At 71.2% G+C, this 57671-nt stretch carries 50 protein-coding genes and 1 pseudogene (1 of these 51 cut by a window edge); 21 read left to right on the top strand and 30 right to left on the bottom strand.

What is annotated here, in order from left to right:
* Nucleotides 1-158: the 3' end of a cadmium resistance transporter gene (locus tag ACIBO1_RS09050; RefSeq protein ID WP_396742988.1), read on the top strand. The gene continues 442 nt to the left of window position 1, outside the view; the window shows 158 of its 600 coding nt (coding positions 443-600); its start codon lies off the left edge, out of view; its stop codon occupies nucleotides 156-158.
* Between the two features lie 73 nt (nucleotides 159-231).
* Here ACIBO1_RS09050 and ACIBO1_RS09045 read toward each other — a convergent pair whose 3' ends face one another.
* Nucleotides 232-1836, bottom strand: coding sequence for an ABC-F family ATP-binding cassette domain-containing protein (locus ACIBO1_RS09045; protein ID WP_396743306.1), 1605 nt, complete (start codon nucleotides 1834-1836; stop codon nucleotides 232-234).
* Nucleotides 1837-2067: 231 nt separating this feature from the next.
* On the opposite strand from ACIBO1_RS09045, the gene ACIBO1_RS09040 reads away from it, so the two are divergent.
* Complete coding sequence (locus tag ACIBO1_RS09040) at nucleotides 2068-2976, top strand: neutral zinc metallopeptidase (RefSeq protein ID WP_396742985.1); 909 nt, start codon at nucleotides 2068-2070, stop codon at nucleotides 2974-2976.
* A 79-nt stretch (nucleotides 2977-3055) separates the two neighbouring features.
* Here ACIBO1_RS09040 and ACIBO1_RS09035 read toward each other — a convergent pair whose 3' ends face one another.
* From ACIBO1_RS09035 to ACIBO1_RS09025, 3 genes are all read right to left on the bottom strand, one after another.
* Nucleotides 3056-3718, bottom strand: a complete 663-nt coding sequence (locus tag ACIBO1_RS09035) for an acVLRF1 family peptidyl-tRNA hydrolase (RefSeq protein WP_396742982.1) — start codon at nucleotides 3716-3718, stop codon at nucleotides 3056-3058.
* A 68-nt stretch (nucleotides 3719-3786) separates the two neighbouring features.
* Complete coding sequence (locus ACIBO1_RS09030) at nucleotides 3787-4434, bottom strand: nucleoside/nucleotide kinase family protein (RefSeq protein WP_396742979.1); 648 nt, start codon at nucleotides 4432-4434, stop codon at nucleotides 3787-3789.
* A complete protein-coding gene (locus ACIBO1_RS09025; protein WP_396742976.1) occupies nucleotides 4415-5461 on the bottom strand; it encodes a LacI family DNA-binding transcriptional regulator in 1047 nt (348 codons plus the stop codon). The genes ACIBO1_RS09030 and ACIBO1_RS09025 overlap by 20 nt, the downstream gene beginning before the upstream one ends.
* 308 nt (nucleotides 5462-5769) lie before the next feature.
* Between ACIBO1_RS09025 and ACIBO1_RS09020 the strand changes: the two genes are divergently transcribed.
* From ACIBO1_RS09020 to ACIBO1_RS08990, 7 genes are read left to right on the top strand one after another with little or no spacing between them, the layout of a single operon-like run.
* Nucleotides 5770-6720: an ABC transporter substrate-binding protein gene (locus ACIBO1_RS09020; RefSeq protein ID WP_396742973.1), complete on the top strand. Its 951-nt coding sequence runs from the start codon at nucleotides 5770-5772 to the stop codon at nucleotides 6718-6720.
* Nucleotides 6721-6764: 44 nt separating this feature from the next.
* Nucleotides 6765-7790, top strand: a complete 1026-nt coding sequence (locus ACIBO1_RS09015) for an ABC transporter permease (protein ID WP_396742970.1) — start codon at nucleotides 6765-6767, stop codon at nucleotides 7788-7790.
* Complete coding sequence (locus ACIBO1_RS09010; protein WP_396742967.1) at nucleotides 7783-8553, top strand: ATP-binding cassette domain-containing protein; 771 nt, start codon at nucleotides 7783-7785, stop codon at nucleotides 8551-8553. The genes ACIBO1_RS09015 and ACIBO1_RS09010 overlap by 8 nt, the downstream gene beginning before the upstream one ends.
* Nucleotides 8554-8556: 3 nt before the next feature.
* Nucleotides 8557-9204, top strand: a complete 648-nt coding sequence (locus ACIBO1_RS09005) for an orotidine 5'-phosphate decarboxylase / HUMPS family protein (protein WP_396742963.1) — start codon at nucleotides 8557-8559, stop codon at nucleotides 9202-9204.
* The gene (locus ACIBO1_RS09000; RefSeq protein WP_396742960.1) at nucleotides 9162-9713 is read left to right on the top strand and encodes an SIS domain-containing protein; all 552 of its coding nucleotides are present in this window, start codon (nucleotides 9162-9164) and stop codon (nucleotides 9711-9713) included. Before ACIBO1_RS09005 ends, ACIBO1_RS09000 begins: the two co-directional genes overlap by 43 nt.
* Nucleotides 9710-10645: a PfkB family carbohydrate kinase gene (locus tag ACIBO1_RS08995; RefSeq protein ID WP_396742957.1), complete on the top strand. Its 936-nt coding sequence runs from the start codon at nucleotides 9710-9712 to the stop codon at nucleotides 10643-10645. Before ACIBO1_RS09000 ends, ACIBO1_RS08995 begins: the two co-directional genes overlap by 4 nt.
* Nucleotides 10642-12126, top strand: coding sequence for a mannitol dehydrogenase family protein (locus ACIBO1_RS08990; protein ID WP_396742954.1), 1485 nt, complete (start codon nucleotides 10642-10644; stop codon nucleotides 12124-12126). The genes ACIBO1_RS08995 and ACIBO1_RS08990 overlap by 4 nt, the downstream gene beginning before the upstream one ends.
* A gap of 98 nt (nucleotides 12127-12224) precedes the next feature.
* Here ACIBO1_RS08990 and ACIBO1_RS08985 read toward each other — a convergent pair whose 3' ends face one another.
* From ACIBO1_RS08985 to ACIBO1_RS08975, 3 genes and pseudogenes are all read right to left on the bottom strand, one after another.
* Nucleotides 12225-13100 (bottom strand): sulfurtransferase, encoded by an 876-nt coding sequence (locus ACIBO1_RS08985; protein WP_396742951.1) that lies wholly within the window; start codon nucleotides 13098-13100, stop codon nucleotides 12225-12227.
* 172 nt (nucleotides 13101-13272) lie between these two features.
* Nucleotides 13273-16980: a M12 family metallo-peptidase gene (locus ACIBO1_RS08980; RefSeq protein WP_396742948.1), complete on the bottom strand. Its 3708-nt coding sequence runs from the start codon at nucleotides 16978-16980 to the stop codon at nucleotides 13273-13275.
* A 330-nt stretch (nucleotides 16981-17310) separates the two neighbouring features.
* Nucleotides 17311-17497, bottom strand: a pseudogene (locus ACIBO1_RS08975) (lysine transporter LysE); the annotation flags it as partial.
* Between the two features lie 569 nt (nucleotides 17498-18066).
* Here ACIBO1_RS08975 and ACIBO1_RS08970 point away from each other — a divergent pair.
* Nucleotides 18067-19935, top strand: a complete 1869-nt coding sequence (locus tag ACIBO1_RS08970; protein WP_396742945.1) for a S8 family peptidase — start codon at nucleotides 18067-18069, stop codon at nucleotides 19933-19935.
* A gap of 138 nt (nucleotides 19936-20073) precedes the next feature.
* On the opposite strand, the gene ACIBO1_RS08965 is transcribed toward ACIBO1_RS08970, so the two are convergent.
* From ACIBO1_RS08965 to ACIBO1_RS08930, 8 genes are all read right to left on the bottom strand, one after another.
* On the bottom strand, nucleotides 20074-20475 hold the full coding sequence (locus ACIBO1_RS08965) for a metal-sulfur cluster assembly factor (RefSeq protein ID WP_396742942.1): 402 nt from the start codon (nucleotides 20473-20475) through the stop codon (nucleotides 20074-20076).
* Nucleotides 20472-20948 carry a Fe-S cluster assembly sulfur transfer protein SufU gene (sufU, locus tag ACIBO1_RS08960; protein ID WP_396692822.1) on the bottom strand — a complete coding sequence of 159 codons (477 nt, stop codon included), beginning with the start codon at nucleotides 20946-20948 and terminating at the stop codon, nucleotides 20472-20474. The genes ACIBO1_RS08965 and sufU overlap by 4 nt, the downstream gene beginning before the upstream one ends.
* Before the next feature lie 39 nt (nucleotides 20949-20987).
* Entirely contained in the window at nucleotides 20988-22292 is a 1305-nt protein-coding gene (locus tag ACIBO1_RS08955; protein WP_396742939.1) for a cysteine desulfurase, read from the bottom strand.
* 25 nt (nucleotides 22293-22317) lie between these two features.
* On the bottom strand, nucleotides 22318-23091 hold the full coding sequence (gene sufC, locus ACIBO1_RS08950; RefSeq protein WP_131054272.1) for a Fe-S cluster assembly ATPase SufC: 774 nt from the start codon (nucleotides 23089-23091) through the stop codon (nucleotides 22318-22320).
* The gene (locus ACIBO1_RS08945) at nucleotides 23091-23417 is read right to left on the bottom strand and encodes a non-heme iron oxygenase ferredoxin subunit (RefSeq protein WP_131054271.1); all 327 of its coding nucleotides are present in this window, start codon (nucleotides 23415-23417) and stop codon (nucleotides 23091-23093) included. Before ACIBO1_RS08945 ends, sufC begins: the two co-directional genes overlap by 1 nt.
* A complete protein-coding gene (gene sufD / locus ACIBO1_RS08940) occupies nucleotides 23417-24562 on the bottom strand; it encodes a Fe-S cluster assembly protein SufD (RefSeq protein ID WP_396742936.1) in 1146 nt (381 codons plus the stop codon). Before sufD ends, ACIBO1_RS08945 begins: the two co-directional genes overlap by 1 nt.
* An 82-nt stretch (nucleotides 24563-24644) precedes the next feature.
* Nucleotides 24645-26075: a Fe-S cluster assembly protein SufB gene (gene sufB / locus ACIBO1_RS08935; protein ID WP_117227176.1), complete on the bottom strand. Its 1431-nt coding sequence runs from the start codon at nucleotides 26073-26075 to the stop codon at nucleotides 24645-24647.
* Nucleotides 26072-26848 (bottom strand): helix-turn-helix transcriptional regulator, encoded by a 777-nt coding sequence (locus ACIBO1_RS08930; RefSeq protein WP_396742933.1) that lies wholly within the window; start codon nucleotides 26846-26848, stop codon nucleotides 26072-26074. Before ACIBO1_RS08930 ends, sufB begins: the two co-directional genes overlap by 4 nt.
* Nucleotides 26849-26964: 116 nt before the next feature.
* On the opposite strand from ACIBO1_RS08930, the gene ACIBO1_RS08925 reads away from it, so the two are divergent.
* Entirely contained in the window at nucleotides 26965-27918 is a 954-nt protein-coding gene (locus ACIBO1_RS08925; RefSeq protein ID WP_396742930.1) for a heme A synthase, read from the top strand.
* A gap of 52 nt (nucleotides 27919-27970) precedes the next feature.
* On the opposite strand, the gene ACIBO1_RS08920 is transcribed toward ACIBO1_RS08925, so the two are convergent.
* From ACIBO1_RS08920 to ACIBO1_RS08910, 3 genes are all read right to left on the bottom strand, one after another.
* On the bottom strand, nucleotides 27971-28882 hold the full coding sequence (locus tag ACIBO1_RS08920; protein WP_396742927.1) for a RimK family alpha-L-glutamate ligase: 912 nt from the start codon (nucleotides 28880-28882) through the stop codon (nucleotides 27971-27973).
* A 32-nt stretch (nucleotides 28883-28914) separates the two neighbouring features.
* A complete protein-coding gene (locus ACIBO1_RS08915) occupies nucleotides 28915-29250 on the bottom strand; it encodes a hypothetical protein (RefSeq protein WP_396742924.1) in 336 nt (111 codons plus the stop codon).
* Nucleotides 29251-29550: 300 nt separating this feature from the next.
* On the bottom strand, nucleotides 29551-30507 hold the full coding sequence (locus ACIBO1_RS08910) for a heme o synthase (protein WP_396742921.1): 957 nt from the start codon (nucleotides 30505-30507) through the stop codon (nucleotides 29551-29553).
* 269 nt (nucleotides 30508-30776) lie between these two features.
* Between ACIBO1_RS08910 and tkt the strand changes: the two genes are divergently transcribed.
* From tkt to pgl, 6 genes are read left to right on the top strand one after another with little or no spacing between them, the layout of a single operon-like run.
* Entirely contained in the window at nucleotides 30777-32915 is a 2139-nt protein-coding gene (tkt, locus tag ACIBO1_RS08905) for a transketolase (protein WP_396742918.1), read from the top strand.
* 13 nt (nucleotides 32916-32928) lie between these two features.
* Nucleotides 32929-34110: a transaldolase gene (tal, locus tag ACIBO1_RS08900; RefSeq protein WP_396742915.1), complete on the top strand. Its 1182-nt coding sequence runs from the start codon at nucleotides 32929-32931 to the stop codon at nucleotides 34108-34110.
* A 48-nt stretch (nucleotides 34111-34158) separates the two neighbouring features.
* Nucleotides 34159-35781, top strand: a complete 1623-nt coding sequence (locus tag ACIBO1_RS08895) for a glucose-6-phosphate isomerase (protein WP_396742912.1) — start codon at nucleotides 34159-34161, stop codon at nucleotides 35779-35781.
* 37 nt (nucleotides 35782-35818) lie between these two features.
* Complete coding sequence (gene zwf, locus ACIBO1_RS08890) at nucleotides 35819-37333, top strand: glucose-6-phosphate dehydrogenase (protein ID WP_396742909.1); 1515 nt, start codon at nucleotides 35819-35821, stop codon at nucleotides 37331-37333.
* A 31-nt stretch (nucleotides 37334-37364) separates the two neighbouring features.
* A complete protein-coding gene (locus tag ACIBO1_RS08885) occupies nucleotides 37365-38381 on the top strand; it encodes a glucose-6-phosphate dehydrogenase assembly protein OpcA (protein ID WP_396742906.1) in 1017 nt (338 codons plus the stop codon).
* A gap of 56 nt (nucleotides 38382-38437) precedes the next feature.
* On the top strand, nucleotides 38438-39202 hold the full coding sequence (gene pgl / locus ACIBO1_RS08880) for a 6-phosphogluconolactonase (protein ID WP_350696538.1): 765 nt from the start codon (nucleotides 38438-38440) through the stop codon (nucleotides 39200-39202).
* Nucleotides 39203-39342: 140 nt separating this feature from the next.
* Here pgl and ACIBO1_RS08875 read toward each other — a convergent pair whose 3' ends face one another.
* The 8 genes from ACIBO1_RS08875 to rapZ all read right to left on the bottom strand — a co-directional run bounded on the left by ACIBO1_RS08875 (nucleotide 39343) and on the right by rapZ (nucleotide 46396).
* Nucleotides 39343-39687 carry an RNA polymerase-binding protein RbpA gene (locus ACIBO1_RS08875; protein ID WP_350696536.1) on the bottom strand — a complete coding sequence of 115 codons (345 nt, stop codon included), beginning with the start codon at nucleotides 39685-39687 and terminating at the stop codon, nucleotides 39343-39345.
* A gap of 136 nt (nucleotides 39688-39823) precedes the next feature.
* Nucleotides 39824-40084, bottom strand: a complete 261-nt coding sequence (secG, locus tag ACIBO1_RS08870) for a preprotein translocase subunit SecG (RefSeq protein WP_131052175.1) — start codon at nucleotides 40082-40084, stop codon at nucleotides 39824-39826.
* A gap of 95 nt (nucleotides 40085-40179) precedes the next feature.
* Complete coding sequence (tpiA, locus tag ACIBO1_RS08865; RefSeq protein ID WP_350696535.1) at nucleotides 40180-40971, bottom strand: triose-phosphate isomerase; 792 nt, start codon at nucleotides 40969-40971, stop codon at nucleotides 40180-40182.
* A 3-nt stretch (nucleotides 40972-40974) separates the two neighbouring features.
* Entirely contained in the window at nucleotides 40975-42177 is a 1203-nt protein-coding gene (locus ACIBO1_RS08860) for a phosphoglycerate kinase (protein WP_396742901.1), read from the bottom strand.
* Nucleotides 42174-43178: a type I glyceraldehyde-3-phosphate dehydrogenase gene (gene gap / locus ACIBO1_RS08855; RefSeq protein WP_350696533.1), complete on the bottom strand. Its 1005-nt coding sequence runs from the start codon at nucleotides 43176-43178 to the stop codon at nucleotides 42174-42176. Before gap ends, ACIBO1_RS08860 begins: the two co-directional genes overlap by 4 nt.
* A 333-nt stretch (nucleotides 43179-43511) precedes the next feature.
* Entirely contained in the window at nucleotides 43512-44492 is a 981-nt protein-coding gene (gene whiA, locus ACIBO1_RS08850) for a DNA-binding protein WhiA (protein ID WP_350696532.1), read from the bottom strand.
* Between the two features lie 54 nt (nucleotides 44493-44546).
* Nucleotides 44547-45524 carry a uridine diphosphate-N-acetylglucosamine-binding protein YvcK gene (gene yvcK / locus ACIBO1_RS08845; protein ID WP_396742896.1) on the bottom strand — a complete coding sequence of 326 codons (978 nt, stop codon included), beginning with the start codon at nucleotides 45522-45524 and terminating at the stop codon, nucleotides 44547-44549.
* Nucleotides 45521-46396 carry an RNase adapter RapZ gene (gene rapZ, locus ACIBO1_RS08840; protein WP_396743303.1) on the bottom strand — a complete coding sequence of 292 codons (876 nt, stop codon included), beginning with the start codon at nucleotides 46394-46396 and terminating at the stop codon, nucleotides 45521-45523. The genes yvcK and rapZ overlap by 4 nt, the downstream gene beginning before the upstream one ends.
* A gap of 290 nt (nucleotides 46397-46686) precedes the next feature.
* Between rapZ and ACIBO1_RS08835 the strand changes: the two genes are divergently transcribed.
* Complete coding sequence (locus tag ACIBO1_RS08835; RefSeq protein WP_396742893.1) at nucleotides 46687-47340, top strand: hypothetical protein; 654 nt, start codon at nucleotides 46687-46689, stop codon at nucleotides 47338-47340.
* 365 nt (nucleotides 47341-47705) lie between these two features.
* On the opposite strand, the gene ACIBO1_RS08830 is transcribed toward ACIBO1_RS08835, so the two are convergent.
* Together ACIBO1_RS08830 and ACIBO1_RS08825 are read right to left on the bottom strand one after the other, a co-directional pair.
* A complete protein-coding gene (locus tag ACIBO1_RS08830) occupies nucleotides 47706-47897 on the bottom strand; it encodes a DUF397 domain-containing protein (protein WP_396742890.1) in 192 nt (63 codons plus the stop codon).
* A gap of 21 nt (nucleotides 47898-47918) precedes the next feature.
* Nucleotides 47919-48773 (bottom strand): helix-turn-helix domain-containing protein, encoded by an 855-nt coding sequence (locus ACIBO1_RS08825; protein WP_396742887.1) that lies wholly within the window; start codon nucleotides 48771-48773, stop codon nucleotides 47919-47921.
* A 289-nt stretch (nucleotides 48774-49062) separates the two neighbouring features.
* Between ACIBO1_RS08825 and ACIBO1_RS08820 the strand changes: the two genes are divergently transcribed.
* Both ACIBO1_RS08820 and recQ read left to right on the top strand, forming a co-directional pair.
* Complete coding sequence (locus ACIBO1_RS08820) at nucleotides 49063-49458, top strand: hypothetical protein (RefSeq protein WP_396742884.1); 396 nt, start codon at nucleotides 49063-49065, stop codon at nucleotides 49456-49458.
* Nucleotides 49459-49558: 100 nt separating this feature from the next.
* Nucleotides 49559-51439, top strand: coding sequence for a DNA helicase RecQ (gene recQ / locus ACIBO1_RS08815; RefSeq protein WP_396742881.1), 1881 nt, complete (start codon nucleotides 49559-49561; stop codon nucleotides 51437-51439).
* Between the two features lie 277 nt (nucleotides 51440-51716).
* Here recQ and ACIBO1_RS08810 read toward each other — a convergent pair whose 3' ends face one another.
* The gene (locus ACIBO1_RS08810) at nucleotides 51717-51911 is read right to left on the bottom strand and encodes a hypothetical protein (protein ID WP_396742878.1); all 195 of its coding nucleotides are present in this window, start codon (nucleotides 51909-51911) and stop codon (nucleotides 51717-51719) included.
* A 142-nt stretch (nucleotides 51912-52053) separates the two neighbouring features.
* Entirely contained in the window at nucleotides 52054-54102 is a 2049-nt protein-coding gene (uvrC, locus tag ACIBO1_RS08805; protein WP_396742875.1) for an excinuclease ABC subunit UvrC, read from the bottom strand.
* 195 nt (nucleotides 54103-54297) lie between these two features.
* On the opposite strand from uvrC, the gene ACIBO1_RS08800 reads away from it, so the two are divergent.
* Nucleotides 54298-57552, top strand: coding sequence for a penicillin acylase family protein (locus ACIBO1_RS08800; protein ID WP_396742872.1), 3255 nt, complete (start codon nucleotides 54298-54300; stop codon nucleotides 57550-57552).
* Nucleotides 57553-57671: the final 119 nt, after the last annotated feature.

The following is a 57671-nucleotide window of genomic DNA, read 5'->3' as shown; positions in this document are numbered from 1 at the left end:
GGTGCGTGGCCGGCGCCTGGCTCGGCGGCCACCCGAGGGTGACCCGGCTCGTCGAACGCGCCGGCCACTGGCTGGTGCCGACGATCTTCATCGCCGTCGGCGTGGTCATCCTGGCCACCTCCGGCGTCGTCGGGCACCTGCTCGACCTCGCCCGCTGACCCCGGCGCGTGTGTGAGGAGGGGGCCCTTCCTATACACCAGGCGTTAGTAGGGGGCCCTTCCTTACACCGGGTCAGGCCAGCTCGACCAGTTCGAGAAGGTCGTCGCTCCAGGCGTCCTCGTCGCCGTCGGGCAGCAGGATGGCCCGGTCCGGCTTGAGCGCCAGCACCGCGCCCGGGTCGTGAGTGACCAGGACGATCGCGCCCGGGTAGTTGGCGATCGCGTCGAGCACCTGCTCCCGGCTGATCGGGTCGAGGTTGTTGGTCGGCTCGTCCAGCAGCAGCACGTTCGCCCCGGAGCAGACCAGGGTCGACAGCGCCAGCCGGGTCTTCTCGCCACCGGAGAGCACTCCGGCGGGCTTGTCCACGTCCTCGCCGGAGAAGAGGAACGCACCGAGGATCTTGCGCAGCTCGGTGTCGGTCTGCTCGGTCGAAGCGGCCCGCATGTTCTCCAGCACGGTCCGCTCGACGTCCAGCGTCTCGTGCTCCTGCGCGTAGTAGCCCAGCCGCAGCCCGTGCCCGGGCCGCACCTCGCCGGTGTCCGGCTCCAGCAGCCCGCCGAGCATCCGCAGCAGCGTGGTCTTGCCGGCACCGTTGAGCCCGAGGATGGCCACCCGGGAACCCCGGTCCACCGCCACGTCCACGTCGGTGAAGATCTCCAACGACCCGTACGACTTGGACAGGCCGGACGCGGTCAGCGGGGTCTTGCCGCACGGTGCCGGAGCGGGGAAACGCACCTTGGCCACCTTGTCGCCGACGCGGACCTCCTCCAGCCCGGACATCAGGCGCTCGGCGCGGCGGGCCATGTTCTGCGCGGCCACCGTCTTGGTGGCCTTCGCCCGCATCTTGTCCGCCTGGGCCATCAGGGCGCCGGCCTTCTTCTCGGCGTTGGCCCGCTCCCGGCGCCGCCGCCGCTCGTCGGTCTCCCGCGCCTCCAGGTACGCCTTCCAGCCCAGGTTGTAGACGTCGACCACGGAACGGGTGGCGTCGAGGAACCAGACCTTGTTGACCACCGACTCCAGCAGCGAGCCGTCGTGCGAGATCACCACCAGCCCGCCCTTGTGGTTGGCGAGGAAGCCGCGCAGCCAGGTGATCGAGTCGGCGTCGAGGTGGTTGGTGGGCTCGTCGAGCAGCAGGATCCCGCCGCCGTTGTCGGCCGCGTCGCGGAACAGGATCCGGGCCAGCTCGATGCGCCGACGTTGACCTCCGGAGAGGGTGCCGATGGTCTGGGCGAGCGCCCGGTCGGGCAGCCCCAGGTTCGCGCAGATCCGGGCCGCCTCGGCCTCGGCCGCGTACCCGCCGAGCGCGGCGAACTGGTCCTCCAGCGCGCCGTACCGGCGGACCAGCTTCTCGTCACCGCCGTCGGCGAGCTTCTCCTCCAGGTCCTTCATCCCGGCCATCAGCTTGTCCAGGCCCCGGGCGGAGAGCACCCGGTCGCGGCCGGTGACCTCCAGGTCGCCGGTACGCGGGTCCTGTGGCAGGTAGCCGACGGCGCTGCGCCGGTCGATCTGTCCGGCGTACGGCTGTCCCTCACCGGCGAGCACCTTCAGGGTGGTGGTCTTGCCGGCACCGTTGCGGCCGACCAGGCCGATCCGGTCCCCCGGCTGCACCCGCAGCGTGGTGTCGGACAGCAGGATCCGGGCGCCGGCGCGCAGTTCCAGGCCGCTGGCATTGATCATGTCGGGGTACTCGCTCTCGGGGATCCGCAGGGCTGACTCAGGGCACACGAAAGCGCCGGCGGATCATGGTGACCCGTCGGCGCGGGGCGTTCAGCCTTCGCAGAGCAGCACGGGTCGATTGTACCGGGCCCCGGTGAACGGCGAACGCGGATTACCGACCAAGATCGTCGGGTACCGATTCGCCGTCCGGACCGGTTCCGGCCCGCGAGCCACTGACTGATCGGGGTCATCATGGAGCTGAACGAGAACGCGCGCATCGACACCAGCCAGGTGGAGGACCGGCGAGGTGGTGGTGGAGGGGGCGGTGGGCTGGGCATCCCCATCCCGATCGGCGGTGGTCGCGGCGGCATCGTCGGGATCGTCATCGCCGTGCTGGTGGCGCTGGTGGGTGGCGGCTTCGGGCTGAACGCCATGACCGGTGGCGAGCAGGGCGACAACACCGCGTTGGAGCAGCGCTGCGAGGCCCCGGACGCCCTGGAGCAGCTCGACTGCCGCAACAGCCTCTACGTCAACTCGATCCAGGCGTACTGGCGGACCGCGCTGCCGGAGGCGTTCGGCGAGCAGTACCGGCCGACCCGTACCGTCTTCTTCGACCAGGCCGTCAGCACCGCCTGCGGTCAGGCCGACTCGGGTGTCGGCCCGTTCTACTGCCCGGCCGACTCGCTGGTCTACATCGACCTCTCCTTCTACGAGGTGCTCGCCACGCAGCTCGGGGCCACCGGTGAGTTCGCCCAGCCGTACGTGCTGGCCCACGAGTACGGCCACCACGTCCAGAACCTGCTCGGCACCAACGAGCAGGTCCGCCGCCAGCAGCAGCGGGACCCGGGCAACGCCAACGACCTGTCGGTCCGCCTGGAGTTGCAGGCCGACTGCTTCGCCGGCGCCTGGGCCAAGAACGCCACCGGCACCGCCGACGATCGCGGCCAGAAGATCTTCACCAGCATCACCGAGCAGGACATCGCCGAGGCCATCGACACCGCCGAAGCCATCGGAGACGACGCCATCTCCCGGCGCGCCGACCGGCCGGTGAACCCGGAGGAGTTCACGCACGGCTCCTCGGCCGACCGCAAGCGCTGGTTCAGCCGCGGCTACGAGACCGGCACCCCGGCCTCCTGCGACACCTTCAGCGGCGCGATCTGACGCGGTGCGGACAGGCCCCGGTCGACGCCTTCGGGGAAGGGCATCGACCGGGGCTCGTCCGTGTCCGACCTGGCGAAGCTCAGGTGGCCGGGTCGCGGTCCGCCTCGCGGATCAGGATGTGCACCGCGCGGGCGGCTCCGATCGCGGCCAGCAGCACCGCGTGCCGAGGCTCGGGTACGTCGAGCAGCCGGTCGGCGCGCAGCGCGGCCAGTGGGGCGAGCCGGCGGTCGGCCAGCACGGTGTCCACGGCCCGGCGGTCACCGCCGGCGACCACCGCGTCCAGTCGTTCGGCCTGGGGCAGCAGCAGCCGGACCGCCAGGTCGACGGCGTCGGCGAGCGCGGCCTTGGCCTGGTTGTCGCGCCGTCGGGCGAATCGCTGCTGCGACCAGCCACCGGCGGCGGTACGCCCCTGGACGTACCGCGTGTCGACCTTGTGCACCGGCAGCCGCTCCCCCTCGGCGACCCCGACCGCCACCGCGCCCTTGCGCGCCAGCAACAACCCGATCCGGCGCGGTGCGACGGCCTCCGCCACGAAGGCATCCAGGTCCGTGGCGACCGGCGAGCCCGGCGGGGTGTGCAGTTCGGCGGTGGCGCCGTCCGGGGCGCAGAGCAGCAGCCCGTACTCCTGCGCGGTGGTGGCGGGTTGGCCGTGCCGGTCGGCGAAGCCGGCCACCCAGCGTTCGGTCCGGCCCGGGTCGATCTCGACCCATCGGCCTCCCCCGGCGGCGGGTCGGCTGCTCATCACCCAACCTTACGGCAGGCGGACGAGACGGCACCGCCGGGCGGGAGCAGGTCGGCGGGCGAGGATCCTCAGTCGCTCGGCGCGAGGTGGACCAGCAGGTCGGCGGAGCGGCTGGATTCGGCGATCACGGCCGCGTTCGCCTGGTCGCTGCCCTGCGCCCAGGCGCGGGCCGCGTCGGGCGTCTTGCCGAAGGCGACGTGACGGGCGACGAGTCGTTCGAGACGGACCTCTTCGGCCACCTCCAGATACCAGGTGGTGTCGAGCAGGTCGCGGACGAACTTCCACGGATGCGAGTCGAGCAGGAGGTAGTTGCCCTCGGTGACGACGATCGGGGTGGTGCGGGGCACCGCGATGCTGGAGCCGATCGGCTCCTCGATGTCGCGGCGGAACGCCGGGGCGTAGACGACCTCGTCGGTCTGGTCGCGTAGCCGGCGGAGCAGGGCGAGGTAGCCGTCCGCGTCGAAGGTGTCCGCAGCGCCCTTGCGGTCGGCGCGGCCGAGTGCGCCGAGGACCTCGTTGCTCAGGTGGAAGCCGTCCATCGGCACCAGGACGGCGTCCGGACCGAGCTGCCGGACGAGGGCCTCCGCGACGGTGCTCTTGCCCGCGCCGGGCGGCCCGACGATCCCGATGAGCGTACGGGCGGCGCCCGCCGACATCGTCCGGGCGCGGTCGGCGAGTCCGCCGAGCGTCAGCGTGTCAGCCGGCGGCCAGGACACTGTCCACGCTCCCCGGTGCCTGGTGGGTGCCGCGTCCGCAGCCGCACGAGTCCCGGTGCCGGAAGGTGGCCGGCACCACCACGGACTGCGGGGCGCGGTCCGGTCGCCGGATCCGGGCGAGCAGGAGTTCGACGGCGGTCGAGGCGAGTCGGGCGGCGTCCTGCGCCATCGCCGAGATCTGCGGGTCGAACAGGTCGGCCCATTCGAAGTCGTCGTAGCAGACCAGGGCGATGTCGTGCGGCACCTTCAGCCCGGCACGCCGGATGGCGCGGAGCGCGCCGAGGGTCATCTGGTTGTTCGAGACGACCAGGGCGGTGGCCGGTTCGTCCGAGGCGAGGTGCTCGACGAGACGCTGCTCCGTGGTGCGTTCGTCGGACTCACCGGCGATGACCAGGGCCGGGTCGTCGGCCAGCCCCAGTTCCGCGACGGCCCGCTGGTAGCCGGCGAGCCGGTCCTGGGCCGACATCTCCCGCACGGCGCCCCGGACGTAGCCGATCCGGTGGTGCCCCTGCGCCGCCAGGTGGGCCGTGAGGTGGTGGATCGAATCGAGGCACTCGGAGTAGACCTGGTCGCCCGGCAGCGTCGACCGCCGGTCGAGGAAGATCGTCGGCAACTGCTCGTCGAGCAGCTTCTGCAGGCACTGGGTGAGTTCGCCGTTGCCTTCGAGCGGGTTCACGATGAGGCCGCTCACCCGCCGCGCCAGCAGGTGGTTGATCACGTCCAACTCGACCTCGGGGTCGTCGTTGGTGTCGGCCAGGATGAGGGTGTACCCGGCCCGGCGCAGGTGCCGCTCGATGTCCCGGATGAGCGCGGCGAAGTACGGGTTGGTGACCACGGACATCGCCAGCCCGATGGTGTCCGTGGACTGGGTGGCGAGGGCCCGGGCGGCGAGATTGTGCCGGTAACCGGTTGACTCCAGCGCCTTGCGCACGAGTTCCTCGGTCTCCGGGGCGACCTTGCGCGTCTTGTTGAGCACATGGGACACGGTCGTCGTCGACACTCCGGCGATCCGCGCTACCTCGGCCATCGTCGCCACTCGTTTTGCACCCTTTCCCCCGGCTCGCACCCAGTCCTGCGGCTGCCGGGACCACGGCGAGAAGGAGCTCAATCTAACCAAAAGCAAGCCCTTGCGCAAGCGGTTGCGCGGGGGTAAAGTTCCGCCATCTTCACGGTACGCAAGCGGTTGCGCATCTGATGAAGTGCTGGTGGGGATGCCCGACGACGCAACACGGCCCGGCACGACGACGGTAGGCGGAACTCCCCTGATGTGGTCTGACTAGTCGACAAGGATCTGGTGGCATGAAGAGGACATTCCGGACAGTTATCGGTGTAGCCATGGCCGGCACGCTCGCCTTCTCGGTGGCCGCCTGTGGCAACGACTCCGCCGCGGACGGCGGCGGCGAGGAGCAGCTGACCATCGGGTTCGTCCCGGGCATCGCCTCCGACCCGTTCTTCAAGGCCATGCAGGTCGGTGCCGAGGCGAAGGCGCAGGAGCTGGGCATCAGGCTGCTGTGGCAGGGCGCGCCGGACGAGTACTCGCCGCAGTCGCAGATCCCGTTCGTCGACTCGATGCTCACGCAGCAGGTGGACGGGCTCGTCCTCGTCCCCACCGACCCGGACGCGTTGCAGCCCAGCGTCACCAAGGCGCAGTCGGCGAACATCCCGGTCGTCACCGTCGACACCACCGTCACCGACCAGAGCTACCTGACCTCGGCGATCACCGGTGACAACCGCGAGGGCGGCCGGCAGGCGGCCCAGACCCTGGCCGAGCAGATCGGGGAGTCCGGTGAGGTCTTCCTGATGTCCGGCTCGCCGACGGCGACCACCAACCAGCTCCGCGAAGAGGGCTTCACCGAGGAGCTGAAGAAGTACCCGGGCATCACCCTCGTCGGCAAGGAGTACGCCAACAGCCAGCCGGCCAGGGCGACCTCCGCGGTCAACACGATCCTGCTGAAGCACCCCGATCTCAAGGGCATCTTCGCCGTGGACGGCACCTCCGGCTCCGGCACCGTGGCCGCGCTGCGCAACGCGGGCAAGGCCGAGCAGGTCAAGCTCATCGGCTACGACGCCTACGAGAACCAGGTGGCCGACCTCAAGGCGGGCATCTACAGCGCCCTCGTCGCCCAGAAGCCCGGCGACCAGGCCGCGCTCGCCCTGCAGAACCTGGTGGACACGATCCGCGACCAGAACGTCGACGGCATCGAGAAGGACGTCGTGATGACCAACGTGGTGATGACCAACGAGAACCTGGCCGAGACCGAGCAGTACCAGTACCCGACCCAGTAGTCGGCGGCGATCAGGGGAATGCGGATCTCAGGAGGAGGAGCACCATGACGGCCGACACCACACAGGCGGCGAGCGAGACGCGCGCCAGCCGCCTGCTGGCGACACTGATGCGGCAGGACGTGATCCTGCTCGGCGTCCTGGTCGTCATGGTGCTCTTCTTCACGGCGATGAACCCGCTGTTCTTCAGCCGGTTCGCCTTCGCCAACATCCTTCAGGACTGGGCTCCGGTCATCCTGCTGGCGATCGGGCAGACGTACGTCATCATCACCGGCGGCATCGACCTGTCGGTCGGGTCCACGCTCGGGCTCAGCGGGGTGGCCTGCGCGATGACGATGAGGTCCCTGAACGAGGGTGGTACGGCCACCGCCACGACGATCGCCGTCGGCGTGGTGGTGGCCCTCGCCACCGGTCTCGCGGTCGGCCTGGTCAACGGGCTGCTCATCACCCGGGCCAAGCTCGCACCGTTCATCGCCACGCTGGCCACCATGGGTGCCGCCGCCGGTCTGACCCTGGTGCTGACCGGCGGCGTCCAGATCGCCGGCGGCCCCGCCGAGGTGATCCGGCTCGGCAACACGCAGTACCTGAACCTGCTGACCATCCCGCTGATCATCGTGCTCGCCGTGCTGGCGGTCGCCTGGCTGACACTCAGCTTCACCCGGTTCGGCCGCTGGACGTACGCGGTGGGGTCGAACGGCTTCGCCGCCCGGGGCGCCGGGATCAACGTCGAACGGCACCTGCTGAAGGTGTACATGCTGGCCGGATTCATGGCCGGGCTGGCCGGGCTGTTCGTCTACTTCCGGCTCGGTTCGGGCTCGCCCACCTCCGGCCAGGGCCAGGAGCTGGCCGCGATCGCCGCAGCGGTCATCGGCGGCACCAGCCTCGCCGGCGGCATCGGGCGGATGTCCGGCACCGTGCTCGGCGCGCTCATCACGACGGCGGTGCTGAGCGGCCTGATCCTGATCGGCGTCGCACCGAACTGGCAGCAGGTTGTCATCGGCGTCCTGATCGCCGTGGCGGTCGGCGTCCAACAGATCAACGTCCGTACCAGGAGGGGAGCCGGCCGTGGCTGACGCACCCATCTACGAGGCCCGCGAGGTCACCAAGTCCTACGGCAGCGTCCGGGCGCTGACCGACGTCAACCTGTCCCTGCGGGCCGGTGAGATCATCGGGTTGGTCGGCGACAACGGGGCCGGCAAGTCGACCCTGGTGAAGGTGCTCTCCGGCGCGCACCGGCCGGACACCGGCAGCGTCTACCTCGACGGCGTGGCGCAGGAGTGGAAGTCGCCGCACGACGCGCTCCAGGCGGGAATCGAGACGCTCTACCAGGACTCCGGCCTCTGCCCCGACCTCACCATCAGCGGCAACGTCTTCCTCGGCCGGGAACGCCGACGGCCGGGGCTGCTCGGCAAGCTCGGATTCCTCGACAACAAGGCCATGGCCCGCGTCGCGCACGAGGAGTTGGAGCGGGCCGGGATCGGCCTGACCACCGGCGTACGGCGCAACGTCAACCAGCTCTCCGGTGGGCAGCGGCAGGCCGTGGCCATCGGCCGCGCCGTCGCCTGGGCCCGCAAGGTGATCATTCTGGACGAGCCCACCAACCACCTCGGCGCCCGGCAGTCGGGCGAGGTGCTGAAGGTGATCGAGGGAGCGCGGGAACGCGGTCTGGGCGTCATCTTCATCTCGCACACGCTGCCGCACGTGCTCCAGGTGACCGACCGCATCGTCGTGCTGCGCCTCGGCCGGGTGGTGGCCGACGAGCCGACGTCGTCGTTCACCCCGGACTCGCTGCTGAAGGTGATCACCGGCCTGCACGCTCCCGAGCCGAAGGGCTAGGCCGTGGCGATCCGACTGCAACTCGCCATCGACGCGCCGGAGCACTTCGCGCTCATCCCGCGAGTCGGCCGGTACTTCGACATCATCGAGGTCGGCACGCCCGTACTCAAACGCTTCGGGCTCGCCGCCATCAGCACCGCCCGGGAACTCGGCGCGGACACGCCGGTGCTCGCCGACACCAAGACGGTCGACGGCGGGAGCCTGGAGGCCGAGATGGTCTTCGCCGCCGGGGCCGCGATGATGACCGTGCTCGCGCACGCCTCCCCCGCCACCCGACGCGACACCGACGAGGTCGCCCGGCGGTACGGGCGGGAGGTGGTGCTCGACACCATCCTCGACGGTGAGCTGGACGTGGAACCGCTGCTGGACGGCCGTGCACCGCAGGACGTCTGGCTGGCCCTGCACGCCCCGTCCGACGCCCGGCGGGCCGGCCTCGGCACCGAGGACCACATCGACCGGGTGGCCCAGCGCCGGGCGCGCGGATTCCGCGTCTCCCTGGCCGGCGGCATCGGGCGCGCCAACCTGGCCCGCGCCCTGGAGGTCGCCCCCGACATCGTCGTGATCGGCTCGGGAGTCACCGAGGCCACCGACCCGGAAGGAGAAGCGGCATGGGTCAGAGCACAGGTCGACCTGTCGACTCCTGGCACCTGAGCGGAACCGAGCTGAGGTCCGTCCTCGCCGCGCTGCCCGTGGACGAGTACGACCGGTTCGTCTCCTGCTTCGACGACGTGGCCGGCGGCCGCCTGTTCCTCTCCGGTCAGGGCCGCTCCGGGCTCGCCGCGCAGATGGCCGCGATGCGGTTCATGCACCTCGGCCTGACGGCACACTTCGTCGGCGAGGCCACCGCGCCGTCGGTGCGGTCGGGCGACACCCTGGTGATCGTGTCGGGCAGCGGGCGGACCCCGGTCAGCGTCGGCTTCGCGCGGATCGCCCGGTCGGAGGGCGCGAAGGTGCTGCTGGTGACCCACCAGCGGAAGAGCCCGCTGCGGGACCTCGCGCACGGTTCCGTCGTCCTGCCGGCGGACGCCAGTCGGCAGTTCGGCGGGACGCTCTTCGAGCAGTCGGCGCTGATCCTGCTCGACTCCGTCGTGCTGGAGCTGATGCGGGGGCTGCCGGACCCGGCCGGCACGATGAGCCACAACCACACCAATCTCCAGTGACCACGTCGACCGGAGCCGGGACAGCACCGTCCGGCGTGGTCGTGGTGGGCGACCTCCTGGTCGACATCATCGAGAACGAGGACGGGACCCGTACCCGCGTTCCCGGTGGCGCCGGGCTCAACCTCGCCGTCGGCGTCCGGCGGCTCGGGACACCGGCGACACTGGTGTCACCGGTCTCCGCCGACGGCCTCGGCGAGTGGCTGCGGGCCGCGATCATCGCCGAGGATGTCGGCCTGGTGCCGCTGGCCTGCGCGCTGCCGACCGGGACGGCGACGTCCCGGCGGGTGGAGGGAGAGCCGGTCTACGAGTTCTCCGAGGCGATCCACAATCGGCGGTACGCGTACCCGGCGGCGGACGTGGCGACCATGGGCGACGGCGCAGTCCTGGTGGTCAACTCGTACCCGATGGACGACCTCGACCAGGTGGAGGCGCTCGTCGACGTCGTCCGCCGAACCGGGCGGACCTTCGTGGTCGACCCCAACGTGCGGCCCACGCTGGTGCGGGACGTCTCGGCCTACCGGTCGGGACTCCGGCGGCTCGCCGCCGTCGCCGACGTGGTGAAGCTGAGCCTGCAGGACATCGCCGACCTGCGCGTCGAGGACCCCGGGCAGTTCGTAGCCGAGCTGCTGCGTTCGGGGGTACGGGTGGTCGTGCTGACCAGGGCCGCCGACGGCATGTCGGTGCACACGGCTGACGGGGTCGTGGCGACCGCACCCGTACCGGCCCGACCCGGACCGGTCGTCGACACCATGGGCGCGGGAGACGCGACCCTCGCCCGCCTGGTGTGCGGGTTCGCCGAGGACGGCGTCGACCTGGACGCGACACGGTGGCGCGACGTGGCTCGTGAGGCGATGGACCTCGCGGCCGACATCTGCCGGATCTCCGGCGGCAACCTGGCCGCGCTGCGGCCCACAGAACGGAAAGAGCGATGAAGGAACTGAGCAACGCGAGCCTGACTTCGCTGCCCAGCGAGGTCGAGGCACCCCGGTACGACCGGACGGCACTGCGCGGCGGGATCGTGCACTTCGGTGTCGGGCACTTCCACCGCTCGCACCAGGCGATGTACCTCGACGAACTCATGCGCCGGGGGCAGGGCATGGACTGGGCGGTGCACGGCGTGGGCGTACGGCCCGCCGACGAGGGCACCCGCAACCGGCTCGCCGCGCAGGACCACCTCTACACGCTGACGGTGAAGGAGCCGGACGGCAGCCGGCGCAACCGGGTGATCGGCTCGCTGCTCAGCACCGGGTACGCCCCGCAGGACCCGACCGGCGTCGTGGAACGCATCGCCGACGCGGCCACCCGCGTGGTGTCACTGACCATCACCGAGGGCGGGTACGGGATCGACCAGGTGACCGGCGAGTTCACCGGGGACTCCGCCCCGATCCGGGCGGACCTGGACGCCGCCGTGCCGAACGCGACGCCGTTCGGGTTGGTGCTCCAGGCGATGCGCCTGCGACGTGATCGTGGCCTCGGTGGGCTGACCGTCATGTCCTGCGACAACATCCAGGAGAACGGCAAGGTGTCGCGCGCCGCGTTCCTGGGCTTCGCCGCGATGAAGGACCCCGAGCTGGCGCGGTGGATGGAGCAGCAGGTGTCCTTCCCGAACTCCATGGTCGACCGGGTGACACCGGCGACGGTGGACGCCGACCGGGCCTACCTGGAGCGAACCTTCGGCTACCGGGACCGGTGGCCGGTCACCGCCGAGCCGTTCCACCAGTGGGTGCTGGAGGACACGTTCGTCGCCGGCCGCCCGCCGCTGGAGGACGTCGGTGTGGACATCGTCGGGGACGTCGAGCCGTACGAGCTGATGAAGCTGCGGCTGGCGAACGGTACCCACCAGGCGCTCTGCTACTTCGGTTTCCTGCTGGGGCACCGGTACGTGCACGAGGCCATCACCGACCCGGACGTCCAGGCGCTGCTGCTGCGCTACATCGACGAGGAGGCCGTACCGACGCTCAAGCCCATCGCCGGGGTCGACTTCCGGGCGTACGGCCGCACCGTCGTCGCGCGCTTCGGCAACCCGGAGATCCAGGACCCGCTGACCCGGATCTGCGCCGACACCTCGGACCGGATCCCGAAGTTCCTGCTGCCGGTGGTGACCGCACAGCTCGCCGACGGCGGGCCGGTGGGCATCTGCGCCGCCGTCGTGGCGGCCTGGGCACGATACGCCGAGGGCACCGACGAGCAGGGCCGGCCCATCGACGTGGTGGATCCGCGTCGGGAGAGCCTGATGGCGGCAGCGCGGCGCAACGGGGACACTCCGACCGCGTTCATCGCGGACCGCTCGCTCTTCGGCGCCCTCGCGGACTCCCCCCGGTTCGTCGAGGCCTACGTCGAGGCGCTGCGGCTGATCCGGGCCGACGGCGTCCGGGCAGCCCTCCGGCAGATCGTGGCGGCACCGTCCCGCTGAGCCTGTCGACGCGTCCCGCTGAGCCGGGACCTGTCAGCCTTCCGGCCCGCCAGCGCGACAGCGCGGCGGGCCGGAAGGCGTACGGGGGTGGGGCGTGTTCAGCCGACCTCGACGGGCAGCGAGGGGTCGCTGGTCCACTCGCGCAGCGAGCCGTCGTACACCGCCACGTCGGTCTCCCCGATCAGGCGCAGTGCCAGGGCGTCGCCGGTGGCGGCGATGCCGCCGCCGCAGTAGGTGACCTTCCGGCCCGGCTGGGCCTGCACCTCCTGGAAGATCTCCCGCAGTTCCGGCACCGACCGGAAGGTGCCGTCGGTCGGGTCGAGCAGCGCGGCGACGAAGACGTTGCGGCTGCCGGGGATCCGGCCGGGGCGGGCGTAGCTGATCGTCTCGGTGGCGTGGTGGTCCTCCGGCGACAGCGAGTTGATCAGGCAGGCCCCGCTGCCGTTCTCCACCACCTGCTTGACCTCGTCCAGATCGGCGAACAGCTCCGGACGGGGCGTACCGACGAACTGGGCGGGCGGGTAGCTCTCCTCGCCGGACCGGGTCGGGCGGCCCTCGGCGGTCCACTTGCCGAATCCGCCGTCCAGGACGGCCACGTTGTCGAAGCCGTTGGCGAGCAGCAGCCACCACACCCGGGTGGCCCAGAAGACGTTGGCCGCGTAGACCACGACCGCCGTGTCCGGACCGATGCCGAGGCGACCCGCCGCCTCGGCGAAGCGCTCCGGGGAGGGCCTGGTGAACCAGCCGCCGTCCGGCTCGGAGAGGTCGTCGATGATGTCGGCGAACGCCGCCGACGGGATGTGCGCGGTCAGGTATTCGGGACGACCGGAGGTCTGGGACCAGTCCTGGCCGGCCTCGCTCGGCGGGGCCAGGTGCACGGTCGCGTCGAGGATCCGCAGGTTCGGGTGGTCGAGGTGCTGGGCGAGCCACTCGGTGGACACGAGCGGGGTGGGCAGGTCGAGGGTGCGTGCCATGAGTCCTCCTGTCGCCGGATTTCCTATCTAGGCAATCGGGATTACCCTCGCGACAATACGGCCCCTACCTGCGGATATTCCGACGAGTGGTGGAGCTCACCCGCCCTCTGGGGTGGTAGCCATCGACGGACGGCAGGCCGGAGAGGAGATGCCTCTCCGGCCTGCCCGCCGATCAGTGCACGGTGAGGTTGCCGCCGGTCAGCGCCACCTCGCCGGTCCCGGCTCCCGTCCAGTCGGACGAGAAGACCAGGGTGCCGCCCTGCCAGAGGGTGATCCCGACGGTGTCGTGACGTCCGGGAGCACCCCGGTCGGTCACCGTCACCGCGAGCGTCAGGCCGGCGGCCACCAGCTTGCCCCGGCCGTCGTAGAGCGCGGCCTGGTATCGCACCGACGCGGATTTACCGGCCGAGGTGATGCCGAGGCCGTCGATCGCGGTGGTCCTGACCGTGTGGTCGGTGCCGCCGGACCGGTACGTGATCTCCGCGTGACCAGACGCCGCCTTCTTCGCGGTGGCCGGCTTCGCGTTCAGGTTCACCGAGACCTTCGACGCCCGGTCCGCCGGGTGGGTGCCGGCCGACCGGGTGACGGTGAGGTGGCCGCCCCCGGTGAGGAATCCGCCGTCGGAACGGGCGACCGTCACCGTGGCGGTGGTGTTCCCGGTGTAGTTGCCGCCGACCGTGGCGGTCACCGTGTGCGCGCCCGCCGGCAGGGTCGCCGTGCAGGCCGCCGTGCCGGTGGTGGTGGCGGTGGCGACCAGGTCCACGCGAGCGGTGCAGAGCGTGGCCCCACCCGCGGTGAAGGTCACCGTGGCGGTACGCAGGTCACCGCCGGTGGTGTCGGCCGACGACGGCAGCACGGAACTGTCCCGCAGTACGGCCCGCAGCAGGACGCGACCGGCGGCACCGGCGGTCGCGGTGCTGACCAGGGTGTCCCCGGCCCAGGTCACGGCCGCGTTCTCCGGGGTGACGGTGACGGTGAACGTGGTGCTACCGACCAGCCCGGTGCCGTCGGTCACCGTGACGGTGACCGGGTACGTGCCCGGGGCCGCCGAGGTGGTGCCGGTGACGGTCCAGCTCCGGGTGCCGGGACGGGTGTCCGGCCCGGAGGTGCCGGCCACGGTGAGCGCCAGACCGGTCGGCAGGCCGGTGGCGGTCGCGGTCAGCGCCGACCCGGCACCGTCGGCGTCGGTCGCCCGGACCGTCACCGTCGGCGAGAGCGCGTCGCTGTACTGCACGCCGACCCCGCCGGCCGGGGCGTCGGTGGACACCTCGGGGGCGGAGCGGATGCCGAATTCGGCGTCGTTGACGGCGAAGAAGACGTTCCCGACCGCCTCGATCCTGATCCGCGCCTCGTCGGTCGCCACGTTCGGCAGGGTCACCGTCGCGTCACCGGTGTTCGGCGTGCTCTCGGCCAGCACGTACGGGAAGGTCTCGCCGCCGTTGACGGAGAGCGTGATCTTCACCTGGCCGACGTTCACCGGCGCCACGTCGGTGCCGGCGACGTCCCAGGTGACGGTCTGGGCCGTACCACCGTCGAGCACGGCGGTGCCGGCCTGCGAGGTGACCAGGAACGGTCCCGCGTCCGGGGCCAGCGTCAGGGCGACGTTGGCGCTGCCGATGCCGCCGCCGCCCGGCCGACCGTCCCGGGCGGTGAGCTTGAAGTTCAGCGTCCGGTCGTTGTTCACACCGACCCAGTCCCGGGTGGGCAGGAACTCCGAGTAGCAGTCCAGGAGCTCCGGCGGGACGTTGGAGGCGCTGCCGCTGGCCGGCGGTGCCGGCGGGGTCGGGCAGGCGCCCGTACGGGCGTTGGTGTTGCCGACCAGCACCTGCGCGAGGTCCGGGAAGACCCGGGTCGAGTTGGTGGTGACCGCGTTCTGGCCCGGCGAGTGGTACTTCAGGGCGTCCTCGGGCGACACCCACGCCGGCTCGCCGAAGACCCGGAACAGCGGCCCGTTGGTCTTGGTGTTGTTCATCAGTGCGGTGCCGGCGCTGCCCCCTCGGTCGTTCTGCTCCCACAGGTAGGTGAGCGTGTCGCCGTCGACGTCGGTGGCGCTGCCGGTGAGCGCGAACGGCGTACGCACCGGGATGGTGAGACCGTCCGGCACGGTGACCACCGGGGCGTGGTTGGTGGTCTGCTCGACCAGGTGGCCGCCGTTGTCCACGGCTCCGCCCTTGGCGGTCTCACCGACGAAACCGGTGACGCCGGTGAGGTCGCCCAGGGTCAGCGGGGCCACGTTGGTCGCGGCCAGGGTGCCACCGAAGGTGACCTGGAAGCCGGTGTCGTTGAGCGTGCCGCTGCCCCCGAAGGCGGCCACGGTGACCGTCGCACCCGCCGGCCAGCCCGCGATCGACTCGACGGCGGCCTTGATCCCGGCGGTGGTGTAGTTGACCCCACGCACGATCGGCGCCGAGGTCGCGTCCCCGTAGCCGAGGGTGAACGAGTCACCGGCGGTGTCGAAGTCACGCAACGAGACGGTCTGCACCTCGTTGATCGCCGGCCGGCTCGACGTGACGAAATTCGTGATCTCGGTGTAGGTCCGGTGCGACCAGTACGGGTCGGTGTGCGGCTGGAGGTTGTCCTGCTGGCAGATGCCCGCGTACGCCATGATGGACGAGCCGCTGCCCGGCTCGTACGAGTTGGCCGCGCTGCGGTTGCCGCCCGAGCAGTTCCACTGGTTGCCGTTGAAGGTGTGGTTGCCGGCGAACTGGTGCCCGATCTCGTGTGCCACGTAGTCGACCGCGAAGTAGTCGCCGATCGGGTTGGGCAGGCCGGTGCAGCCGCGCGCCTTGCCGTCGCCGCCGACCACGCCGAGGCCGGCGATACCGCCGCCGCTCAGTCCGAGACCGATGTGACCGACGTCGTAGTTGCCCGCGCCGACGAGTTGGCCGAGCACGATCCGGTTGCGGTTGAGCAGGCCGCTGCTGCACCCGGTGAGCTGTGCCGGGGTGTAGCAGCCGGCGCTGCCGCAGGGGCCGTTCGGCTCGGTGGCCAGCGCCGGGGTGTTCAGGTTCGTCTTCTCGGTGTCGTTGACCAGAACCAGCCGGATCGCGGTCTCGTCCTCGTAGATCTGGTTCACCCGGTTGATCAGCGTGACCTTCGCGGCGGTCACGTTCTCCACCCCGAAGAAGGTGGCGTACGACGGATCGGTCACGAACGCGAGACGGTAGGTGCGCAGCGTCACCAGCGGGCCGGCGACCGGCTCGTCGTGCGCCTCCTCGATCTCGTCGTGCAGGTGGTGCGCCGCCGACTCGACGTCCTCGCGCTCGACGAACTCACCGTTCTGGTTCGTCAGGTCGCGGGCGAAGTAGCTGGCGTACAGGCTCTGGTCGCGGTGGTAGTAGGGGTCGATGTACCACGCCCCGTCGGCGGATCGGACCGAGGCGTGGAAGCCCAGCGGGGTGAGGTCGGCCCGGATCGTCGCGGTCGGGTCGTCCAGGCCCGTGCCGGCGTACGTGCTGATCTCCGGGTGGGCGGCGGCCAACTCCGGCTCCATCACCGGCGACTCCACCAGCGCGAACCGCTGGAAGGTGCCGTCGGGGGCGGGCAGGGACACCACCTGCTGCGGCTGGCCCGCGGCGCGGCGCTGCTCCGCCGGTGCCCTCTCCAGCAGGCGCTGCATTCCGGCACGGTCCAGTGTGTAGGCGGACAGGTGCGCCGCCTCGATGGCCGCCGGACGGCCCGACTTGGTGGCGGCGGGCGTGCCGTCCACCTTGCGCCACGGGCCGTCGGCCGAGGGGGCGGCAGCGGCCGGGGCGGAGGTGAGCAGGACCGGTGACATCGTCGCCACCAATGCCACGGCCAGCGTGGCGGCCAGGCGTGGTCGGTGTGACCGGGTGTGTCCGGACCGTCCGCCCGGTCGAGGGGTGAGGAAGCTCCTCAACTCGTCTCCCTGGTGATGAGGGGTGCGACCCACCGCGCCGTCCGGGTCGACGGGCAGCACGGATGATCGATGGATGGGCCAGACCCTAAACGGACGGCGGAGGACGAACATCAGCCGAACAGAGGAAGATCCTCTGGGAGAGGGCCGTCCACGCTCAGCGCAACGCGACTTTCACAAGATCGTCACACAGTCGACGGTCCGTTCTGGAGCCTCAGGCGAGCAGCAGGGCGACGGCGAGTGCCACGACCGCGGCCGAGCCACCGAACGCCACGACCGCGGCCGAGCCACCGAACGCCACGACCGCGGCCGAGCCACCGAACGCCGCGACCGCGGCCGAGCCACCGAACGCCGCGACCGCGGCGTAGAGACCGTCGGCGGTGGCCACCCCCAGCGCGGCGGACGCGCCGACCCGGAACGAGGTGCGCGCGGTGAGCCCCACGATGAGGACCGCGATGGCACCGACCGGGACGGCGACGCCGTAGCCGGCGACCACGCCGGCCAGGAAGGCGACGCTCACGACAGCGCGCGGGGCGGCGGGGACCCGGGCGCGACCGGCTGTCGGCCCGTGGCGACGGGCACGGCAACCGGGCAGGGCATCATCGGGTACGTCCGCACGCCGCCATCCTGCGACCCACGCGCGGCCGGTGCCACGCATTTACCGCGGCTCCCACCGCAGCCCCGGCGGACGAGCCGCAGGCCGCCTGCCCATGCGTCTCGTCAATGGGACCGAATTGCGAACATCCCCCGCAACGAATTGCCGGCCGACAATCGTCACCGGTCGAATCATGTGGATCATTAGCGGACACACCCGGCTCGCCAGCCGAAGTTCGCCCTGACCACAGGACGTCAACGAGCATCCACAACGGACACCGTCCGCCACCTACCGATGGCCCACGTTTCCGGTTTGTTTCGACTAAATGATTCATGATCGTGGATGCTGAAATCCACCATGCTACGCGGTTCGCGGGGCGAATTATATCTCTCAACATCGATGCGTTGAGGTCCTACGATCTGTGTCAGTCCGCTCCACGGTCACCGGCCGGCCCGTCACAAACGGGCCGACTGCGCATCGAAAGGAGGCGGGAGATGCTCCTCTCCCAGCCGTCCCGGCGTCCCTGGCGCCTCGCCCTCACCGCCGCGGCGACACTCACCCTGGTGGCGGTCGCCGCACCCGCCCAGGCGGCCCCCGCGCAGGGTCCGATCGTGCACGCCGGCGACGCCGCCGCCGTCGCCGACTCGTACATCGTCGTGCTCAAGGACTCGGCGGTGAGCCGGGCGCAGGTCGGGGCCACCGCCAAGACCCTCGCCGGGCGGCACGGCGGCAGCATCGCCCGCACCTACCAGGACGCGCTGCGCGGTTTCGAGGCCCGACTGACCGAGCGGGCGGCCAAGCGGCTGGCGGCCCACCCCTCCGTCGAGTACGTCCAGCAGAACCGCACCGTCAGCATCGCCGACACCCAGTCCCCCACCCCGTCCTGGGGCCTGGACCGCATCGACCAGCGGGCGCTGCCGTTGAACAACAGCTACGCCTACCCCAACGACGGCACCGGCGTCACCGCGTACATCATCGACACCGGCATCCGCTTCTCCCACACCGACTTCGGCGGGCGGGCCGTCTCCGGCTTCGACGCCATCGACGGCGGCAGCGCCGACGACGGCAACGGTCACGGCACGCACGTCGCCGGCACGGTCGGCGGCACCGCGTACGGCGTGGCCAAGGGCGTGACCCTGGTCGGCGTACGGGTGCTGGACAACGGCGGCGGTGGCACCTACGCGCAGGTCATCGCGGGCATCGACTGGGTCACCGCGGATCACCAGCCGGGCGAGCCGGCGGTGGCGAACATGAGCCTCGGCGGTGGCCGCGACCAGGCCACCAACGACGCGGTCGCCCGGTCCATCGCCGACGGCGTGGTGTACGCGGTCGCCGCCGGCAACAGCAGCGCCAACGCCTGCAACTACACGCCGGCCAGCACCCCGGAGGCGATCACCGTCGGCGCGACCACCAGCACCGACGCCCGCGCCAGCTACTCCAACTTCGGCGCCTGCCTGGACGTCTTCGCCCCGGGCAGCGCGATCACCTCGGCCTGGATCGGCAGCGACACCGCCACCAACACCATCAACGGCACCTCGATGGCCGCCCCGCACGTGGCCGGCGCCGCCGCCCTGGCGGTGGCCGCCAACCCCGGCTACAGCCCGCAGCAGATCCGCGACCTGCTGGTCGCCGACGCCACCAACAACGTGGTCACCAACCTGGGCGTCGGATCGCCGAACAAGCTGCTCTACACCGGCAACATCGTGCCGCCCACCCAGGACTTCGCCCTCACCCTCGCCCCGGGCAGCGGCACCGTCGACCCGGGCAGCTCGACCACGACCACGGTCGGCACCACCACCACGGTCGGTACGCCGCACAGCGTCGCGCTCAGCGTCAGCGGCCTGCCGGCCGGGGTGACCGCGAGCTTCAGCCCGACCACCGTCACCTCCGGCGGCACCGCCACGCTGACCCTGAGCGCCGACGCCGGCACCGTGCCCGGTCTCTATGCGGTGACCGTGCTCGGCACCGGGCCGGAGACCACCCAGGGCGCCACCTTCACGCTCACCGTCAACGGCCCGCCCGGCTGCACCCAGGGCAACGCCACCGACTACCCGATCAACGACAACAGCACCGTCGAGAGCACCATCGTCATCCACGGGTGCGGGCGCGCCGCCAGTGCCACCAGCACCGTCGAGGTACGCATCTTGCACACCTGGATCGGTGACCTGACCGTCTCGTTGATCGCCCCGGACGGCACCGCCTACGTGCTGCACAACCGCACCGGCAGCAGCGCCGACAACATCTTCCAGACCTACACCCGCGACCTGTCCGGCAAGGCCGCCGACGGCGCCTGGAAGCTGCGGGTCCAGGACTCGGCCAGCGCCGACACCGGCTACCTGGACAGTTGGACGCTAACCCTGTGACCTGACGCGACGGCGGACGGGTCACACCGCCCGCCGCCGCAGCGGCCGGGGCGCACCGTCGCCCCGGACACCCACGGCGCACACGACAGCGCCCGGAGTTCCGGCCATCGGCCGGGCTCCGGGCGCCGTTGCGTCAGCTCACACGTTGAAGCCGAGCGAGCGGAGCTGGTCGCGCCCCTCGTCGGTGATCTTGTCCGGCCCCCACGGGGGCAGCCAGACCCAGTTGATCCGGATGTCGCCGACCAGGCCGCCACCCGGACCGGTGGTCAGCGCCTGGCGGGTCTGATCCTCGATCACGTCGGTCAGCGGGCAGGCCGCCGAGGTCAACGTCATGTCCAGGGTCGCGACGTTGTCGTCGTCGACGTGCACGCCGTACACCAGACCCAGGTCGACCACGTTGATGCCCAACTCCGGGTCGACGACGTCCTTCATCGCCTCCTCGATGTCGGCGACGGCGGCCTTGCCGCCGGTCGCCGCGACCGGCGTGGCAGCCTCGGTGGCCACGGCCCCGTTCTCCGGCGTGCTGGTTTCCTCGGTCATGCCTTCACCTCCGTCGGGCTCGCGCCCACACCGGCGCGTGCCGCGGCGTCCTTGAACGCCATCCACGGCAACAGCGCGCACTTGACCCGGGCGGGATAGCGGGCGACACCCTCGAACGCCACCCCGTCGCCGAGCACCTCCTCGTCCGCCGTGACCTGGCCACGGCTGGACAACAGCGCCACGAACGCCTCGTGCACCTCGAACGCCGCCGCCGTGTCCCGACCGGTCAGCAGCTCGTGCAGCACGCTCGCCGACGCCTGGCTGATCGAACAGCCCATGCCGTCGTACGACACGTCGTGCAGCACGGTGCCGTCGGTGGCCACCCGGACGGTCACCTCGTCGCCGCAGGTCGGGTTGACGTGGTGCGCCTCGCCGACCTGCGCCGCCGGGTCGGCGGCGTCCCGCAGGCCACGGCCGTGCGGGTGCTTGTAGTGATCCAGGATGATCTCCTGGTAGAGCGACTCAAGCTGCATCGGGCCGACCTCCCGTCGAGTCGCCGGACGTCGCCCGGCTCATCGGAACACCTTCCGCACCTGTTCCAGACCCGCCACCAGGGCGTCGATCTCCTCGGTGGTGGTGTAGAGGTAGAACGAGGCCCGCGTCGTCGCCGGGACTCCGAAGCGCCGGCAGACCGGGCGGGCGCAGTGGTGGCCCACCCGCACCTGCACGCCGAGCGAGTCGAGCACCTGCCCCACGTCGTGCGGGTGCACGTCGGCCAGGGCGAACGAGATCGTGCCACCCCGACCCACCGGCACCTCCGGACCGAAGATCCGCAGGCCCGGGACGGTGGCCAGAGCGTCCAACGCGTACGCGGTGAGCTGCTTCTCGTGCCACTGGATCGCCCGCATGCCGAGGCCGGTCAGGTAGTCAACGGCGGCACCGAGCGCGACCGCCTCGGCGATCGGCGGGGTGCCCGCCTCGAACCGGGCCGGTGGCGGCGCGTACGTCGAGCCGTCCATCGACACCGTCTCGATCATCGAGCCACCGCCGAAGACCGGCGGCATCGCCGCCAGCAGCTCGGCCCGCCCCCACAGCACCCCGATGCCGGTCGGGCCGCACATCTTGTGCCCGGTGAAGACGATGAAGTCGGCGTCCAGGTCGACCACGTCGATCGGCATGTGCGGCACCGACTGCGAGCAGTCCAGCAGCAGCAGCGCACCGACCTCGCGCACCCGCGCGGTGATCCGCGAGGTGGCGTTGACCGTGCCGAGGATGTTGGACATGTGCACCAGCGAGACGATCTTCGTCCGCTCGTTGACCAGGTCCGCCAGCCCCGACTCGTCCAGCCGGCCGTTGTCGGTGACCGGGAACCAGCGCAGCGTCGCGCCGGTCCGTTCGCAGAGCAACTGCCACGGCACGATGTTGGAGTGGTGCTCCATCTCGGAGATCACCACCTCGTCACCGGGCCCGAGCCGGAACCGCGGGTCGGCGTCGGCGCGCAGCGAGGCGTTGGAGAAGGCGTACGCGACGATGTTGATCGCCTCGGTGGAGTTCTTGGTGAACACCACCTCGTCCACGCTCGGCGCGTTGACGAACGCGGCGATCCTCGCCCGGGCCCCCTCGTACGCCTCGGTGGCCTCGGTGCCCAGGGTGTGCACCGACCGGGACACGTTGGCATTGTGCCGGCGGTAGTGCTCGTCCAGCACGGCGAGCACCTGGCGCGGCTTGTGCGAGGTGTTGGCGCTGTCCAGGTAGACCAGCGGATGCCCGTTGACCTCCCGATCGAGGATCGGGAAGTCGGCGCGGACCGCCGCCACGTCGTAACCGGGTACGTCGTCGTACTGCGGCATCCCGGACGGGATCGCGATGGTGGTCATCGTCGTGACCAGCCCTTCCCTCGGCTCAGGCCCGCGCCGAACCGGCCCCGGCGACGTACCGCTCGTAGCCCTCTTCCTCGAGCTTGTCGGCCAGCTCCGGGCCGCCTTCCTCGACGATCCGGCCGGCCACGAAGACGTGCACGTAGTCGGGCTTGATGTAGCGCAGGATGCGGGTGTAGTGGGTGATCAGCAGCAGGCCGGTGTCACCGGTGTCGCGGACCCGGTTGACGCCCTCGCTGACCACGCGCAGCGCGTCCACGTCGAGGCCGGAGTCGGTCTCGTCGAGGATGGCGATCTTCGGCTTGAGCAGTTCGAGCTGCACGATCTCGTGCCGCTTCTTCTCACCGCCGGAGAAGCCCTCGTTGACGTTGCGCTGGGCGAAGGCCGGGTCCATGTGCAGACGCTCCATGGCGCCCCGCAGCTCGCCGCCCCAGGTCCGCAGCTTCGGCGCCTCGCCGTCCAGCGCGGTCTTGGCGGTCCGCAGGAAGTTCGCCACCGACACGCCGGGCACCTCGACCGGGTACTGCATGGCGAGGAACAGACCGGCGCGGGCCCGCTCGTCGACCGAGAGTTCCAGCACGTCGACGCCGTCGAGGGTGACCGACCCGCCGGTGATCTCGTACTTCGGGTGACCGGCGATCGAGTACGCCAGGGTCGACTTGCCGGAGCCGTTCGGGCCCATGATCGCGTGCGTCTCACCGGAGCGCACGGTCAGGTCGACACCGGCCAGGATCGGCTTGAGCTCACCCTCGGGCAGCTTGACCGACACCTGCAGGTCACGGATCTCCAGGGTGCTCATTATCGGGTCACTCCATTACTCGGCGTCAGGCTGACGTAGATGTCGCCGTCGCGGACTTCGACGGGATAGACGGGTACGGGTTCGGTCGCCGGCAGCCCGCTCGGCTCGCCGGTACGCAGGTCGAAGCGGGAGCCGTGCAGCCAGCACTCCAGGGTGCAGCCGGACACCTCCCCCTCGGAGAGGGCCACGGCGGCGTGCGAGCACTCGTCGTGCACGGCGTAGAACACGTCGTCCTCGGCGTGCACGAGCGCGATCGCGGTGCCGTCGACGTCGGCGCTGACCGCGGTGCCCTTCGGCACGTCCTCGACGGCGCAGACACGGATCATCAGGCGCCGGCCTTGGTCAGGCGGGCCTCGATCGTCTCCCCGAGCCGCTCGCGCAGCTCCTCGACCGGGATCTTGTTGAGCAGCTCGGCGAAGAAGCCGCGCACCACCAGGCGACGGGCCTCGGCCGCCGGGATGCCCCGGGCCATCAGGTAGAACAGCTGCTCGTCGTCGAAGCGACCGGTGGCGCTGGCGTGCCCGGCACCGGCGATCTCGCCGGTCTCGATCTCCAGGTTCGGCACGGAGTCGGCCCGGGCACCGTCGCTGAGCAGCAGGTTCCGGTTGATCTCGTACGTGTCGGTGCCGGTCGCCTCGGCGCGGATCAGCACGTCGCCGACCCAGACCGTCCGGGCGCTGTCACCCTGCAACGCGCCCCGGTAGCCGACGTAGCTGCGGCAGTCCGGCACGGTGTGGTCGACGAGCTGGCGGTGCTCCAGGTGCTGGCCCGAGTCGGCGAAGTAGACGCCGTACAGCTCGGCCTCGCCGCCCCGGTCGGTGTACTCGACGGTGGTGAACTGGCGCACCAGGTCGCCACCGAGCGTGGCCTGGACGTGCACCACACGCGCGTCCCGGCCCAGCTTCACCTTGAGGTGCTGCGCCTGCACCGCGTCGTCGGCCCAGTCGGAGACGGTGACCAGGGTCAGCTTCGCGCCGTCGGCCACGGTCACCTCGACGTTGTCGGCCAGCGTCGCCGAACCGACGTGCTCCAGCACCAGGGTCGCCTCGGCGAAGCGCTCCACCTGCACGACGGTGTGCCCGAAGGCCACGCCCTCGGCGCTCTCGCCGACCACCCGCACGGTCACCGGCTCGGCCGGCACGGCCTCCCGGGCGACCCGCACCAGCAGCGCCTGCCCGGCGCCGCCGTACGCCAGCGCGCTGACCCGGTCGAACGGGGTGAGCACGCTGCCGACCCGCTCGTCGTCCCGGTCGACGTGCTCCACCGTCACGCCCTCGGGCAACGCGGCGTACTCGTGCCGGACCGTGCCGGTCGCGGTGCGGTCGTCACCGACCAGCCCGCGCAACCGCTTGAGCGGGGTGAAGCGCCACTCCTCCTCCAGGCCGGTCAGGGCCGGGAAGTCGGCGACGTCGTACGAGCGCAGCGCCTGCGACTTGGTGCTCGGCGGCGGCGCGGAAGCCTGGGTAGTCATCTCGTCCTTGGTCTGTTCTCACGACGACGGTCTGTGGTGCGAGGGTGGCGGGCCGACGCGAGCCGGCCCGCCGGTGGGCGGGTCAGCCGACCGCGCCCTCCATCTGCAGCTCGATCAGGCGGTTGAGCTCCAGGGCGTACTCCATCGGCAGTTCCTTGGCGATCGGCTCGATGAAGCCGCGCACGATCATCGCCATCGCCTCGTCCTCGCTCAGACCCCGGCTCATCAGGTAGAAGAGCTGGTCCTCGCTGACCTTGGAGACGGTCGCCTCGTGCCCCATCGACACGTCGTCCTCGCGGATGTCGACGTACGGGTAGGTGTCCGAGCGGGAGATGGTGTCCACCAGCAGGGCGTCGCACTTGACCGTGCTGGCGCTGCTGTGCGAACCCTCCAGCACCTGCACCAGACCCCGGTACGAGGTCCGGCCGCCACCCCGGGCGATCGACTTCGACACGATCGTGCTGCTGGTGTGCGGTGCGGCGTGCACCATCTTGGCGCCGGCGTCCTGGTGCTGGCCCTCGCCGGCCATGGCCACCGAGAGCACCTCGCCCTTGGCGTGCTCGCCGGTCATGTAGACCGCCGGGTACTTCATGGTCACCTTGGAGCCGATGTTGCCGTCGATCCACTCCATGGTCGCGCCCTCGTGACACACCGCGCGCTTGGTGACCAGGTTGTAGACGTTGTTCGACCAGTTCTGGATGGTCGTGTAGCGGCACCGGGCGTTCTTCTTGACGATGATCTCCACCACGGCGCTGTGCAGCGAGTCCGAGGAGTAGATCGGCGCGGTGCAGCCCTCGACGTAGTGCACGTACGCGCCCTCGTCGACGATGATCAGCGTCCGTTCGAACTGGCCCATGTTCTCGGTGTTGATCCGGAAGTACGCCTGCAGCGGGATCTCCACGTGCACGCCCTTCGGCACGTAGATGAACGAGCCGCCGGACCAGACGGAGGTGTTCAGGGCGGCGAACTTGTTGTCGCCGACCGGGATCACCGTGCCGAAGTACTCCTTGAAGACGTCCTCGTGCTCCTTGAGGGCGGTGTCGGTGTCCAGGAAGAGGACACCCTGCTCCTCCAGGTCCTCACGGATCTTGTGGTAGACCACCTCGGACTCGTACTGGGCGGCCACACCGGCGACGAGGCGCTGCTTCTCCGCCTCCGGGATGCCCAGCTTGTCGTAGGTGTTCTTGATGTCCTCCGGCAGGTCCTCCCAGCTGGCGGCCTGCTTCTCGGTGGAACGCACGAAGTACTTGATGTTGTCGAAGTCGATCCCGGTGAGGTCGGCGCCCCAGGCCGGCATCGGCTTGCGGCCGAACAGCCGCAGGCCCTTGAGCCGCAGGTCGAGCATCCACGCGGGCTCGTTCTTCTTGGCCGAGATGTCCCGCACCACCGCCTCGCTGAGGCCACGCTGGGCGACCGCCCCGGCGACGTCCGGGTCGGCCCAGCCGTACTCGTAGTTGCCCAGGGCGGCGAGCTGCTCCTCCTGGGTCAGGGGCTGGACGATCTGCTCGGTCATCTATCTGTCCTCACAGTGGTGACGGTCTTACCGGACTGGGCAGGCGACGAACCCGGAATGTGCGTGGTGCACACCCCGTCGCCGTGCGCGATGGTGGCCAGGCGCTGCACGTGGGTGCCGACCAGGCGGGAGATCACCGTGGTCTCGGCCTCGCACAACGCAGGGAACTCGGCGGCCACGTGTGCCACCGGGCAGTGGTGCTGGCAGAGCTGGCCGCCGGAAGCGATCGTGGACGCACTGGCAGCGTATCCCTCGGCGGTCAACGCCGCGGCGAGTGCCTCGGCACGAGCCATCGGATCGTCCCCGGCGTCGCTCAGGGCGGCCCGACAGCGGGCCTCCAGCGCGGCCACCTGCTCGGCGGCGAAGTCCTCCACCGCGCGGGAGCCGCCGGTACGGGCGATCCACCGCAGCGCCGCGGTGGCCATGTTGTCGTAGTGGTGGGTGCCGCAGCGGCTACGGGCGGCGTCGGTCAGCAGGAACACCTTGGCCGGGCGGCCCCGCCCGCGGTGACCGCGTACGGTCTGCTCGCGGGCCACCACGTCGCCATCGGCGAGCATCGCGTCCAGGTGTCGGCGGATCGCCGCCGGGCTGAGCCCCAGCGCGTCGCCGAGCTGGGCGGCGGTGGCGGCGCGACGCTCCAGCAGCAGCTGGGTCACCCGGTCCCGGGTCGACAGGTCGGCGGCGGGCGCCACTTCCGAGGTGGGCGGCACCGGGCCACCGGCGGCCGAACCGGCTGCCGGCGGGTGCCCGGGGAACCCTGCCGCCTTTTTCACAACGCCCACGTTACGTAATTCGCCGGGCACCTGCAAACGCGGGGTCCGGTGATCCGAACCACCGAGCGGGCGGAGTCACCCGATCGGCGTCAACTACGGTGCGTAGGATTCGCTTCGTGAAGCGACCCGCCCGGTTCTCGGTCTCCACCACCCTGCTGCGCCGACTCGCGTACGCCAACATCGTCGCGAACACGGTGATCGTCGTCACCGGCGGGGCGGTCCGGCTCACCGCCTCGGGCCTCGGCTGCCCCACCTGGCCCCGGTGCACCGACGACTCGTACACCACCACGGCCGAGATGGGCGTGCACGGGGTGATCGAGTTCGGCAACCGGCTGCTCACCTTCGCGCTGGTGCTGATCGCGGGCGCCACGCTGCTGGCCGCGCTGGCGCACCGGCCGCGTCGCCGGGGCACGGTGCCGCTGGCCCTGGGAGTGGTGCTCGGCATCGTGGCGCAGGCGGTGATCGGCGGGATCACCGTCCGCACCCAGTTGCACCCCTCGGTCGTCGGCATCCACTTCGTGGTCTCGATGGTGCTGCTGCTCGTCGCGTACGCCCTCTGGCGTCGGGTGCGCGAGCTGGACGGGCCGACGGTGCCGGTGGTGCCCTCCGCGCTGCGGACGTTGACCTGGATGACCGTGGTGGTCAGCGCCGCGGTGATCGTGGTCGGCGTGGCGGTCACCGGCAGCGGCCCACACGCGGGCGATGCGAACGCCGTCCGCAACGGCCTCGATCCGCAGACCATCTCCCAGGTGCACGCCGACCTGGTCTTCCTGCTGATCGGCCTGACCGTCGGCCTCTGGCTGGCGCTGCGCGCGGTCGGTGCGCCGGCCCGCGCCGTGCGCGCCGCCGGGGTGCTGCTCGCGGTCGAACTGTCCCAAGGTGTGATCGGCTTCGTGCAGTACCTGACCAACCTGCCGGTGCTGCTGGTCGGCGCGCACATGCTCGGTTCCTGCCTGGTCTGGCTGTCGACACTGGCGGTGCTCTGGTCGATCCGGGAACGTCGCCCGGTGCAGCCGACGCCGGACGAGAGCGCCGTCGCGGCCGAGCAGCCGGTGCCCGCACGGGCCTGAGGCGGCACCCGAGCGGTTCCGGCCGGCACGTCACCGGCCGGAACTCGGACGATCAGCCCATCCGGGCGAGAATCGCGGCCGCGAGGCGATCGGCGGCACCGTCGGCGTACCCCAGGAACAGCGACGGCTCGGTCAGCTCCAGCTCTACCAGCACCGGCGCCCCGTCCGGGCCGGGGATCAGGTCCACCCGGGCGTAGAGCAGGCGCTCCGGCCCGCCGGGCACGGCCGCGAGGGTCCGCTGCGCCACCGCGAGCTCGTCGGCACCGGCGGCGCGCGAGCTGATCTCCTCGGCCTTGTACAGGCCGCCCACCCCGGAATCGGGCCCGGCGAGCATCGGGCCCTTGCGGATGGCGTGGCTGAACGTCGGCCCGTCCGGACCGGCGAAGTAGAGCAGCGCGGTCTCGCCGGCCGAGTCCACCGCACTCAGGTACGGCTGGATCATCGCGACCCGGCCGGCGGCACCCAGTCGGCGTACGTGGGCCACGGCGAGGTCCCGGTGCTCCGGGTCGGCCAGGTCGTAGCGCCCGGTGTCCTGGCTGCCCGCGCTGACCGAGGGCTTGACGACGTACTCGCCGGTGTCGGCCGGTGGTCGCCACTGCTCGCCGGGCGCCACCCAGGCGGTGGGCACCGTCGGCACACCGGCGGCGGACAACTCGTCGAGGTAGCGCTTGTCGGTGTTCCAGCGCACCACGTCGGCCGGGTTGGCCAGCCGGGGCACCCGCGCCGCCCAGGCGACGAACTCGTCGCGGCGGGACGAGTAGTCCCAGGGCGAACGGAGCATCGCCAGGCCGTAGTCGGACCAGTCGACGGCCGGGTCGTCCCAGACGACCGGCTCGGCGGTGACCCCGCGGTCGGCGAGCGGGCCGATCACGAGGCGGTCGTCCGGCTCCAGATCGGACAGTTCGGTGCAGGTGACGAGAGCGACCCGGGGTTTCCCCCGGGCCGACTGGTGGTGGTTAGTCAATCTATCTCTATCTATCTGTGGTGCGAATTTATCTAGCGGGCCATGGTGCGGCGGGCCATCGAACGCCAGAGGTCGTTGCTGGGCCGCATCTGGTCCATCAACTCCCGCTCCCAGGCATTCTCCACGGCGACACCGGCCGCCGCGCAGGCATCCCGGGCAACCCCGGTGTCCTCCGCGAACTGGTCGCCCCACGCACCGTCCGAACCCACCAGGACGATCCGCGCCCCACGCTTGCCGACGTACTCGATGACCGCCTTCGCCCCGCCGTGTCCGGCGGCGAACGACTTGATACCCGCGACCAGCCCGCTCGGGGCCGCGCCGGAGGCGGTCTGATCAGCCGTCAGCGTCGTATCGGAACCATCTGCCATAACGCGAAGCCTAAGCAGAGATGCAAGCGAAAGGGCGAGAACAGGGAAGCTTTTGTGATACCGATTACCTGCTGGTTTAAGACAGTGACCAGGAGCTTTGCCCGTTTTTATCCGGGCGAATCATCCTAATCGGCTCCGCATAACGCCATCAATCCCATCAGGCGCGGTCGGATGAGACCGATCCCGCAGCGGGTGTCAATAGTGCGACAAAGCAGACAAACCGTATTCGTTCGCCTAGCCCGATTGTTAGGAAGGGACCCTTCCTATGCACCAGGCGTTAAGAAGGGGCCCTTCCTTGCGTCAGATCAGGGCGTCGAGCGCGGCGGCGGCGAAGACGATGGTCAGGTACGTGGTGGACCAGTGGAACAGCCGCATCGGCTTGACCGGCTCGCCCCGGCTGGCCCGGCCGGCCAGCTTGTGCGCCTCGACCAGGAAGATCGCGCCCACCACCAGCGTCGGCACGCCGTAGATCGCGCTCAGGCCCAGCGCCCAGACGGCCAGCGAGGTGAGCACCGTGAGCCAGGCGAACAGGATGATCTCGGTGTTGACCCGCCGCACCGACGCCACCACCGGCAGCATCGGGATGCCCGCCCGGGCGTAGTCGTCCTTGTACTTCATAGCCAGCGGGTAGAAGTGCGGCATCTGCCAGAAGAAGACCACCGCGAACAGCGCCCAGGCGATCGGCGACAGCGTCCCGGTCACCGCCGCCCAACCGATCAGCACCGGAGCCGCCCCGCACGCGCCGCCCCAGAAGGTGTTCGCCGCCGTGGTCCGCTTCAGCCAGAGCGTGTAGATCACGTCGTAGTAGACGATGGCGGCCAGCGTCAGCCCCGCGGCGAGCAGGTTGGTGAACACCGCCATCAGCGCGACCGAGACCACCGCCAGCACCAGACCGAAGACCAGTGCGTTACGCGGCGTCACCGTGTGCGCCGGCAGCGGCCGACGCTTGGTGCGCCGCATCAGCTGGTCGATATCCCGGTCGATGTAGCAGTTCAGGACGCTGGCCGCACCGGCGGCGAGCGACCCGCCGACCAGCACCACCGCGACCAGCCACAGCGACGGCATCCCGCCGTGCGCGAGCATCATCGCCGGCACCGTGGTGACCAGCAGCAACTCCACGATCCGCGGCTTGGTCAGCGTCACGTACGCCGCCACCACCGCCCGCAGGTCACGCGAGCGGACCGGCACCTCCTCCGTCGCGCGCACCGGCGTCTGCCCGGCAGGGTTGCTGACGGGGCGCTCGGTGATCATGCTCACGGATTGCCACCTTCCGGCTTCGGCAGGGGAGGTCACGACGGGCGGGGACCCGTCTCGGGTCCGCACACCGACCCACACACTACGCGTTGTCGTTTTGGCTGCCCGGGCGACCCGGTAACGGTGCGGGCCGTCACACCCACGACTGAACCGTCGGGCGGAACGGAAACGTACAGACCAGCATGCTGAGATCCTCGGGCGCACGTTTAGCCGCGCTCGATAGGGTCACCTGTGAGGGTTCCGCCCATCTCGCCGAGGAGCACAAAACCACCGTGGCTGCCAACCGACCTGCGCACCCCGCACTTGACTGGTCCGACCTCGACCGCCGTGCCGTGGACACCGTCCGCGTCCTGGCCATGGATGCCGTGGAGAAATCCGGCAATGGCCACCCGGGCACCGCGATGAGCCTCGCCCCCGCGGCGTACCTGCTGTTCAACCGGGTGATGCGACACAACCCCGCCGACCCGAACTGGCCCGGCCGGGACCGCTTCGTGCTCTCCGCCGGCCACTCCAGCCTGACGCTCTACATCCAGCTCTTCCTCGCCGGCTACCCGCTGAGCCTGGAGGACCTCAAGTCGCTGCGGCAGTGGGGCTCGCTCACTCCGGGTCACCCCGAGCACGGGCACACCCCGGGCGTCGAGACCACCACCGGCCCGCTCGGGCAGGGCCTGGGCAACGCCGTCGGCATGGCGATGGCGGCGCGCCGGGAGCGTGGCCTGTTCGACCCGGAGGCCGAGGCGGGCGAGTCCGTCTTCGACCACCACATCTGGTGCATCGCCTCGGACGGTGACATCGAGGAGGGCATCACCCACGAGGCCAGCGCGCTCGCCGGGCACCAGCAGCTGGGCAACCTCTGCGTGATCTACGACGACAACGAGATCTCGATCGAGGACGACACCCGGATCGCGTTGAGCGAGGACGTCGCGGCCCGCTACGAGGCGTACGGCTGGCACGTGCTGACGGTCGACTGGCGGACCGGCGACGCCGACCAGGGCGACTACCACGAGAACGTCGACGAGCTGTACCAGGCGCTGCTGGCCGCCAAGGCCGAGACCGGTCGCCCGTCGTTCGTCCGGCTGCGCACCATCATCGGCTGGCCCGCACCGAACAAGCAGAACACCGGCAAGATCCACGGCTCGGCGCTGGGCGCCGACGAGGTGGCCGCCACCAAGGAGATCCTCGGCTTCGACCCGACCGCGTCGTTCGAGGTCACCGAGGAGGTGCTCGCCCACACCCGCCAGACGCTCGGCCGCGGCGACGCCGCCGAGCAGGAGTGGAACACCGCCTTCGGCACCTGGTCCGAGGCCAACCCGGAGCGCCGCGCGCTGTACGACCGGATGGCCGGGCGGATCCTGCCCGACGGCTGGGCCGACGCGCTGCCGGAGTTCCCCGCCGACGCCAAGGGCATCGCCACCCGGGCCGCCTCCGGCAAGGTGCTCGCCGCGCTCGCGCCGGTGCTGCCCGAGCTCTGGGGCGGCTCCGCCGACCTGGCGGAGAGCAACAACACCACGATGAAGGGTGAGCCCTCCTTCGTGCCCAGCCAGTTCGCGACCAAGGAGTTCCCCGGTCACGAGTACGGCCGGACGCTGCACTTCGGCATCCGCGAGCACGCCATGGGCGCCATCCTCAACGGCATCGCCCTGCACGGCGGCACCCGCCCGTACGGCGGCACGTTCCTGGTGTTCAGCGACTACATGCGCCCCGCCGTCCGACTGGCCGCGCTGATGAAGCTGCCGGTGGTCTACGTCTGGACGCACGACTCGATCGGTCTCGGCGAGGACGGTCCGACCCACCAGCCGGTGGAGCACCTGACCGCGCTGCGGGCCATTCCCGGCCTGGACGTGGTCCGGCCGGCCGACGCCAACGAGACGGCGTGGGCGTGGCGGCAGGCGCTGGAGCACACCGACCGGCCGACCGCGCTGGCGCTGAGCCGGCAGGCGTTGCCCACGCTGGACCGCTCGCAGCTCGGCGGGGCCGAGGGCGTCGCCAAGGGCGGCTACGTGCTGGCCGAGGCGTCCAACGGCAAGCCGCAGGTGATCATCGTCGGCACCGGTTCCGAGGTGCAGCTCTGCCTGACCGCGCGGGAGCGGCTGGAGGCCGACGGCACCCCCACCCGGGTCGTCTCGATGCCCTGCCAGGAGTGGTTCTTCGAGCAGGACGAGGCGTACCGCGAGTCGGTGCTGCCGCGCGGGGTAAAGGCCCGGGTGAGCGTGGAGGCGGGCATCGGGATGTCCTGGCGCGCCATCGTCGGCGACTGCGGCGAGAGCGTCAGCCTGGAGCACTACGGCGCGAGCGCCCCGCACTCCGTGCTCTTCGAACAGTTCGGCTTCACCCCCGACCGGATCGTCGCCGCCGCGCACGCGGCGCTGACCCGGGTCGGTGACATCACCGGTTTCACGACCGGCAACTGAGGGGAGCGCGTACATGACGACCGACAGGCTGGGTGAGCTCTCCGCCGCGCAGGTGGCGGTATGGCTCGACGACCTTTCCCGGGTACGACTGAGCTCCGGCGGGCTCGACCAGCTCCGCCGGGAGAAGCACGTGGTCGGGGTGACCACCAACCCGACGATCTTCGCGAAGGCGTTGAGCGACGCCGACGAGTACGACTGGCAGCTTCGTGACCTGGCCACCCGGGGCGTCGAGGTGGAAGAGGCCGTCCGCATGCTCACCACGTACGACGTGCGGTGGGCCTGCGACGTGATGCGGCCGTCGTACGACGCCAGCGGTGGCGTCGACGGCCGGGTCTCCATCGAGGTGGACCCGCGTCTGGCCCACGAGAGCACCAAGACGGTCGCCGAGGCCAAGGCGCTGTGGTGGCTGGTCGACCGGCCCAACCTGTTCATCAAGATCCCGGCGACCGAGGCCGGCCTGCCGGCGATCACCGCCGCGCTCGCCGAGGGGATCAGCGTCAACGTCACGCTGATCTTCGGGTTGGACCGCTACTCGCAGGTGATGGAGGCGTTCCTCGCCGGCCTGGAGCAGGCCAAGGCGAACGGGCACGACCTGTCCACGATCACGTCGGTGGCCTCGTTCTTCGTCTCCCGGGTCGACAGCGAGGTGGACAAGCGACTGGAGAAGATCGGCTCGGAGCAGGCCAAGGCCCTGCGCGGCAAGGCGGCCGTGGCCAACGCCCGACTGGCCTACGAGCGGTACGCCGAGGTCTTCTCCGGCGACCGGTGGCAGGCGCTGGCCGCCGCCGGGGCGCACCCGCAGCGCCCGCTGTGGGCCTCCACCTCGACGAAGAACCCGGACTACCGGGACGTCATCTACGTCGAGGAGCTGATCGCGCCGGGCACGGTCAACACCATGCCGGAGTCGGTCATCCACGCGTACGCCGAGCACGGGGAGACCCGTCCGGACACCGTCACCGGCGCGTACGACGACGCTCGGCAGGTCTTCGCCGACCTCGGTGCGGTCGGGGTGGACCTGGCCGACGTGATCGACACGCTGGAGCGCGAGGGCGTCGAGAAGTTCGAGGCGAGCTGGGGCGAACTGCTCGACGGCGTCCGCAAGTCGCTCGCCGCCGCCGGACAGGGCAGCGGCCACCCGAGCGACGCCGCCAGCGACAACGCCGACGCCGCCGTGCGCGCCGGAGGCAATGCGTGACCCTGCGACCAGGCGTCTCCCACGCCGCCGCCCCACCGGGGTGGCGGCGTGGGTGACCTGTTGGCCGCACCCGCCGAGTCGGCGGGAGGTCTGACCGTGCACGGCGCGCGGGCCGTGGACGACGGCACGCCGACCTCCACCCGACAGGCCCTGCTCGACGCCGACGTGCCGGCCCGGCTGGCCGCCCAGGCCCCACCCCTGTGGGACCTTCCGGCGGCGGCCGGTCGGCCCGGCGGCGGGGACGACCTGCTCCCCCGCCTCGCCGAACTGGCGGCGGAACTGGCCGACCTCCACCACGTGGTGCTGCTCGGCACGGGCGGCACCCCGCTGGCGGCGCAGGCCGTCGCCCGCACCACCGGTCATCCGCTGACCGTGCTCGACACCACCGACCCCGGCCGGGTCCGGGCCGCCCTGGACGACCGGCTGGCACGCACCGTCGTGGTGCTGACCGGCGCCGCCGAGGCCACGCCGGAGATGGACGACCACCGACGCGCCTACCGGCAGGCGTTCCTCGACGCGGGGCTGAGCGAGGCCGAAGCGGGTCGGCACTTCGTGGTGGTCACCGAGCCGGGTTCGCCGCTGGCGACCGCCGCCGCCGAGTGGGAGGCGATCACCGTGCCGGCCGACACGCCGGTGACCGGACGCTCCTCGGCGCTGAGCGCGTACGGTCTGGTGCCCTGCGCGCTGGCCGGTGTCCCGGTGGCCGACCTGCTCGACCAGGCCGACGCGTTCGCGGCCTCGCTGCCACGCCCGCAGGACAATCCCGCCCTGGCGCTCGGCGCCGCGCTGGCCGCCGCCGCGACGACCGGGCGCGACACGGTCGCGCTGGTCGGCGACGGCACCGGCGTCGAGGGACTGGGCGACTGGGTGGAGCACCTGCTCGCCGGTGCCACCGGCAAGGAGGGTCAGGGCATCCTGCCGGTGGTGCTCGGGGCACCGGACGAACCCGGCCTGACCGGGCCGGACGTCCTCACCGTCAGCTACGGCGGCGCGCTCGCCGCTCCGGCGGTGCCCGCCGGTGGCGCCACGCCCGACGTGGCGGTCAACGGCCCGCTCGGCGCCCACTTCCTGGCCTGGGAGTACGCCGCCGCCGTCGCCGCCACCGTGCTCGGCGTCGACCCGTTCGACCGGCCCGACGCCGCCGAATCCGCCCGACACACCGAGGCGATCCTGGCCGACCCGCCGCCGGTGCCGACACCGTCGTCCACCACCGGCGCGATCGAGGTGTACGCCCCGCCCGGCACCCCGGGCGACCTGCCCGACGCCCTGCGCCACCTGCTGGCCGGCCTCGACGATGACGGCTACCTGGCGGTCACCGCCTATCTCGACCCGCACGCCGAGGCCGCCGCCGCACGGCTGCGCCCGCTGCTGGCCGCGCTGACCCGACGACCGGTCACCTTCGGTTGGGGACCCCGCTACCTGCACTCCACCGGTCAGTACCACAAGGGCGGTCCGCAGGCGGGTAGCTTTCTTCAGATAACCGGTACGGTCAAAGTTGATCTGCCGGTGCCCGGCAAGCCGTACACCTTCGGGGAACGACAGGCGGCCCAGGCCGCTGGCGACCGGCGCGCCCTGGCCGGTCGTGGACGCCCGCTGCTGCACCTGCACCTGACCGAGCGGTCGGCGGGCCTGACCCGGTTGATCGACGCGGTCGGGTCGCTGCGGGCATGACGATGGACGACGTGGACGAGCGGAGCGAGGAGGCGGCGTGAACCCGCTGCGCGACCCGCAGGACCGGCGGCTGCCGCGGATCCCGGAGCCCTGCGCTCTGGTGATCTTCGGAGTCACCGGTGACCTGGCCCAGAAGAAGCTGCTGCCCGCGGTCTACGACCTCGCCAACCGGGGGTTGCTGCCACCCGGTTTCGTGGTCGTCGGCTTCGCGCGGCGGGACTGGCGCGACGGCGACTTCGCGTCGCTGGCCCGCGAGGCGGCCAAGACACACGCCCGCACCCCGTGGCGGGAGGAGGTCTGGTCGCGGCTGGAGCACAACATCAAGTTCGTCGGCGGCTCGTTCGACGACGACACCGCGTTCGACAACCTCGCCTCCTGCCTGGAGGGGCTGCGCGACAGCCACGGCATCCACGGCAACGCGGCGTTCTACTTCTCCATCCCCCCGGCCGCCTTCCCGGTGGTGCTCAAGCAACTCGCCCGCACCGGCATGGCCGACAACGAGAAGTGCGGCGGTTGGCGGCGGGTCGTGGTGGAGAAGCCGTTCGGGCACGACCTGCCCTCGGCCAAGGCCCTCAACGACCTGGTCGACGACGTGTTCACCCGGCAGGACGTCTTCCGCATCGACCACTACCTGGGCAAGGAGACGGTCCAGAACATCCTCGCCCTGCGGTTCGCGAACAGCCTCTTCGAGCCACTGTGGAACTCGCAGTACGTCGACTCGGTGCAGATCACCATGGCCGAGGACGTCGGCATCGGCTCGCGGGCCGGGTTCTACGACTCCGTCGGCACCGCCCGCGACGTGCTCCAGAACCACCTGCTGCAACTGCTCGCCCTGGTCGCGATGGAGGAGCCGACCAGCTTCGACGCCGACGAGATCCGGGCCGAGAAGCTGAAGGTGCTCAAGGCGATCACCCTGCCGCACGACGTCGCCGACGGCACCGTACGCGGGCAGTACCTGCCCGGCTGGGTCGGCGGCCAGCGGGCCAAGGGATACCTGGAGGAGGACGGGGTCCCGCAGACCTCGACCACCGAGACGTACGTCGCGGTGCGGCTGGGCATCCAGAACCGCCGCTGGGCCGAAGTGCCGTTCTACATCCGCGCCGGCAAGCGGCTGCCCCGACGGGTCACCGAGGTCGCGGTGATGTTCAAGCGGGCCCCGCACCTGCCGTTCAACCCGGCCGACATGGAGATGCTCGGCAACAACCAGCTCGTCATCCGGGTCCAGCCGGACGAGGGCGTGGTGCTCAAGTTCGGTTCCAAGGTGCCGGGGACCACGATGGAGGTCCGCGACATCGCGATGGACTTCCAGTACGGCGAGGCGTTCACCGAGTCCAGCCCCGAGGCGTACGAACGTCTGGTCCTGGACGTGCTGATCGGCGACCGCACGCTGTTCCCCGACGCCGCCGAGGTGGAACAGAGCTGGGCGGTGGTGGACCCGCTGGTGGAGGCATGGGAGGGCACCAAGCCCGAGCCCTACCGGTCCGGTGAGTGGGGTCCCCGGGCCTCCGACGAGATGCTGGCCCGCGAAGGCCGCGCCTGGCGGCGGGCGTGACCGGGCACCGCGAGCGAACCAGGAGGCTCCGTTGATCGGATTGTGGGACACCACCGGCAACGAGGTGGTGAAGGCGCTCGCCGCCGAACGACGCAGTGCCGGTGGCGTGGCCAGCGGCATGGCCCTGACCTTGATCGTGGTGGTGGACGAGAAGCGGGTCCGCGACGCGGAGGCGGCGGCCACCATCGCCGCCGCCGCGCACCCGTGCCGGCTGCTGGTGGTGGTCCGCTCCGACGTCGACCGGGACCGCAACCGCCTCGACGCCGAGATCGTCGTCGGCGGTCGACTGGGCCCGTGCGAGGCCGTGGTGATGCGGATGTACGGCCGGCTGGCGCTGCACGCCGAGTCGGTCGTGATGCCGCTGCTGGTGCCGGACGTACCGGTGGTCACCTGGTGGCACGGGGAGCCGCCGGACGAGATCGCCACCGACTTCCTCGGCGTGGTCGCCGACCGGCGGATCACCGACTCCGCCCAGGCCCCCGACCCGATCGAGGCGCTGCGGCTGCGGGCCCGCGACTACGCCCCCGGCGACACCGACCTCGCCTGGACCCGGATCACCCCGTGGCGCACCCTGGTCGCCGGGGCGTTCGACACCACCGAGGCGCAGCTCACCGAGGCGGCGGTGGTCGCACCGCCGACCGACCCGACGGCCGCGCTGATGCGTGGCTGGCTACGCAGTCGGCTGGGCATCAAGCCCCGCTGGGAGCGGACCAAGGAGTTCCCCCGGATGCGCGAGGTGCAACTGCGCTGCGCCAACGGCGACGAGTTGACGCTGACCCGGGACGACAGCATGGCCGTCTTCCGGCGGACCGGCCAGGAGGACCGGGTGCTTCCGCTGGTGCGTCGGCCGCTCGGCGACGAGTTGGCCGAGGAGTTGCGCCGGCTCGGCCCCGACCAGGTGTACGCCGAGACGCTCGGCGCCTTCGCCGGGCTGACCAACCTGGACCGGCGCTCCGGCCAGCGGGTGCACGTCTGGAAGGACCCGAGCACCGCGCAGCGCGCCGAGGCGGGCGTCACCGCGCACAGCTCCACCAGCACCGGTTCCTGACCGTCCGGCCCGGGAATCCCACGACACCGACCGCCGCGCGGTCGCGGAAGGACAGCATGACTGAGGCGAGTGTCGCCGTACACGCCGACGCGGATCTGCTGGCGCAGGCCGTCGCGGCACGGTTGGTGGTGAAGCTGCTCGACGCGCAGGCCGAACGGGGCCAGGCGGCGGTGGTGCTCACCGGCGGGCGGATCGCGGCAGCGGTCTACCGGGCGGTCGGCGCCCTGCCGGCCAAGGACGCGGTGGACTGGTCCCGGGTGGACTTCTGGTGGGGCGACGAACGGTTCCTGCCGGCCGGCGACCCGGACCGCAACGAGACGCAGGCCCGCGCCGCGCTGCTCGACGCGCTGCCGGTCGACCCGGACCGGATCCACCCGATGCCGCCGTCGGACGCGGGCGCCGACCCAGAGGAGGCCGCCGCCCTCTACGCGGCCGAGCTGGCCCGGGCCGCCCGGCCCGGCACCGCCGTCCTGCCCCACTTCGACGTGCTGATGCTCGGTGTGGGCGAGGACGGGCACGTCGCCTCGGTCTTCCCCGAGCACCCGGTGCACTACGAGAGCCGTCCGGTCAGCGCGGTGCGGGGCAGTCCCAAGCCGCCGCCGGTGCGGATCACCCTGACCCTGCCGACCATCAACACCGCCGAGGAGGTCTGGTTGGTGGCCGGGGGTTCCGACAAGGCCCAGGCGGTCGGTATGGCGCTGGCCGGTGCCGGGCCGGTGCAGGTGCCGGCGGCCGGCGTCCAGGGCACCAGCCGCACCCTCTGGCTGCTGGACCGCGCCGCTGCCGCCGACCTCCCCGCCCGCTTCCGCAGCCTGCGCTGATGCGATGTAAGGAAGGGTCCCCTGCTAACGCCTGGTGCATAGCAGGGGACCCTTCCTAACACCCGGCGGCGCGATCTGCCGGGCCGGGCTCAGCGAGCGCCGGGATTCAGCGAGCGCCGGGATTCAGCGAGCGCCGGGATTCAACGGGCGCCGCGTCGGCGACGCAGGGCCGCGAGGGCCTCGGCGAGGATCGCCTCCCCCTCCGCCTCGGTGCGCCGCTCCTTCACGTACGCCAGGTGGCTCTTGTAGGGCTCGGCCCGCACCCGGCCGGGCGGATCGTGGGCGTCCGGACCGGCCGGCAGACCGCAACGCGGGCAGTCCCAGGTGGGCGGGGCCTGCACCTCGGCCGCCAGCCGGATGTCGGTGCGGTGCCCGTTACGGCACCAGTAGCTCACCGACCGGCACGGGACCGGCTGATGGCGTTCGGGATGGCGTGGGGGCGCGGACCCGACCCGGGCGCCCCGGATGAATTGGCCGTTCGACACGGCGCTCGCTCCTGTCGTCGGAGGGGACCGCCGTCGAGGGGTGGACGGCGGGCGACGCGGTGCAGCGGGTGAAACGGACTGCGCGCGGCCCGTCGAGTGACGGACCGCGCGCAGATTGTACGACTGGAGAGGCCGCTCAGACCCCCGTGCCGACTTCGAGCCGGAGCCAGAGCCCGAGCCCGACGATGCAGGCGAACCACACGATGCCCACCAGGACGGTGTAGCGGTCGAGGTTCTTCTCGGCGACCGACGACCCGGCCAGGCTGGAACTGACCCCACCGCCGAACATGCTGGACATCCCACCGCCCTTGCCCCGGTGCAGCAGAATCAGCAGGACGAGCAGAACGCTCGTGATGACCAGCAACACGATCAACGTGTAGGCGAACCAGATCGGCATGGCGGGGGTCAGTCCTCTCGTTACGATCCTCGCCCGGACAGGTCGGGCACGGCGGCACCGACCGGCGGACGGGCGGAGTCAAGGATAGCGAGCGATCAGCCGGTGATGTGCTCCGGGAACCGGCAGATCTTCGCGAACTCCTCGGCGTCCAGGCTGGCGCCGCCCACCAGGGCACCGTCCACGTCCGGCTGCGCCATGATCGCGGCCACGTTCGACGACTTCACCGAACCGCCGTAGAGCACCCTGACCTGGTCCGCGGTGGCCTGGTCGAAGGTCTTGGCGAGCCGGGACCGCACCGCGCCGCACACCTCCTGGGCATCGTCCGGGGTCGCCGTCTTGCCGGTGCCGATCGCCCAGACCGGCTCGTACGCGACCACGACCTTGGTGACCTGCTCGGCGGTGAGCCCCTTGAGGGCCGCGTCGAGCTGGTCGGCGCAGTGCGCCACGTGCCCGCCCTGCTCGCGGACGTCCAGCCCCTCCCCCACGCAGAGGATCGGGGTGAGCCCGTTGGCCAGCGCGGCCTGCACCTTGGCGTTGACCAGCGCGTCGTCCTCGTCGTGGTAGGCACGCCGCTCGGAGTGCCCGATCACCACGTAGGTGCAGCCCAGCTTCGCCAGCATCGACCCGGCGATCTCACCGGTGTACGCGCCGGAGGCGTGCGCCGAGAGGTCCTGACCGCCGTAGCCGATGAGCAGCTTGTCGCCCTCCACCACGGTCTGCACCGTGCGCAGGTCGGTGAAGGGCGGCAGGACCACCGTCTCCACGTCGGTCAGCTGCTTCTCGGTGAGGCTGGCCGCCAGCTTCTGCACCAGCAGGTTCGCCTCGAGGTGGTTGAGGTTCATCTTCCAGTTGCCGGCCATCAGGGGCCGGCGGGGAGCACTTGCCATCAGTCAGTTCTCCAGGGCCGCGATGCCGGGGAGGGTCTTGCCCTCCAGGTACTCCAGGGAGGCGCCGCCGCCGGTGGAGATGTGGCCGAAGGACTTCTCGTCCAGGCCGAGCGACCGCACCGCCGCCGCCGAGTCGCCGCCACCGACCACGCTGAACGCCTCGGACTCGGCGATCGCCTCGGCGACCCCCCGGGTGCCGCCCGCGAACGCGGCCATCTCGAACACGCCCATCGGGCCGTTCCAGAAGATCGTCCGGGTGCCGGTCCGCAGCGCGGCGGCGAAGCCGGCCACGGTTTCCGGACCGATGTCGAGCCCGACCCGGTGGCTGGGGATGCCGTCGGCCGGCACCACGTCGTGCGCGGCGTCCGGGGCGAAGGCGTCCGCCGCCACCACGTCGACCGGGAGCATGATCTTGCCCGCGCCGCGCTCCAGGAGGTTGCGGCAGGTCTCGACCATGTCCTTCTCGAGCAGCGAGGTACCCACCTCGTGGCCCTGGGCCTTGAGGAACGTGAAGCACATGCCGCCACCGATGAGCAGCCGGTCCACGGTCGGCAGCAGCGCCTCGATCACGGCGAGCTTGTCGGAGACCTTGGAACCGCCCAGCACCACCACGTACGGCCGCTCCGGCGACTCGGTGAGCGTGGAGAGCACCTCCACCTCGCGCAGCACCAGGCGACCCGCGACGTGCGGCAGCCGCGCCGGTACGTCGTACACGCTGGCGTGCTTGCGGTGCACCGCACCGAACGCGTCGTCGACGTACGCGTCGCCCAGGGCGGCGAGCTGGTCGGCGAAGGCACCGCGCTCGGCGTCGTCCTTGCTGGTCTCGCCCTTGTTGAAGCGCAGGTTCTCCAGCAGCGCGACCTCGCCGTCGGCGAGCGCCGCCACGGTGGCCTGGGCCGACTCGCCGACCGTGTCGGTGGCGAAGTGCACCGGCGCGCCGAGCAGCTCACCGAGCCGGCCGGCGACCGGGGTGAGGCTGAACTGCGGGTCCGGCGCGCCCTTCGGGCGACCGAGGTGGGAGCAGACGACCACCTTCGCGCCGGCCGAGACCAGCGCGCCCAGCGTCGGCAGCACGGCGCGGATGCGACCGTCGTCCGTGATGGCCCCGGTCTGCTTGTCGAGCGGGACGTTCAGGTCGGCGCGCACCAGCACGCGCCGACCCGACACCCCCTCGGCGAGCAGGTCGTCGAGGTTGCGGATGGTCACAGCGACTTACCCACCAGCTTGACCAGGTCGACCAGACGGTTCGAGTAGCCCCACTCGTTGTCGTACCAGCCGACGACCTTGACCTGGTTGCCGATCACCTTGGTCAGCGGCGCGTCGAAGATGCAGGACGCCGGGTCGGTGACGATGTCGGCCGACACGATCGGGTCCTCGTTGTAGACCAGGATGCCCTTGAGCGGACCGTCGGCGGCGGCCTTCAGCGCGGCGTTGACCTCGTCCACCGTGGTCTCCCGACCGACGGTCACGGTGAGGTCGGTGGCCGAGCCGGTGGGGATCGGCACCCGCAGCGCGTACCCGTCCAGCTTGCCCTTGAGCTCCGGCAGCACCAGGCCGATCGCCTTCGCGGCACCGGTCGAGGTCGGCACGATGTTCAGCGCGGCGGCCCGGGCCCGACGCAGGTCCGAGTGCGGCGCGTCCTGCAGGTTCTGGTCCTGCGTGTACGCGTGGATCGTGGTCATCAGACCCTGCTCGATGCCGAACGTGTCGTGCAGCACCTTCGCCATCGGCGCGAGGCAGTTGGTGGTGCAGGAGGCGTTCGAGATGATGGTGTGCTTGGCCGGGTCGTACTGGTCCTGGTTGACACCCATCACCACGGTGACGTCTTCGTTCTTGGCCGGCGCCGAGATGATGACCTTCTTGGCCCCGCCGTCCACGTGCGCCTTCGCCTTGGTGGCGTCGGTGAAGAACCCGGTCGACTCGATGACGACGTCGACGTTCAGGTCGCCCCACGGCAGCGCGGCCGGGTCACGCTCGGCGTACGCCTTGATGGTCTTGCCACCGACGGTGATCTCGTCAGCGGTGGCCTTGACCTCGTGCGGGAGGCGACCCAGAATGCTGTCGTACTTGAGCAGGTGAGCGAGCGTCGCGTTGTCGGTCAGGTCGTTGACGGCCACGACCTCGACGTCAGCGCCGGACGCCAGCACTGCCCGGAAGAAGTTACGGCCGATACGGCCGAAGCCGTTGATGCCAACCCGGATGGTCACAGGTCCCATCTCCTCGCGTTCTGGTTCGCCGGCGTGGAGACCCTCGGCCGGCGAAGTGGTGTGCGCCGACCGTTGGAGCCGGCCGTTGACGGTTCATCTCGGCCACCCCGCCGCGGTCCGAGGGACCTGACCGCCCCGAGGCGGTGGGTACGGCGGGGAGCGCCGGTGCCGGCCCCCTTGCCGTACGCAGCGACCATATCCGAGCGCGGCGAGCCGCGCCGCGCCGGGTGGTTTCCCTCACCCGCGCCGCCGGACGCCGCACCGCCTCGACGACGCGCGGCGACGAGGGCGTGCCTCGCCGGCCCGCCCGCGCCGGGACGACCCACCGTCCTATCAGACCACGAGCATGTCGGGCGTGACGGCCGCTTCGGTATCCGGGATGCCCAGGTCGCGGGCCCGCTTGTCGGCCAGCGCCAGCAGCCGGCGGATCCGCCCGGCGATGGCGTCCTTGGTCAACGGCGGATCGGCCAGCGCGCCCAACTCCTCCAGCGACGCCTGCCGGTGCTCCAGCCGCAGCCGGCCGGCCGAGGTCAGGTGCTCGGGCGCGTCGTCGGCGAGGATCTCCAGGGCCCGGGTCACCCGGGCGGCGGCGGCCACCGCCGCCCGCGCCGAACGCCGCAGGTTGGCGTCGTCGAAGTTCGCCAGCCGGTTCGCCGTGGCCCGCACCTCGCGGCGGACCCGACGCTCCTCCCAGGCCAGCACGCTGGAATGGGCACCGACCCGGGTCAGCAGCGCGGCGATCGCGTCACCGTCCTTGACCACCACCCGGTCGACGCCGCGCACCTCCCGCTGCTTGGCGGTGATGCCGATCCGGCGGGCGGCACCGACCAGCGCCAGCGCCGACTCCGGGCCCGGGCAGGTGATCTCCAACGCACTGGAACGGCCCGGCTCGGTCAGCGAGCCGTGCGCCATGAACGCCCCCCGCCACGCGGACACCGCGCAGCAGACGTTGGCGGCCACCACGTGCGGCGGCAGCCCCCGTACCGGCCGGCCCCGCACGTCCAGCAGGCCGGTCTGTCGGGCCAGGGCCTCGCCGTCCTTGACCACCCGGACGATGAAGTGGCTGCCCTTGCGCAGCCCACCGGAGGCCAGTACGTGGATCTCGCTCGAGTAGCCGTAGACCTCGGCGATCTCCCGCCGCAACCGACGGGCCACCGCGCCGGTGTCGAGTTCGGCCTCCACCACCACCCGCCCGGAGACGATGTGCAGCCCACCGGCGAACCGCAGCAGCGCGGCCATCTCCGCCCGCCGGCAGCAGGGCTTGGGCACGTCGACCCGACTCAGCTCGTCCTTGACCGCAGCCGTCATCGCCATTGTGCGTCCCCTCACGGACCCGTTCCGGCGTGTCGCCGGAGATTACGTACGTGTCTAACGATCGGCGCCCAGTACGGGCACCAGGGCGGCGCCCAGGGCGGCCGGATCATGCCGGGGAGTGCCGTCATCGACCGCGACGGGAGCGAGGACCAGTCGGGCTCCCAGGGATTCTGCCGCACGGTCGACCGGTTCGGGGGCACCGACCGCCTTGGCGTCGGCGAGCACCACGTCGACCGTCAACTCCGGCAGATACCAACGCAGCGCCGCCAGGTGATCGGCGACGGAGAGGCCGAGGGTCTCCTTCTCGGCGGCCAGGTTGAGGGTGACCAGGCGGCGGGCCGGGCTGGCCAGGATCGCCGCGGCCAACTGCGGCACCAACAGGTGCGGCAGGACACTCGTGTACCAGCTTCCCGGACCGAAGATCAGCCAGTCGGCGGCACCGATCGCGGCGACCGCCTGCGGGCACGCCGCCGGCGCCTGCGGGGTCAGTCGCACCGACTCGACCCGGCCGGTGGTGACCGCCACCTGGTGCTGACCGCGTACCGTGCACACCTCGTCCGGGCGGCCGGGGTCCGCGGCGCGTACCCGGGCCTCGATGTCGACCGGCTCGCAGGACATCGGCAGCACCCGCCCGACCGTGCCGAGCATCGCCCCGGCGTGCTCCAGGGCCGCCACCGGGTCGCCGAGCTGCTCCATCAACCCGGCGATCACCAGGTTGCCCACCGCGTGCCCACCCAGCCCGTCGCCCTTACCGGGCAGGCCGCGCGTCGCCGGGCCGAACCGGTGCTGGAACAGCCCGGCGCTGCGCCGGGTCGCCGGATGGTCGCCGGCCAGCGCGACCAGCGCCTGCCGGAGGTCACCGGGGGGCAGCCCACCCCGCTCGGCGCGCAGCCGCCCACTGGAGCCGCCGTCGTCGCCGACGGTCACCACCGCCGTGATGTCGAGATCGAGTCCGGGGGCGCAGCGACGTAACGCCCGTAACGACACGGACAGGCCGTGCCCGCCCCCGAAGGCCACCACCCGGACCGTCATTCCCGCCCCAGATCCCGGTGCTGAGCGTTGGCGGCCAGCCCGGCACGACGCAGCCGGGCCGCCAGTTCCTCGGCGATCGCCACACTGCGGTGCTTGCCGCCGGTGCAGCCGACCGCCACGGTCAGGTACCGCTTGCCCTCCCGCTCGAACCCCGAGGTGGTGGCGCCGACCAGGTCCGCGTACCCGTCGACGAACGCGTCGGCGCCGGCCTGGCTCAGCACGTACGCGCTGACCGCCTCCTCCCGACCGGTGTGCTCACGCAGTTCGGGCACCCAGAACGGGTTGGGCAGGAACCGGGCGTCCATCACGAAGTCGGCGTCCGGCGGCAGGCCGTACTTGAAGCCGAAGGAGATCACGGTCAACCTCAGCCGCCGCGCGTCCTCCGCGCCGAACAGCTCCTCGACGCGACGGCGGAGCTGGTTGACGTTGAGGTGGCTGGTGTCGATGATCACGTCGGCCTGGTCGCGGGCCTCCTCCAGCAGTCCCCGCTCGACGGCGATACCGTCGGCGAGCCGTCCGTCGCCCTGCAACGGATGCGAGCGCCGCACGCTCTCGAAGCGCCGGATCAGCACCTCGTCGTCGGCGTCGACGAAGACCACCCGGGGGGCGTAGCCACGCTCCTTCAACTCCCGGATCGCCTCGGCGAGGTCGGTGGAGAAGGCACGCGAGCGCACGTCCAACACCATCGCGGTACGCCGGGCGGCCCCACCGGCCTTCACCGCCAGCTCGGCCATGTCCAGCAACAGCGCCTGCGGCAGGTTGTCCACCACGTAGAAGCCGACGTTCTCCAGAGCCCGGGCCACGGTGCTGCGCCCGCCACCGGAGAGGCCGGTGACCACGACCAGGGTGGTGTCCGTCTCGCCGGCCACCATCCCGGACTCACCGGGTACGCCGCCGTGGTGACCGGTCGTGTGCGCCTCGCCCACCCATCAACCCCCAAGCCGTGGCGCCGCGGTCGGAGCCGACCGGGCATGGTCAAGCGCCGACTCTAGCTCGCCGCTCCCGACCCGACGGAGCGCACCGCCGCACCGTCCACCAGCCGGCCTGGGGTGTAAGGAGGGGTCCCCTGCTATACACCAGGCGTTAGAAAGGGCCCCTTCCTAACACGGCTCGTGTCGGCTGACTGACGGCACGTGACGCCCGAGGCCGCTATCCTCCGGAAATGGGGAGGCACGGGGCGCGGCTGCGCTGGGTGGTGGCCCTTGTCTCGGTCACGATCGCGGTGCTGGCCACGGTGGATCGTTTCGTCGAACGCGAACGTGAGTGGGCACACGGCGGCGACCAGGTCGCGGTGACCGTAGAGGCCCGTCTGCCGGAGCCGGACCGGGTGGGGCGCACCGCCGCCGCGCTCGGCTGGCCACACGCGACCGACCGGGTCCACGGCGATCCCGACCGGCAGTCGGTGGTGCTGCGACTGCGCTGGTCCGGGCCGCCACGCAAGGGCTCCTACCAGGTCATGCTGCTGGACGACCGGAACTCACCGCCCCGGGTGCTGCGCCCCGAGGGCGGCTCCGACGCCGCCGGCGACGCCGGATTCAACTGGTCCGACGCGTACGAGGTGCTGGCCGCCCGGTACGACTGGCTGGCCGACATCGCCGCCCGCGAGGAGCCGGACGGTACGCAGGGAGGCGCACCGCACGTCGGCGCCATCGGCACCCGCGCGACCGGCGACGGCAGCCTGATCGCGGTGTACCGTCTCGAACCCCGCGCGCTGCCCCTGGAGGACCCGACCCGCCTGGTGGTGGCCTTCTGCTACGTCGACGCCGACGGCGAGGTGCGCTGGGCCAAGCGCATCCCGGTCCCACCGAGCTACTGAACCCCGCCCACCCCAGCCCGACCCGACCCGACCCGGCCCGGCCCGGCCCGGCCCGTCGATCATGGAGTTATGGGCGCTCACAAAACACCTCTCACAAGGCAAAATGGCCAGCCATAACTCCATGATCGACGGGGCGGGTGAGGGCGGCCTGTCGTGCTGCTTTCGTTCGGGCGGTTCCGGGAGTGCTCACCGAGGGCCGAGGACCTCGTCGGGTGGCGCATCCAGCGAAAGCGCCTCGATCACACTGAGCAGCTGGCGGGAAGGTGTCATGGTCAGACCAGCGACCCAGCCTCAACGTGGCACCACAGCTAGCCGACACGCCGGGGTGAGACCAGCTGCACTGCCACGATCCGAGTGCCGCCCGATCAGTCGCGCAGCGTGGTCACGAACGTCGACCAGGCGGCCCGATCGAAGCGCAGCACCGGCCCCACCGGATCCTTGGAATCCCGCACCGCCAACCCGCCACCCACCTCGGCAACCTCCACGCAATCAGACCCGTTGGCACTGCTACGGGAACTCTTACGCCAGGTCGCATCCTGAAGATCGGGCGCAGTCATCACAGCACTCCTCGCCGAGACTTAGCCACGAAGGTCGCCGGACACCCTGACGAGAAAGTCGGCAGACTCGTCAGGGTCGAGCGCCTTCGCACGCAGGTGGTCGAAGGCGAGTTTATATCGCGCCACCTGCTGCTCCTCTTCGAGTAGAAGAGTGTTGAGGTCGTTGTCGACGTAGACGATGGTCGGATCGAGGGCCGGTTGGGCGTAGTCGAGGATCGTGAAGGCCCCGCCCATCGAAGCATGTGCGCCGGCAGCGAAAGGCAGCACCTGAATCTCAACAGTAGGTAGTTGGCACGCCTCGATGATCCGGGTCAGCTGAGCCGCCATGACCTGGGCGCCGCCAACCACCCGCCGTATCGCAGCCTCGTCGAGCACGATCCACATCTTTGGCGGCACGTCACGCGTGAGCAGGACTTTTCGCGCCTGACGCGCTGCGATAACCCGATCGACTTCATCCGAATTGGCAGTCACCCGTCCGGCATGGATGATCGCGCGCACATACAGCTCGGTCTGCAACAAGCCGGGGATGTAAAGGCTCTGGAACGTGCTGATCGAGGTCGCCTCCGCCTCAAAACCTACGTAGTCATCGTGCAGGACATCACCGTAGGAACTCCACCAGCCCTTCTGCCGGGCTTGCCGGGCAAGGCCACCCAACACGTCCCGCTCCTCCGTGGACACCTCATAGAGATCCAGGAGCTTCCGCAGACCATCTGTGGCGATCCCACTGTGCCCCTGCTCGATGCGGATCACCTTTGCCCGGTGCCACCCCACCGCGCGAGCCACCTCATCGACGGTCAGCCCTCGGTGATCACGTAGCCGCCGGAGTTCCCGCCGTAGCCGACGAGCACGAATGGTGGGACTCGCAGACGACGCCATAGCTGCACCTCCGCTGACAAGGGACATGGTCAGGGAACCAAACCAGCGACCAACATTCAATCCAACACTCGCCACTGCTACGTTGCAAGATCTCTTGCCATAGTGCAGGCTCGATATGCCAGATCGAGCAAGCAGACCAATCAGACCCAGGGGGTATAGCCATGACTGACAACCGTCGTCGCAGTTGGGGCGGTGGAGCGCGCGACCCAATGGCTTCCAGGAGGATCTGTCCGCCGTACTCGATGGGGCTGACGTTTCCGAACGTCAGCGGGCCGCCATCGCGCACGCGTTGACCAGGTCGAGCGCCCTCACCTCGTACGTCGATGCGCTGGTCGACCGGTACACGACGGAGCGCGAGCGGCGGTCGGACGGCCCGCCACCCACCAACGCGGGGCGATTTCCCCGGCGCTGGACGCTGCACCTGACCTACCTGGCCGTCGACCCGCAGGAGGCCCGGGAACACGCGGTCACGTACACGGAGGGCTTGACGATCCTCCGGCCCGAACTTCCTGCGGGTGCCGCGCTGCTGTCCCGGGCCGACGCCTGGAACCACGTCGAGCCGGTGTTCTGCGGTCGGACAGGCCCGGACAACGAGATCTGCATGGACGTCACCGGCCACCCCGGCTTCCACCGCGCGACCGGCCTCGGCGGGCTCTGCTGGGGCGACGGCGACGCGAGCCAATGACTAACTCCTTCAGGACTACCCGACGCTGGGCCGCGAAGCGTTGGTCGCGGTCGGGAATGGCGGCCCCGACAGCCAGCGGCGTGGCTCGTAGAATCCTCGGATGGTCTCCCCCGCCGACGTGAGCGTCACCGACCTGGCCACCTCCGACGCGCCTGTCGCCGAGAAGGTGACAGCGGCGCTCGACGTGCTGCGGCGGGTCTTCGGGTACGACGCGTTCCGTGGCTTCCAGCAGGAGGTCATCGAGCACGTGGCGGCCGGCGGGGACGCGCTGGTGCTGATGCCGACCGGTGGCGGCAAGTCGCTGTGCTACCAGATCCCGGCGCTGGTCCGGGACGGCGTCGCGGTGGTGATCTCGCCGTTGATCGCGTTGATGCAGGACCAGGTCGACGCGTTGACCGCCGTCGGGGTACGCGCCGGTTTCCTGAACTCCACGCTGGATCTGGACACCCGTCGGCTGGTCGAGGCGGAATTCGTCGCCGGGGAGATCGACCTGCTCTATCTCGCCCCGGAGGCGCTGGCCAGCCGTTCCACGCTGAGCCTGCTGGACCGGGGGCGGATCAGCCTGTTCGCCATCGACGAGGCGCACTGTGTGTCGCAGTGGGGCCACGACTTCCGGCCGGACTACCTCAACCTGTCGATGGTGCACGAGCGGTGGCCGGGCGTACCCCGGATCGCGCTGACCGCCACCGCGACCAGCGCCACCCGTACGGAGATCGCCACCCGACTCGACCTGACCGAGGCGCGGCACTTCGTGGCCAGCTTCGACCGGCCCAACATCCAGTACCGGATCGTGCCCAAGCGGGAGGCGCGCAAGCAACTGCTCGCCCTGCTGCGCGACGAGCACCCGGGCGAGGCCGGCATCGTCTACTGCCTGTCACGCGCCTCGGTGGAGAAGACGGCCGAGTTCCTGGTGGCCAACGGCATCGACGCGCTGCCGTACCACGCTGGTCTGGACGCGGCGACCCGCGCCGCCAACCAGCAGCGGTTCCTGCGCGCCGACGGCGTGGTGATGGTGGCGACGATCGCCTTCGGCATGGGCATCGACAAGCCGGACGTCCGCTTCGTCGCCCACCTGGACCTGCCCAAGTCGGTCGAGGGTTACTACCAGGAGACCGGTCGTGCCGGCCGGGACGGGCTACCGTCGACCGCCTGGTTGGCGTACGGGCTCCAGGACGTCGTCCAGCAACGCAAGATGATCGACACCTCCGAGGGCGACCTGGCCCACCGACGCAACCTCGCCGCGCACCTCGACGCGATGCTGGCGCTCTGCGAGACGGTCCGCTGCCGACGGGTGCAGTTGCTCGACTACTTCGGGCAGCGCCTGGACGGTGACTGCGGCAACTGCGACACCTGCCTGGCCCCGCCGGAGTCCTGGGACGGCACGGTCGCCGCCCAGAAGCTGCTCTCCACGGTGTTCCGGCTGGACCGGGAACGCAACCAGCGGTTCGGTGCCGGGCACTGCGTCGACATCCTGCTGGGTAAGAGCACCGACAAGATCGTCCAGCACCGGCACGACTCGCTCACCGTCTTCGGCATCGGCGACGACCTGAGCGAGGCGGAGTGGCGGGGCGTGGTGCGCCAGTTGCTCGCCGAGGGCCTGCTCGCCGTCGAGGGCGACTACGGCACCCTGGCGCTCACCGACGCCAGCGCCGAGGTGCTCGGCCGGCGGCGCACCGTGATGATGCGCCGGGAGCCGGCCCGCCCAGCGAAGGTGGCCAAGCCCCGGGGCGCGGCCACCGTGGTCGCGGAGCTGCCGGCCGAGGCAGCCGGTACGTTCGAGCGCCTACGCGCCTGGCGGGCGGCCTCCGCGAAGGAGCAGGGCGTACCCGCCTACGTCATCTTCCACGACGCCACGTTGCGGCAGATCGCCGCCGACGCCCCGTCGTCGCTGGCCGAGCTGTCGCGGATCAGCGGTGTCGGCGAGAACAAGCTGGCCAAGTACGGCGAGCAGATCCTCGGGGTGCTCGCCGACCCGGCCTGACCCGCTGCCCGGCCGGGCGCTGCTCGGCCGGGCGCTGCTCGGCCGGGCGCTGGTCGGCCGGGCGCTGGTCGGCCGGGCGCTGGTCGGCCGGGCGCTGGTCGGCCGGGCGCTGGTCGGCCGGGCGCTGGTCGGCGGCTGTGCCACTCGGCGCTCGGCCGAAGCGGCGATGTCGGCGTGTCCGGCGGGCGGTGTCCCTCCCCCCAACCAGGTCAACGCCTTCGAGCGGAACCGTCCGTGCTCTCGGAAGGGTTGTCAGTCGATGCAGTCACCTTCCAGGTCAGCGCCTTTCGAGCACCTTCCAGGTCAGCGCCTTTCGAGCACCTTCCAGGTCAGCGCCTTTCGAGCTGAACCGTTTGCGCTCTCGGGAAAGGCGATCCGTCGGTGCAGTCAGCTCGATAGTCGCGTCACCTGACTTGGCAGCCCCCCGCGCGACGCGCATCGACATCGACCCCGCCGACGAGGTCGCGCTCACGCCGACCAGCCTGGTGCTCGACCAGGTCGGGCGGAACCTGACCACGACCGAGACCGCACGGAAGCCGACGAGGTGGCGACGAAGCCCATTGAGGCTGCCGCGCGGGTCGATGAGGCGGTCGAGTCGGAGCTGACCGTGCGGATCAGTCGGTGGCTGCCTGACCGTCGGCGGCGCCGAGGGCGGTGAGGATCGCCTCGGCGGTGCGGCGGCCGATGCCGGGGACCTCGGTGATCTCGTCCACGGTGGCGGCCGAGAGGCGCTTGAGGGAGCCGAAGTGGCGCAGCAGCGCCTTGCGGCGTACCTCGCCGAGGCCGGGGACGCTGTCCAGCGCGGAGGTGGTCATCCGCTTCGAGCGGCGCTGCCGGTGGAAGGTGATGGCGAAGCGGTGGGCCTCGTCGCGTACCCGTTGGAGCAGGTAGAGCCCCTCCGAGGTGCGCGGCAGGATGACCGGGAAGTCGTCGTCGGGCAGCCAGACCTCCTCCAGTCGCTTGGCCAGGCCGCACAGCGCCACGTCGTCGATGCCCAGCTCGGCGAGCGTCTGGGCGGCGGCGGCCACCTGCGGTGCGCCGCCGTCGACCACGACCAACTGCGGCGGGTACGCGAACTTGCGCGGCCGTCCGGTGGTCGGGTCGACCAGCACACCCACCTTCGGCTCGTCCTCGCCGACGTCCGCGCCGCCGAGCGTCGCCGCACCATCAAGCGTCACCGCACCGGGGGCCGCCGGGACGGCGGGGGCAGCCGGGACGACAGCGGCCAGGTCGGTGGCGGACTCCACGCCCGCCTCGCCGGTCTCGGCGCGGGCGTCGAGGTAGCGGGCGAAGCGGCGGCGCAGCACCTCGGACATCGCGGAGAGGTCGTCGGTGGCGCCCCGGATGATGAACCGGCGGTACTCGCTCTTGCGGGGCAGGCCGTCCTCGAAGACGACCATGCTGGCCACCACGTCGGTGCCCTGGATCTGCGAGATGTCGAAGCACTCGATGCGCAACGGCGCGGTACGCATGTCGAGCGCGTCACTGATCTCGTCGAGCGCCTTGCCGCGCGTGGTGAGGTCGCCGGCCCGCTTGAGCTTGTGTCGGGCCAGCGCGTCCTTCGCGTTGCGCCCGACCGTCTCCATCAGGGTGCGCTTGTCGCCGCGCTGCGGCACCCGCAGCGTCACCCGGCTGCCCCGGTGCTGGGAGAGCCAGTCGGCGAGGGCCTCGGCGTCGGCGGGCAGCTCCGGCACCAGCAGCTCGCGCGGGACGTCGGTCTCGCCCTGCTCGCCGCCGTAGACCTGGGTGCAGAAGTGGTGCACCAGGTCGCCGGTGCTGAGATCCTCGGTCTTCTCCACCACCCAGCCACGCTGACCGCGTACCCGGCCGCCGCGTACGTGGAAGACCTGCACCGCAGCCTCCAGCGGGTCGTCGGCGAACGCGACCACGTCGGCGTCGGTGCCGTCGCCGAGCACCACGGTCTGCTTCTCCATCGCCCGGCGCAATGCGGCGACGTCGTCACGCAGCCGGGCCGCCCGCTCGAACTCCAGCGTCTCGCTGGCCTCGGTCATCTCGCGTTCCAGCTTGCGCACCATGGAGTCGGTGCGCCCGGCCATGAAGTCGCAGAAGTCGTCGACGATCTCGCGGTGACGCTCAGCGGTGACGCTGCCGACGCAGGGTGCCGAGCACTTGCCGATGTAGCCGAGCAGGCAGGGCCGGCCGACCTGCCTGGCCCGTTTGAACACCCCGGCGGAACAGGTCCGCGCCGGGAAGACCCGTAGCAGCAGGTCGAGCGTCTCGCGGATGGCCCAGGCGTGCGAGTACGGCCCGAAGTAGCGCACGCCCTTGCGCTTGCTGCCCCGCATCACCTGCAGCCGTGGGTACTCCTCGTCGAGGGTGACCGCCAGGTACGGGTACGACTTGTCGTCGCGGTAGCGGACGTTGAACCTCGGGTCGTACTGCTTGATCCAGAGGTATTCGAGCTGGAGCGCCTCGACCTCGGTGCCGACGGTGACCCAGTCCACCGACTCGGCGGTGGTGACCATCTGTTGGGTGCGCTGGTGCAGGCCCCACAGGTCGCCGAAGTAGGAGTTGAGTCGGCTGCGCAGGTTGCGCGCCTTGCCGACGTAGATCACCCGGCCGGTGCCGTCGTAGAAGCGGTAGACCCCCGGCGCCTCGGGGATGGTGCCCGGCGCGGGACGGTAGGTCGACGGATCAGCCACACTCCGAGACTAGTCGCCACCCCCGACAGCCCTGATCATCCCCACTTGGCCTCTTCTGCGCCCGCGTGGGTCCGGCGTACCGGGGAGTCGCGATTGACGCCTTCCAATCTCGGGTGTCGACGCCTACCATCCAGTAACCGAATGTTCTTCACGTAATGATCCCGCCCGATGGTCCCCCGTCCACAGAGGATCGCCATGCCTGGTCACACCGCCACCCGCCGGCTGCTCGCCGGTGCGACCGCCGCCCTCACGGTCGCCACCGCGCTCGTCGGCGTGTCGTCCCCCGCCACCGCCACCCCCGTCCCCGACACCGGCACCCTCGCCGTGAACGTCGCCAGCGCCTTCGCCGGCAATGACTACTGCCTCGGCGAGTGCTCCGAGATCCTGCCGCCCGGCCAGAACGGCAACGCCACCCTCGTCGAGGTCCTGGGCAACCAGGCGTTCGGCACGCTGCCCCGGCACTCCGCCGACCAGCTCGACACGTACGCCAACCTGGTCTACGGCTACGCCGGGCTGCGCGAGGACCAGGTCAGCACGTTCTTCCGGGACGCCTCCTTCGGCGTCGCCCCCAGCCAGGTCGAACGCGACTACTCCCCGCGCTCCGACGTGCGCATCGTGCGCGACCGCACCAACGGCGTCCCGCACATCACCGGCACCACCCGGGGCGGCACCATGTACGGCGCCGGCTACGCCGGAGCCGAGGACCGACTCTTCACGATGGACCTGCTGCGGCACGTCGGTCGGGGCACGCTGACCCCGTTCGCCGGTGGCGCACCCGGCAACCGGGCGCTGGAGCAGAGCGTGTGGCGCACCTCCCCGTACACGGAGGCGGACCTGCAGGCCCAGGTGAACGCGTTGCGCAGCAAGGGCGGGGCGCGCGGCGAGCAGCTCTACGCCGACGTGCAGGAGTACGTCGCCGGGGTCAACGCCTACATCCAGACCTGCATGGCCAACCGCAACTGCCCCGGCGAGTACGTGCTGACCGGTCACCTCGACGCGATCACCAACGCCGGTGGGCCGAAGCCGTTCGTGATGACCGACCTGATCGCCATCGCCGGGGTCGTCGGCGGCCTGTTCGGCGGTGGTGGCGGCACCGAGATGCAGTCGGCGCTGGTGCGCATCGCTTCCCGGGCCAAGTTCGGCCCGACCGAGGGCGACCGGGTGTGGAACGCCTTCCGGGGGCAGAACGACCCGGAGACGGTGTTGACCCTGCACGACGGGCAGAGCTTCCCGTACGGTGACGCCTCGCCGAACGCGTCCAGCGTGGTCCTGCCGGACGCCGGGTCGGCCCGGGTCGAGCCGATCTTCACCGACCCGACCGGCTCCGCCACCGCCGCCACCACCTCGAACCGCAGCTCCGAGCTGGCCGCCGCGCTCTCCGGGCTGACCATCGACCCGGCGCACCGGGGCATGTCCAACGCGGCCGTGGTCTCCGCCGCCCACTCCGCCACCGGCCACCCGATCGCCGTCTTCGGGCCGCAGACCGGCTACTTCTCCCCGCAACTGCTGATGGTGCAGGAGTTGCAGGGACCGGGCATCAGCGCCCGGGGCGCGGCCTTCGCCGGACTCAACCTCTATGTCCTGCTCGGCCGGGGTCAGGACTACGCGTGGAGCGCCACCTCCTCGATCCACGACATCACCGACACCTACGCGGTGCCGCTCTGCGTCCCCGGCGGCGGTACGCCGACGCTGGCCAGCAACCACTACCTGTTCCGGGGCCAGTGCCTGGCGATGGAGGAGCTGTCCCGGGTCAACCGGTGGACCCCGACCGTCGCCGACGGCACCGCCGCCGGGTCGTACAAGCTGGTCGCCTGGCGTACCAAGCTGGGCCTGGTGGGGTGGCGTGGCACGGTGGGCGGCGTGCCGCACGCGTTCACCCAGCTGCGCTCCACCTACGGTCGCGAGGCCGACTCGGCCATCGGTTTCCAGATGTTCAACGACCCGACCCAGATGGGTTCCGCCGAGGCGTTCCTCACCTCCGCGCACAACGTCGAGTACGCCTTCAACTGGTTCTACGTCAACTCCACCCAGTCGGCGTACTTCAACTCCGGACTCAACCCGGTGCGGGCCGCCGGCAGCAACCCGAACCTGCCGATGAAGGCCGAGCGCGCCTACGAGTGGCAGGACTTCGACCCGGCGACCGGCACCGCCCGGTACGCGCCGCGCTCGGCCCACCCGCAGTCGATCAACCAGGACTACTACATCAGTTGGAACAACAAGCAGGCCAAGGACTTCGGTGCCGCCGACGGCAACTTCAGCTTCGGCGCCGTACACCGGGGTGACCTGCTGGACAAGCCGATGAAGGCGGCGATCTCGGCGGGCCGTAAGTTCGACCGGGCCTCGCTGACCGAGCTGGTGCAGAAGGCCGGGCTGACCGACCTGCGCGGCGCCGAGGTGCTCGGCGAGCTGATCCGGGTGCTGGAGAGCCAGCCGGTCACCGACAGCGCCCTGACCACTGAGATCACCCGACTCAAGGCCTGGCGGCAGGCGGGCGCGCTGCGGGTGGAGACCGCCAAGGGCTCCAAGGTGTACCAGCACGCCGAGGCGATTCGTACCTTCGACGCCTGGTGGCCGCTGCTGGTGCGGGGCATGTTCCGCGACCAGCTCGGCACGGACCTCTACCAGTCCGTGATCAACGCGATGCAGATCAACGAGTCGCCGTCCGGCCTGCAACAGGGCGACGTGTCGAACCTGCCGTCCTCGGCGAACAGCGCGCAGACCCACAAGGGCTCGGCGTTCCAGTACGGCTGGTGGGGCTACGTCGACAAGGACCTGCGGGCGGTGCTGGGTGACCCGGTCGCCGGAGGCCCCGGGCGGACCTTCTGCGGCGCCGGCAACCTGGGTACGTGCCGTCAGGTGCTGCTGGACACGCTGCGCACCGCGTCGACGACCCCGGCCGCCCAGACGTACCCGGGCGACGCCACCTGCGCCGCCGGTGACCAGTGGTGCGCGGACGCGATCGTCCAGTCGCCGCTGGGCGGGATCAAGCACGCCACCATCGCCTGGCAGAACCGCCCCACCTACCAGCAGGTGGTGTCGTTCCCGGCCCGGCGCGGCGACGCGGTGACCAACCTGGCCACCGGTCGGCCGGTGACCGCCTCCAGCAGCCAGCTCGGCAACGGCGCCGCCCGCGCCGTCGACGGTGACCTGAACACCCGCTGGGCCAGCTCCTGGTCGGACAACCAGTGGCTGCGGGTGGACCTGGGCTCGGTGCGGCAGGTCGGCCGGGTGGTCCTGGCGTGGGAGTCCGCGTACGCCCGGTCGTATCGCATCGAGGTCTCCGACGACGGCGCCACCTGGCGGACGGTCTGGTCGACCACGGCCGGTGACGGTGGCACCGACGTGCTGACCTTCGCCCCGCAACAGGCCCGCTACGTGCGGGTGTACGGGCTCACCCGGGCCACCACGTACGGCTTCTCGCTGTGGGAGCTGTCCGCGTACGCGCAGTGACACAGACGGGGGGGGGGGGGGGGGGGGGGGGGGGGGGGGGGCCCCCCCCCCCCCCCCCACCCCCCCCCCCCCCCCCCCGACCGCGCCCCCCCCCCCCCCCCCGGACACCGCCGCCGGCC

The sequence above is a fragment of the Micromonospora sp. NPDC049903 genome, assembly GCF_044460945.1.
Lineage (GTDB): Bacteria > Actinomycetota > Actinomycetes > Mycobacteriales > Micromonosporaceae > Micromonospora.
This window is presented reverse-complemented; position numbering and strand designations above follow the sequence as displayed.

Coding starts and splice junctions, on each gene's coding strand:
- yvcK (WP_396742896.1), bottom strand. CDS start 45,524: ATGACGGTCCGGGTGGTGGCCTTCGGGGGCGGGCACGGCCTGTCCGTG.
- whiA (WP_350696532.1), bottom strand. CDS start 44,492: ATGGCGATGACGGCTGCGGTCAAGGACGAGCTGAGTCGGGTCGACGTG.
- rapZ (WP_396743303.1), bottom strand. CDS start 46,396: ATGGTGGCCGGCGAGACGGACACCACCCTGGTCGTGGTCACCGGCCTC.
- ACIBO1_RS08825 (WP_396742887.1), bottom strand. CDS start 48,773: ATGGCGTCGTCTGCGAGTCCCACCATTCGTGCTCGTCGGCTACGGCGG.
- sufB (WP_117227176.1), bottom strand. CDS start 26,075: ATGACCGAGCAGATCGTCCAGCCCCTGACCCAGGAGGAGCAGCTCGCC.
- recQ (WP_396742881.1), top strand. CDS start 49,559: ATGGTCTCCCCCGCCGACGTGAGCGTCACCGACCTGGCCACCTCCGAC.
- ACIBO1_RS08830 (WP_396742890.1), bottom strand. CDS start 47,897: ATGACTGCGCCCGATCTTCAGGATGCGACCTGGCGTAAGAGTTCCCGT.
- sufD (WP_396742936.1), bottom strand. CDS start 24,562: ATGACTACCCAGGCTTCCGCGCCGCCGCCGAGCACCAAGTCGCAGGCG.
- ACIBO1_RS08945 (WP_131054271.1), bottom strand. CDS start 23,417: ATGATCCGTGTCTGCGCCGTCGAGGACGTGCCGAAGGGCACCGCGGTC.
- ACIBO1_RS09020 (WP_396742973.1), top strand. CDS start 5,770: ATGGCCGGCACGCTCGCCTTCTCGGTGGCCGCCTGTGGCAACGACTCC.
- ACIBO1_RS09040 (WP_396742985.1), top strand. CDS start 2,068: ATGGAGCTGAACGAGAACGCGCGCATCGACACCAGCCAGGTGGAGGAC.
- ACIBO1_RS08955 (WP_396742939.1), bottom strand. CDS start 22,292: ATGACCACCATCGCGATCCCGTCCGGGATGCCGCAGTACGACGACGTA.
- ACIBO1_RS08970 (WP_396742945.1), top strand. CDS start 18,067: ATGCTCCTCTCCCAGCCGTCCCGGCGTCCCTGGCGCCTCGCCCTCACC.
- ACIBO1_RS08835 (WP_396742893.1), top strand. CDS start 46,687: ATGGGGAGGCACGGGGCGCGGCTGCGCTGGGTGGTGGCCCTTGTCTCG.
- sufU (WP_396692822.1), bottom strand. CDS start 20,948: ATGCAGCTTGAGTCGCTCTACCAGGAGATCATCCTGGATCACTACAAG.
- ACIBO1_RS08800 (WP_396742872.1), top strand. CDS start 54,298: ATGCCTGGTCACACCGCCACCCGCCGGCTGCTCGCCGGTGCGACCGCC.
- pgl (WP_350696538.1), top strand. CDS start 38,438: ATGACTGAGGCGAGTGTCGCCGTACACGCCGACGCGGATCTGCTGGCG.
- ACIBO1_RS08915 (WP_396742924.1), bottom strand. CDS start 29,250: ATGGCAGATGGTTCCGATACGACGCTGACGGCTGATCAGACCGCCTCC.
- ACIBO1_RS08990 (WP_396742954.1), top strand. CDS start 10,642: ATGAAGGAACTGAGCAACGCGAGCCTGACTTCGCTGCCCAGCGAGGTC.
- secG (WP_131052175.1), bottom strand. CDS start 40,084: ATGCCGATCTGGTTCGCCTACACGTTGATCGTGTTGCTGGTCATCACG.
- ACIBO1_RS09025 (WP_396742976.1), bottom strand. CDS start 5,461: ATGGCCGAGGTAGCGCGGATCGCCGGAGTGTCGACGACGACCGTGTCC.
- ACIBO1_RS08985 (WP_396742951.1), bottom strand. CDS start 13,100: ATGGCACGCACCCTCGACCTGCCCACCCCGCTCGTGTCCACCGAGTGG.
- ACIBO1_RS09015 (WP_396742970.1), top strand. CDS start 6,765: ATGACGGCCGACACCACACAGGCGGCGAGCGAGACGCGCGCCAGCCGC.
- ACIBO1_RS09045 (WP_396743306.1), bottom strand. CDS start 1,836: ATGATCAATGCCAGCGGCCTGGAACTGCGCGCCGGCGCCCGGATCCTG.
- ACIBO1_RS08965 (WP_396742942.1), bottom strand. CDS start 20,475: ATGACCGAGGAAACCAGCACGCCGGAGAACGGGGCCGTGGCCACCGAG.
- ACIBO1_RS09000 (WP_396742960.1), top strand. CDS start 9,162: ATGGGTCAGAGCACAGGTCGACCTGTCGACTCCTGGCACCTGAGCGGA.
- sufC (WP_131054272.1), bottom strand. CDS start 23,091: ATGAGCACCCTGGAGATCCGTGACCTGCAGGTGTCGGTCAAGCTGCCC.
- tpiA (WP_350696535.1), bottom strand. CDS start 40,971: ATGGCAAGTGCTCCCCGCCGGCCCCTGATGGCCGGCAACTGGAAGATG.
- ACIBO1_RS09035 (WP_396742982.1), bottom strand. CDS start 3,718: ATGAGCAGCCGACCCGCCGCCGGGGGAGGCCGATGGGTCGAGATCGAC.
- tal (WP_396742915.1), top strand. CDS start 32,929: ATGACGACCGACAGGCTGGGTGAGCTCTCCGCCGCGCAGGTGGCGGTA.